Source organism: Sutterella sp. (assembly GCF_030539355.1).
GTDB lineage: Bacteria > Pseudomonadota > Gammaproteobacteria > Burkholderiales > Burkholderiaceae_F > Sutterella.
Map to the genome: position 1 here is coordinate 1 of NZ_JAUNSF010000004.1, position 55519 is coordinate 55519.

The following is a 55519-nucleotide window of genomic DNA, read 5'->3' on the forward strand; positions in this document are numbered from 1 at the left end:
GGGCCGCGCCGAGCCCTTCAACAACGTCTCGCTCGCCGTGATCAACACGATCCGCCAGAGCGAGGGCAAGGGCGAGCTCACGCTTGAAGAGACCGTCGCCTCGGGTGAGCTCGAGTACATCCCGTTCCCGGAGGCGCTGAAGGGCAAGTACCAGGCCTTCACGCGCGCCAACCTCACGAACCTGCGCAAGGGCGGCTGCGACGTCGAGTTCCGCACCGTCAAGGAGGGCACGTCCGAGTACATGCGCGCGCTGCTCGAGCAGTTCCCGACGGTTGAGTGATCGTGAGAGCCGCCTTCCTTGACCGCGACGGCGTGATCAACCTTGACCGCGCCTACGTGCACAAGCGCGAGGACTTCGAGTGGGTTCCGGGGGCCGTCGAGGCCCTCCGGATCCTCCACGAAGCAAGGTTCGCGCTCGTCATCGTCACGAACCAGTCGGGCATCGGCCGCGGGTACTACACCGAGGACGACTTCCACAAGCTCAACGACTGGATGACCGCGGAGCTCGCCCGCGCCGGCGCCCCTGTCGCCGACGTGCGCTTCTGCCCGCACCATCCGGTCAACGCCATTGACCGCTACCGGTGCGAATGCACCTGCCGCAAGCCGCTCCCGGGCATGATCCTCGACTCCGCGAAGGCGCTCGGGATCGACCTCTCGCGCTCCATCCTCTTCGGGGACAAGCAGCGCGACTGCGTTTCCGGCTTACGCGCGGGTCTGCCCGAGTGCGTGCTCCTCGGCACGGACGGAAAGGAAGTTCCCGCTCCCGTCCCCGAGGCGACGCGCGTCGAGCGCGACCTCCTCACCGCAGTGAAGTCGGACTGGTTCCGCGAGTTCGCCGCGGGCTGAGACCGCCGCTAAAACAATCCGAGAATCCCGGCATGCCGAACTGCGTGACCGGGATTTTCTTCGCCCTCTAAAATTCAGGAACACCGGGCCCGGGGAACACCTGCGGCCCGTCGCCCCAAGCATCCCCGGAGTCCTTTCGATGAGCACCCGCTGCCCGCCCCCCGCCTTTGAAAACAAGATCTGCTCGATGGAGGACCTCGCCCGCCGCGCGGCCGAGCTCCCGAAGCCCGTCGTCTTCACGAACGGCGTCTTTGACATCCTGCACCGCGGGCACGTCACCTACCTCGCCCAGGCCCGTGCGCTCGGCGCGAGCCTCGTCGTGGCCGTCAACAGCGACGCCTCCGTGAAGATGCTCGGCAAGGGCGACGACCGCCCCGTCAACACCGAGGCCGACCGCGCCGCGGTGCTCGCCGCGCTCGAGAGCGTGAGCCTCGTCGTCGTCTTCCCCGAGAAGGTGCCGCTCAAACCCCTCGCCCTCGCGCGTCCCGAGATCTACGTGAAGGGCGGCGACTACCGCATCGAGGACCTGCCCGAGGCGAAGCTCGCCGCCGAATGGGGCGGCAAATGCGTGACGATCACCTTCGAGCACCAGCGCTCGACGACGGCGCTCCTCAAAAAGGTCCGCGGCGCCTGATCCGGTGCCGCCGCCGGAATGGAACCCGCTCCCGTCCCGCACGGGCGCGGGTTTTCTTTTTGGCTCGCACTCTGCGAGGATTCAGCAGATATCTGACGCCTTTCCTGCCTTTTCCTGCCGGGCTCGAACATAAACTGACCCTCAACAGATGAACCGATTTCCTTCTGAAGGAGAGTCCCATGAGGAAGCTTGCCCTTTCCGCCGTCCTGATGTCCGCGATCACGCTTGCCTGCGGCGCCGCATCGGCCGAACCGATCAAAATCCGCCTCACCGCGGGCGAACATGTCATGACCGCCACGCTCGAGAACAACGCCACCTCGCGCGCCTTTGCGGCGAAGCTCCCGCTGACGCTGCCGATGATGGATCTCTACGGCCGCGAGATGTGCTACCGCTTCCGCGAGGCACTGCCCGCCGAGGAGGTGACGACGAGCGGCTACGACGTGGGCGACATCGTCTACTGGACCCCGCGCCACAGCTTCGTGATCATGTACGGCCAGAACGGCGAGGTGATCTCAAGCCTGCAGAAGCTCGGCCGCATCGACAAGGGCGTCGAGGTCTTCAACCGCACGGGCGACGTGGACGTGAAGTTCGAACTGATCAAGTGATGGAGACCACTGCCATGAAGCGACGCGCACTGCTCTGCGGCGCCTTCGCGGGCGCTCTCCTCTCCCCCGCACTCTCCTCCGCGGCCTACCGCCCGAGGGTTCTCGTCGTCTGGTACTCGAAGTCCGGCAACACCGCCGCGATCGGCGAGATGATCGCGGAACGCACGGGCGCGGACACCTTCGAGATCGTCCCCGAGCGCTTCTACGGCCGCGAGCGCCCGAAGATCTCCCAGGACGCTAAGCGCGAGCGCGAGGAGCGCGACTTCCCCGCAATCAAGGGGCAGCTGCCTGACCTCTCGAAGTACGACCTCGTCTTCGTCGGGAGCCCCGCCTGGTGGTACGGACTCGCCACGCCCGTGATGGCGTTCCTCGACCGCGTCGACTTCCATGGCGCCCGGGTCGCCGGCTTCAACACCTGCGCGGGCGACGGGCACCTCTTCGAGGAGGAGCTGCGCGCACAGGCGAGGAACGCGAAGTTCGCGGGCCCATCACCTTCAGGGGCACCTACGACACGGGGAGCGGCCCCGAGCCGCCCGACGGCCGCGCCTACCAGCGGGATCACGCCGCGGCGACGGGCAGGAGGCTCGACGAGTGGCTCGCCGGAATCCTGGCCGGATAAGGAGGGGAAAGTCAGATTTACCGGGCAGAATCGGGCAGTCAATTGCCCGGTTCCGCCCTTAACTCACGGGGGCCCGCGGAAATATGCTCAGTTTCAGGCAATTTTCCTCTATGGAGCCCCGATCATGAATTTCCGCATTCTTCCCCTCGTCCTTCTCTCCGCCGTCTCCTTTGCGGGCGGCGCGGGTTCGGCGCAGGCCGCCGAGCCCATACGCCTCAGGGTGACCGCCGCTGGTCACACGCTCACGGCGACGCTCCTCGACAACGCCACGGCGCGCGCCTTCGCGGCGCGTCTGCCGCTCACGCTTCACATGAAGGATCTCTTCGCGCGCGAGATGTGCCACAACCTGAGGAAGGGCCTGCCCGCCGAGGAGGCCGGCACGAGCGGCTACGAGGTGGGCGACATCACGTACTGGCTGCCGATGAAGAGCTTCGTGATCATGTACCGCCAGAACGGAGAGGTGATCAGCTCCATGCAGAAGGTCGGGCGCATCGACAAGGGCGTCGAGATCTTCGCGCGCACGGGCGACACGGACGTCACCTTCGAGCTGCTCGAACCCTGAGCCGTGTTCAGGACCCGCCTACACCATCCTCGTCCTGCTATGAGTTCTTCCCAGGGATGTAGCAGGTGCTTCTGCCGGCACCTGTCCGAAGGATCATCTTCGAGTCGACCAGTTCCTTCAGGGCCTTGTTGAGAGTGGAGCGTGGGACGTTCACTTTCCCCTGAAGTTCCTTGGGGCTGAGAGACCCGTACTCACGTATCAGCGCCGCAACTTTTTCGTTCAGAGTGGGCGATTTTTGCAGCTTCGGTAGCGTGATCTTGAAAATTCGCGTCGAGCACGCGCACGACGGCTTCAAGAAAGATTCTTCATAGCCCGCGAATATATCGGCGAAACCGCTCCCCGCTTTTTCCATCCAGCGCAGGCGCAGGAAAAGCTCGGAAAGAAAGCGGTTCCTGCAGAATGAGAAGCCGTCCTGGTACAGATCCTCGATCGTCAGACCCGCTGGAAGTGTCGCAACGGTCTGGAAAACCATCCGATCGGCAAAGATATTCACCGTGGTGGGAGACGGCAGATCAATGTTGAAATCGCGATGAACGATGCAATTCGTGAGCGCCTCACGAACGGCGACGGGCGGCCAAGGGTTGACATCTATACGCTCTTCCCCGTCTGTCGTTTTAGTGCTGCGCGGCAGGTTGTTCTGTTCCAGAATCTTCAGGGCATCCTCGCGCTGCTTCAGGATCGATCCCTTGAGTTCAGGTCCGCCAGAGTAACGGTCGTCCTCGCCAAGAAACTCGCTGATCTTGATGTGTTCCCGGTTCTGGTCAGAGAGGAGCAAGCCGAAATTCGTGAAGCGTCCATAGGTGTCCGCAATGCCATAGCCCACAAAGTTCGCTTCTGAAAATGGCACGGCCCGTGTCTGGCAGATGCGGCGAGCTTCTTCGAAAGTCAGATCCTGAAAGCGGGCTATGCGCTCTTCCCAGGGAATCAAATCCTTCGCCATGCCCATGATCTCGGAGCGCTCTGCCTGGAGAGACGATGAGCCGACCCGTATGAAAACGCCGCCGTTGGTCCAGTTCTTGTTTTTGAAAGCGTAGGGGCGGTCATCGCCAAGCAACACCTGAACGGCCGCGACTGTTTTGCCATCAGGCAGGGCAATCGGCTTCACGCGAATCAGGCTGCTCATGTCAGGCTCGACACCGTTTCGTGCGAACGTAAAGACGGTGCGTTCTATCCTGTCGAAGTCTTCCACGCCTACGCCTTTGCCGTCATTATCAACACCAAAGTAGATGGTGCCACCGTAGGTATTGGCAAAAGCGATCATCGTCTTCTGGGCTGTGTCCGACCAAGCCTGCTTGAACTCAACTCTTTCGGACTCATGTCGCCCCCAGGGCTGCGTCGTCTCAGTCATCGTGCTCTCCCGGTTTTCTTCTATCTTCTAAGCATAAGTAAAAGATTTGGAAGATTATAGAAGAATGTTCCTTGCACTCACCTTTCTCTTCCTGTACATGCGGTCGCCGACCACAAATACGACAAGGCCGCCCGTGGTCACCCATGGACGGCCCTTCCTTTACTTCAGGCTCTGAGGCGCGTATCAGCCGATGCGGAAGCCGCGCTTGCGCGCGAAGTGCACCGTGGCGTCAAGGAAGCCCTGCTTGCTGCCGCAGTCAAAGCGCGTGCCCTCGAAGCGGTGCGCGTAGGCCGGGGATTCGTTCAGCATCGTGGCGATGCCGTCGGTGAGCTGGATCTCGCCGCCCACGCCCGCGGTGAGCTTCTCGAGGTGGTCGAAGATCTCGGGTTCGAACACATAGCGGCCGATGACGGCGAGGCGCGACGGGGCGACGCTCGGATCGGGCTTCTCGACGATGCCGCGCAGACGCGAGGTGTTCTGGGTCGCGTCGTCAACGCTCACGATGCCGTACTTCTTCGTCTCCTCGGGAGCGACGTCCTGGACGGCGAGCACCGAGCCGCCGCCCTGGGCGGTGCGGGCGTCGATGAGCTGGCCGATCGTGGAGGTCTTGGCGTCCATCAGGTCATCGGCGAGGATGACGGCGAAGGGCGAGTCCTCGACGACGGGCTTGGCGCAGAGAACCGCGTGGCCGAGGCCGAGCGGCTGCGGCTGGCGGATGTAGATGCAGCGGACTCCGGGCGGGACGATCTCGCGGACGATCTCGAGGAGCTCGTTCTTGCCCTTCGTCTCGAGCTCGCGCTCAAGCTCGGCGTAGGTGTCGAAGTGGTCCTCGATGGCGCGCTTGTTGCGGCCCGTGACGAAGATCATCTCCGTGATGCCGGCGGCCGCGGCCTCCTCAAGGGCATACTGGATCAGCGGCTTGTCAACGACCGGGAGCATCTCCTTCGGCATGGCCTTGGTGGCGGGAAGGAAACGGGTGCCGAGACCGTTGACCGGGAAGACAACTTTGCGAACGGGCTTCATAGGATTTTTCAAAAACCGAGTTGTTTCGTGAAGGATGGTGAACCGAGGGAGCTAGAGCGGTCCGCCGGAATGTCGTTCTAGAATCTTCCGGTGCCGCGAAGTGAGTCGGGTGAGCTTACCGCGCATCCCCGGCCGCGGCAACTGCATGCAGTCAATTGAGGAGTACCAATGAGCGGCAATCTCTACGCGATCGGTGATGTCCAGGGCTGTCTTGAGAGCCTTGAGGGGCTTCTCGAGCAGCTTCCCGGCGATGCGGAACTGCTCTTCGTCGGCGACCTCGTCAACCGCGGACCGCAGTCGCTCGAGACGCTCCGGTTCATCATGGGGCTCGGCGACCGCGCGACGGCGCTCCTCGGCAACCACGACATGCATCTCCTTGCCTGCGCCGCCGGCGCGGGCAAGGTCCACCGCAAGGACACGATCGGCCCCATTCTCGAGGCCCCGGACGCCGGAGAACTTCTTGACTGGGTGCGCACGCGGCCGCTCATGGTCGAGCGCGACGGCGTGATCTTCGTCCACGCGGGCGTGCCGCCCCTCTGGGACCTGCCCACGGCCCGTGCGCTCGCGCACGAGGTCGAGGCGGAGCTCGCGGGCGACGACTGGAAGCGGTCGCTCGCGCACATGTACGGCAAGACCCAGTGGGCGCCGGACCTCACGGGCGACGACCGTCTGCGTGCGATTCTGAACGGCTTCACCCGCATGCGGTTTGTTGACCGCGAGACGGGTCTGCTTGACTTTGACCAGAAGGAGGGCGTCGGCCGCGCGCCGGCCAATCTCGTGCCCTGGTTCGAGTTCCGCGGGCGCAAGCCCCTGGGCGCGCCCGTCTGCTTCGGTCACTGGTCCATGCTCGGTCTCATCAACCGCCCGGACCTGATGGCGATCGACACGGGCTGCCTCTGGGGCGGGGAGCTCACGGCGGTGCGCATCCCCGACCGCCGTCTCTTCACCGAGAACTGCCCCTGCTGGTCCAACCCGCTCGCCTGATCAAAATCAGGCGGCCGGCGTCTGCTCCGCGGGCGTCTCCGCAGGCTTCTCCGCGGCAGGCGCCTCAGTCTTTTCCGCCGGCTTCTCCTCCGTCTTCGTCTCCCCGTCCGCGCTGCGGATGCCGGAGGCGCGCATGCGGTCGGAGCGGGCGCGCTCCTTCTCGGCGGTCGCATCGGCCCAGCCGAGGGCGCCGGCCATCACGCGGGAGGCCTCGGCGGCGAGTTCCCTGCGGTCGCGGCCGACGGAGGGAATCGGATCGAGGATCGTCACCTCGGCGCCGACGCCGGGGGTGAAGATCACGCGCTTCAGAACCGTGCCGAGCGTCTCGTGCGCGTAGGAGGCGAGCGTCGAGGTTTCCCCGTTCACCGTGTAGCGGATCGTCACGGGCAGGATCTCCGCGCCCGCGGGCTCGGCGCCCGCGAAGAGGTTCGCGTAGAAGGGCAGCAGTTTGTCGCCCGGGCCCGTCGTGCCCTCGGGGAAGAAGAGCACGTTCGTGCCTTCGCGGAGAGCGGCGGCCATCGCCTCGGCCACCTCAAGCACCGCGCGCTTCCTCGAGCGGTCGATGTAGATCGTGCCCACGTGGGTCGTGATCGGTCCGAACACCGGCCAGGAGCCGATCTCCTTCTTGGCGATGAAGCGCACGGGCAGGATCGAGTCCAGGATGAAGATGTCGAGGAACGAGATGTGGTTCGCGCTCACGAGGTAGCCGGGCCCCCTGTCACGGATGCCCGCCGCGGCGGAGGGGTCGGGGACGCTGCCCTTGACGGTCACCCTGACGCCGATCACCGCCGTGATCCACGGGGCGAGGTGCTTGACGTACCAGGCGCGGGTGCGGTGCTGAAGCACGGGGAAGAGCCCCACCGCCACGAGGAAGATGAGGATCGCGAGGAAGAAGAGAAGAATCAGCCGGAAAGTGCCGACAACGTAGCGCATGTTGTTGCTCTCGCTTCAGTGGGAGGCGGCGGCGCGGCGCGCCTCCGACTCCCGGAAGAACTGCTCAAGGATGACGCGGGCGGCCTCGTCGTCAATGTGGTCGCGCCCGTGCTCGACCTCCACCGAGGAGAAGCGTTCGTCCACGGTGAAGACCTTCAGGTGGTGGCGGCCGCCGAGCTGCCTCGCGAACCGCTCGCAGCGGGCCGTGAGGGTCGAGGGCGAGCCGTCCCCGAGACGCGGAACGCCCACGACGAGAAAAGCCGGGCTCCACTCCTCGATGAGAGCTGCCACGGCCTTCCAGCGCGAGTCGTTCGTGGGCGTGTCGAGAATCGCGAGCGCCCGGGCGGAGTTCGTCAGTGTGTTGCCGACGGCCGCGCCCGTGCGGGCGAGACCGAAGTCAAAGGCGAGCACAACGCCCTCGGGCTCCTGCTTCATTGCCACTCCTGAAGAAGAAAATTTGAAGTCTGCCGGACGGATTCACTTTCCGACGTGACGCCGAGGGAAACAACGGCCGGCGAATCGGCGTATTCTATACGCCCATTTTTTCCCAGAAGCCTTCTCCGGACCCCGGTTCACCCGCTCCGGGCCCGGCCCGGCTTCACCTTTCGATCCCCTGCCACCATGATCGACAATGTTCTCGAGCGCCTCACGACGCTCTTCACCGAAGGCGGCGCCCGCTTCCGCGTTCTTCACCACGAGGCCGGCGACCGCACGAGCCAGTCCGTCGCCGACATCCGCGGCACCGAGCTCGGCCAGGGCGCGAAGGCGCTGTGCTGCACCGTCAAGGGCAACGGCGTCAAGATGCACGTCCTCGGCGTGCTGCCCGCGGACATGCAGGCCGACCTCTCGAAGCTCGCAGCCGCCGTCGGCGGACGCCGCGCCTCGCTCGCCTCGCCCGACGAGGTGATGGAGCTCACGGGCTGCATCTTCGGCGCCGTTCCGCCGGTGAGCTTCCACCCGGACCTCACGCTCATCTGCGACCCGACGCTCTTCACGCGCTACGACGAACTGGCCTTCAACGCCGGCGCCCGCGACGTCTCGATCATCATCTCGACCGAGGACTTCAAGCGCATCGTCGCCCCGCGCATCGCGGACTTCCTCAGGGACGCCGCCCCCGCCGAGGCCCCCAAGGCCTGACACCCCGATTCCCTTCCCCTCAGGCCCCGCCATCCCGATTGATGGGGCTCCCGGGGGAAAATCCTTCGTCCGCACAAGCCGCAGGCGGACGTCTCCCCGAAGGAAAGTCTCCGGGCTTGCGCGCCCGGAGCCGAGCCGTCCCGGCGCCCGCCGGAGACGGCCGTGGCCGTCCCCGGCCGCAGAGCGGCAGATAACACTTTAGACCCGCTTCAACAATTACTACTAGGAGAAGGCGCGACCTCCCCGGCCCCTCGAACGAGGGCGGCGCGCCGCAGCTCAAATGGATTTCTTCGCAAGCATGCTTGCCAACTCGCTCACGCCGATCACGCTCATCTCGGGCGTCGGCCTGATGCTTCTGTGCATGGTCGCCCGCTACAACCACACGACCGACCGCATCCGCCAGCTCCTCAAGCGCCGCGAGGACGGTGACTACTCGCTCGAGCCCGACATCGACCGCGAGATTCACCTGCTCTTCCGCCGCGCCAAGTACCTGCGCCGCGCGATGCTCTGCCTCGTGCTCTCCGACGTCTGCTCGGGCCTCCTCGTCGCGACCAACGTGCTCGCGCACCTCACCGCGCTCAACTTCATCATCGTGAGCTCCTTCTGGCTCGGCCTCGGTCTCGCGCTGATCGTCGCCTCGACGGTCTACTTCAGCCTCGAGGTCCGCGTCTCGCTCCACGCCCTTCAGATGGCCATCGAGCACCTTCCGGGCAAGTCCCGCCTGCCCCTCGCCTGATTCCCGGGAGAAGAAAGAAAATGATCTCCATCACTGAATTCAATCAGTCGCTTGCCCTCGCCCTCGGCCCGATCACGCTCATCTCGGGCGTGGGCCTGCTGATGATGTGCATGACGAACCGCTACAACCACGCGACGAACCGCATCCGCCAGCTGATGGCGAAGCGCCACACCATCCCGGGCTCGCCCATGATCCCCATCATCGACCGCGAAATCGACCTGCTCTTCATCCGCGCGTCGCTGCTGCGCCGCGGCATGCTCTCGGTCGCGCTCTCGGCGCTCGTCGCCGCGATCCTCGTCGCCGTGAGCGTGAGCTCGAGCTTCCTCGGCGTCAATCTCTCGGTCCCCGAGAGCATCCTCCTCGTGATCTGCGTGCTGCTCATCGTGTTCTCCGCGCTCTTCTTCTCGCAGGAGATCAGCGTGTCGCTGCGCGCCCTCGAGCTCGCCGTGAAGAACATCCCGGACGGCTCGAAGAAGGAATAAGACGGCCCTTTCCGTCTCGCCTCAAGAAAAAGCGCTCCGAAGCCATCGCGGCCGGAGCGCTTTTTTCGTTGAATGCGGCTGCTGAGATCAGTCGCGGTAGCCCCAGAGCAGGTAGATGCCCGAGCCCTCGCCGAACGTGCGGCCGGCGGTGAGCTGGATCGCACCGATCGGGCTGTCGACGCCGATGAACCAGGAGGCGGATTTCCGCCACTGATTGTCGGTGTTGCCGAAGCCCGCCGACTCGCCGCCGCTGTTCCAGGCGCGGCCGATCTCGCCCTGCACGCCAGCCCAGACCGGCACCGGGAAGGGCAGCAGGTCCGAGAGATTGCGTGAGAAGGCGAAACGGCCGTACTGCAGGTGCGAGCCCGACCAGCGGCCGTAAGGAGCGCCCGCCATGCGGCCCGCGCCGCCGAGCCGGTAGTAGCCCGAGACGGTGGTGTGTCCGTACTCGCCCTCGAGCACCGCGGTCCAGGGCCCCCAGCTCCAGGGGACGAGCGCATTGACCTCGAGCAGGTGCACGTTGCCCTCGAGCACGCTCGCCTTGTCGGTGAACCTGCCGTTCGCCTCGAGCCGGAAGCCCTTCGTCGGGAAGCTCACGTTGTCGAGCGTGTCGAGGAAGAGCTCGAAGCCGATGTAGGACGCATCCACCTCGTCCCAGGGAGGCACGTCACGGCCCACCTCGAGCGAGGACTCGCGCGACATCCAGCCTGCGGAGACGCCGGCGTAGCCGAGGCGCGGGAACTCCATGCCGAGGAGCGCCCTCATGTCCGTCGTGGCGCTTCGCCACGTCGCGACCGCGTTCTTTCCCTCGTAGATGTCGTAGAGCCTGCGCTCCCAGGAGATCTCGGGCTCGATGAAGAGCGGCAGTCCGAAGAGATTGAAGGGCTGGTAGAACTGCGTGAGGAAGCGCTGGTCCTCGCCCACCTGCAGTTCGTTGCGCCATTCGCTCCCGAGCGGGTTGATGTGCCAGGCGTGCGCGAAGAGGAAGTTGAAGGTGCTCACGCTGTCGAAGTCCGTCTCGACGGACCCGCCGAAGCGCACGCTCGAGTAGTTCGTGTCGCGCTCGCGGGGCTCGAGCTCCACGACGTAGGTGCCGTTGTCGCCCGGGACCACGCGGTAGGTGATGCTCTCGAAGACGCCGTCGGCGTAGAGGCTTCTCGCCGCGGCGTCGAGCGTCCTGCGGCTGTACGTTTTGTTCGTGCGGATCTGCGCGCGCTCAAGGATGCGCTCGTGCGGGATCACCGCGCCGGGGCGCTCCGCGACGATCACGTCGGTGACGTAGAGCGGCCCCTCGTTCTCGGTGTGGTGGAAGTACCGCGTCCTCGCCTCGGACCACTGCGTCCACTCGGCCTTCGGGCGGATGAAGCGCGCGATCTCCTCGGCCACGGCGCGGGCGCTCTTCTCGCCCGCCGCGATGATCTCCTTGGAGCGCTTGAAGTCGGCCGACGTGAAGCCCTCGAGATCGGGCGTGATGAGAAGGTCTCCCTCCTCGAGCGCGGCGAGCGAGTTCCTCACGTTCTGCTCGGTGAGGAGGTTCACCATCTGCGCCATCACGCCCACGACGTTCGTGAGTTCCTCGCGCTTCGAGAGCGGCGTGCCGACGTTCACGGCGATCACCACGTCCGCGCCCATGTCGCGGGCAAGCTGAACGGGGAGGTTGTCGACGAGGCCGCCGTCAACGAGAAGTTTCCCGTGGAACTGAGCGGGCGCGAAGGCGCCCGGGATGGACATCGAGGCGCGCATCGCCTCGCGCACCGACGCGTCCTTCTGCATGATGACGCGCTCGCCCGTGACGAGGTCGGTGGCGGGCGCGGCGAAGGGAATCGGCAGCATCGAGAGGTCGCGCACCATGTCGACCGGGACGGTCTCGCGCGCGAGGAAGAGCGCGAGCTCCTCGGCGGGGACGAACGACTCGGGCAGCTTCGGCGTGCCGTCCTTCGTCACCTCGATGCCGCTCGCGGGCAGGCTCTTGTAGTCGTCGTCCTTCTTGCGCCAGGAGAGGAGCGCGCGGTTCGGGTGGGGCGCGAGCATCTGATCCCAGTCAACGCCCGTCACCGTGCGCTCGAGCTCGTCGACCGTGAAGCCCGCCGCATAGGCGCCGCCGATCATCGAGCCCATCGAGGTGCCGGTGAGCACGTCAACGCGCACCCCCATTTCCTCGAGCACCCTGAGGACGCCCACGTGCGCGAAACCGCGGGCGCGCCGCCCGAGAGGACGAGACCCACGCAGGGACGGTTCTCCGCCCGGCAGCGGGCACGCACTTCATCGGGCGTCGCCGCGGCCACTTCTGTGGCGGCGAGGCAGCAGACGGCAAGCGCCGCGAGGCGCACATGGCTCCGTATCGCATTGCTGAGCGTCATGAGGGAGTCCTTTGCAAAAGAGAAATCGCGGTGTCGTTTGCCGACAATGCGTTTCACGGGCGAAAATGCTCGGATCGATACTTTTCCGGGCCGCTCCGTTTACGGAGGTCCGAGCGGTAAGGCAGTCCGGGAAAACACCACTTCAAACCATAAAGGAAGATTGTATGCGCGTACTTCTCACGGGCGGCATGGGATTCATCGGCTCGCACACGGCCGTCGTGCTGCAGGAGGGCGGCCACGAGCCCGTGCTCTACGACAACCTCTCGAACGCGGACCGCGCCGTCACCGGGCGCATCGAGCAGATCACCGGCAAGGCCCCGAAGTTCATCGAGGGCGACATCCGTGACCAGGCCCGCATGGAGGAAGTCCTGCGCGACGAGAAGATCGACGCGGTCATCCACTTCGCCGGCCTCAAGGCCGTCGGCGAATCCGTCGTCAAGCCCCTCGAGTACTACGACAACAACATCATCGGCACGCTCCGCCTCCTCGAGGCGATGCGCGCCACGGGCGTGAAGCGCCTGATCTTCAGCTCCTCCTCGACGGTCTACGGCACCCCGCAGAGCCTGCCGCTGCGCGAGAGCGATCCGACGGGCGAGGCGACGAACCCCTACGGCCGCACGAAGCTGCAGATCGAGGAGATCCTCTCCGACCTCTGCCGCGCCGACCCGACCTGGAGCTGCATCTGCCTGCGCTACTTCAACCCGATCGGCGCGCATCCGTCCGGACTCATCGGCGAGGACCCGAACGGCATCCCGAACAACCTGATGCCCTACGTCGCCCGCGTGGCAAGCGGCCGCCTCCCGGTCCTCAACGTCTTCGGCAACGACTACGACACCCCGGACGGCACGGGCGTGCGTGACTTCATCCACGTGATGGACCTCGCGCGCGGCCACGCCGCGGCGCTCCCCTACTGCATGAGCCACGAGGGCTGGAAGGCCGTCAACCTCGGCTGCGGCCGCGGCTACAGCGTGCTCGAGATCGTCGCCGCCTTCGAGAAGGCCTCGGGCCGCAAGGTCCCGGTGAACTTCGCCCCGCGCCGCGCCGGCGACATCGCCGCCAACTGGGCCGATCCGTCGCTCGCCCGCGAGCTCTTCGGCTGGGAAGCCCAGTGCAACATCGAGGACATGTGCCGCGACGGCTGGAACTTCGAGCAGCACCGCGCCGCGGAACTCGCTCAGAAGCAATCCTGAAAAACCCGTATTGCAATCCGCGGCGGGTTTCAGTCGTCCACAGATTTATCCACAAACGTTTTTTAGATAAATCAAGTGGTTGCGCGCAAATTTCGGAGTTATTCACCGAAAGATGCGCGCATCGGTGAATTACCGTTTTCGCGTGGTTGTGCGCCCGGACAGAGTCTGATCTCTGCTCCGGGCTTTTCTTTTCAGAGCGCGCGGGCGAGCCAGGGGCCCGTGGGGCTCTCCGGATCCGCAGCGACCGCCTCGGGCGTGCCGGCGGCGACGATCCTGCCGCCAGATTCGCCCCCGCCCGGGCCCATGTCGATCACCCAGTCCGCGGCGGCGATGACGTCGAGGTCGTGCTCGACGATGAGAACGGTGCTGCCGGCGGCGGTGAGGCGTCTGATCGCTGCGAGAAGCTTCGCCGTGTCCTCGAAGTGCAGTCCCGTCGTGGGCTCGTCGAGGATGTAGAGCGTCCGCCCGTCCGAGCGCTTCGCGAGCTCGGTGGCGAGCCGCACACGCTGCGCCTCGCCTCCGGAGAGCGTCGCCGCGCTCTGCCCGAGCCGCAGGTAGCCGAGCCCCGTGTCGGCGAGCGCCGTGAGGCGCGGGCGCATCTGCGGGTGCGCGGAGAACTTTTCGAGCGCCTCGTCGACGGTGAGATCCAGGATGTCCGCGATCGAGAGCCCCTTCCAGCGGCACTCGAGCGTCTCGCGGTTGTAGCGCTTCCCGCCGCACACGTCGCAGGGCACGGTGAGGTCGGGGAGAAACTGCATCTCGATTCTCACCTCGCCCTCGCCCCCGCAGGCCTCGCACCGCCCTCCCTTCTGGTTGAAGGAGAAGCGCGCCGCGCCGTAGCCGCGCTCGCGCGCGGTGAGCGTCTGGGCCATGAGCTCGCGCACCGGGGCGAAGAGCCCCGTGGCGGTCGCTGTGTTCGAGCGGGCGTTGCGGCCGAGCGGACTCTGGTCGACGACAACCGCGCGGTCAAAGGCCTCGAGTCCCTCGATCGACTCGAAGGGCAGCGACCGATCCTCGGCGCGGTTGAGACGGGCCGCCGCGGCCGCGGCAAGCGTGTCCGAGATGAGCGTGGACTTCCCCGACCCCGAGGGGCCGGTCACGACCGTGAGCGCCCCGACGGGGATCTCGAGCGTCACGTTGCGGAGCGTCCGCCCCGACGCGCCCGTGAGCCTGAGCCACCGGCTGCTCTCCGCCGCAAAGGCGGGGCGCTCCGGCACCGCGGTGCGCCTTCCCGAAAGATAGGCGCCCGTGACCGAGTCCGGGTTGGCCATCACCTCCCCGGGGCTTCCTTCGGCGACGACGCGGCCGCCGAGCTCTCCCGCGCCCGGCCCCATGTCGATGATCCGGTCCGCGGCGCGCATCATCTCCGCATCGTGCTCGACGACGAGCACGGTGTTGCCGAGGTCCCTCAGGCCCTTCAAGGTCCGGATGAGCCGCTCGCCGTCCGCGGGGTGGAGCCCGATGCTCGGCTCGTCGAGCACATAGAGGACCCCGGAGAGCCCCGAGCCGATCTGACCGGCGAGGCGGATGCGCTGACGCTCGCCCCCCGAGAGGGTCGAGGCGCGGCGGCCGAGCGTCAGGTACCCGAGGCCGAGGTCCGCGAGGCACGCGAGACGCGTCCCCGCGCCCGCGATGATCCGCCGCGCGGCCTCGCCGCGTATGCCTGGCAATTCAAGCCCGGCGAGCCACCCGCGCAGGTCCTCGACGGGCATCTCCATCAGGTCGGCGATCGTGAGCCCGGCCACGCGGACATTCCTCGCGACCTCGGAGAGTCCCGAGCCGGAGCAGGCCGGACAGGGCTCCTCGTCGACGAGGCCCGTGCCGTGACAGGCCGGGCAGGCTCCCTTCGGACTCATGCGCGAGAAGTTCCTCGGCTCAAGCTCTCCCGCGGCGAAGTCGCAGAAGGGGCAGGCGTTGTTCACCGACCAGGCCGCGCTCCAGTCGCCGTCCATGTCGGCGGCCGCGGCGAGCCCGCCCGCGAGTCCCGCGGCGTTCTCAAGGCTCTCCGCGATGCGCTCGCGCTGGTCGGCCCGCACCCGCAGGCGGTCGACAACGACCGCGAGATCGTGCGGCTCACCGTCGGCGAGGAAGTCCTCCTGCGGCAGGTCGTCGAGCATCATCACCTCGTCGCCGACGCGCACGCGCTGGTAGCCCTCGGCGAGAAGCTTCGAGAAGAGCGCCCTCGCCTCGCCCGCCGCGACCTGGCGGCGGCGCCAGACGGGCGCGAGGATGAGGACGCGCTTCTCCTCCGCGGCGAGGATGAGTTCGTCCGTCATCGCCGCGACCGACTTCGCCTCGAGCGGCACGCCGTGCCTCGGGCAGTGGGGCGTGCCCGAGCGCGCGAAAAGAAGCCGCAGATAGTCCTCGGTCTCCGTGACGCTCCCGACCGTGGAGCGCGCGCCGCCCGCGGCGCTTCTCTGGTCGATCGCGATCGCCGGGGGAAGCCCCGTCACCTGGTCGACCTCCGCGCGCGGCAGGCGCTCGAGGAACTGTCTCGCATCCGCGGAGAGGCTCTCGACATACCGGCGCTCACCCTCGGCGTAGAGCGTGTCAAAGGCGAGCGAGCTCTTCCCCGAGCCCGAGAGCCCGGTGATGACGACGAGACGCCCGCGCGGGATGTCGAGCGAGATGTTCTTCAGATTGTGCGTGCGCGCGCCGCGCACCGAGATGCTGTCCATGGACATACCCCTTTCGGGAGTGGTGCGATTTAAGGAGACGGAAAAGAGAAAAAACTATAACCCGATGCATCCGGCCTATCCCGCCCGCGGGACGGGCAGGAACTTAACCCCGGTCACCCTCCTCACCCCGCCCGCTTCTCCCATGTCCAAATCGGCCGCCTGGCGCATGACCGCGCAGGAAAAAAAGTCGAGCCTCGCTCTGGCGAGCATCTTCGCCCTGCGCATGCTCGGCCTCTTCGTGATTCTCCCGGTCTTCGCCGTCTACGCGCGCGAGCTTCCGGGCGGCGAGAACGCCTTCCTGGTGGGACTCACGCTCGGCGTCTACGGCCTCTCGCAGGGGCTGCTGCAGATCCCGTTCGGCGCGGCCTCGGACCGCTTCGGCAGGAAACCCGTCATCATCGCGGGCCTCGCCCTCTTCGCGCTCGGCAGTTTCATCGCCGCCTGCGCGGGCTCGATCACCGGCGTCTTCATCGGCCGCGCGCTCCAGGGCGCGGGCGCGATCTCCGCGGCCGTGACGGCCTTCATCTCCGACAGCGTCCGCGAGCGCGTCATCACGAAGGCGATGGCCATGGTCGGGGCCTCGATCGGACTCACCTTCGCGCTCTCGCTCCTCATCTCGCCGCCCCTGGCCCGCGTCTGCGGCATCGAGGGGCTCTTCGCGCTCACGGGCGTCCTCGCCCTCATCGCGATCGCCGTCGTGCGCTTCGTCGTGCCGGACGCCCCGCAGATGATCCGCACGCCCGCCTCGGGGAAGCCCTGGCAGCAGATCGCGCTCGACCCGCAGCTCCTGCGGCTCAACATCGGCATCTTCGTGCTCCATGCGGTCCTCACCGCGATCTTCGTCGTGGTGCCCACGCGGCTGGCGAGCATGGACCTTCCCACGGGCGAGCACTGGCAGGTCTACCTGCCCGCGGTGATCGCGGGCTTCTGCGTGATGGCGCCGCTCATCATCGTGGGCGAAAGGAAGAACGCCCTCGTGCGCGTGATGCGCATCATGATCGGCTTTCTCACGGCGGCCTTCGTGCTCTTTGCCTACCTGATGCACTCGATCTGGGAGATCGCCTTCCTCCTCGGACTCTTCTTCATGGGCTTCAACGTGCTCGAGGCGACGCTCCCCTCCCTCATCTCCCGCATGGCGCCGAAGAGCGACAAGGGCCTCGCGATGGGCATCTACAACACCACCCAGAACCTCGGCCTCTTCGCGGGCGGCACCGCGGGCGGCTGGATTGCTCAAACGTGGAGCGCCGAAGCCGTTTTCTTCGCCTGCGCTTTTGCTATGCTTCTGTGGCTCGCCTCAGCCTTTGGCCTCAAGGAGCCTCCTTGCGCCAGCCGGGAACCTGGGGAAGCCCTTAATTGATTTGATTTTTAAGATTTTTTATACACCGGTTACTGAACATGGCTTCCGTCAACAAGGTAATTCTCATCGGCAATCTGGGCGCTGACCCTGACGTTCGCTACACCCCCGACAGCAACACCGCCATTGCGACGCTCCGTATCGCGACCTCGCGTCGCTACAAGGGCCGCGACGGCAACCCCGTCGAGGAGACGGAATGGCACCGCGTGGTCCTCTGGGGCCGCCTCGCCGAGCTCGCCAAGGACTACCTCCGCAAGGGCCGCTCGGTCTACATCGAGGGCCGTCTGCGCACCCGCAAGTGGACCGATCAGAACGGCCAGGACCGCTGGTCGACCGAGATCGTCGGCGAAGTGATGCAGTTCCTCGGCGGCCGCAATGACCGTCAGGATGACAGCGGCTACGCCCCGCACGACGAGTTCGAGAGCGCGGCCCGTCCCGCCCCGGCCCGCCAGGCCGCCCGTCCGGCGCCCCAGCCCGCTCCGTCGCCCGCCGCGGCCTCCGCTCCGATCGACTCGCTCGAAGAGGACGTTCCGTTCTGATTCATCTCCTCACGGCGCCGGCCCTGCAGTGACAGACACGCAGCCGGCGCAGAAGTGAAGGTCGAAAAAAATCCGCGCCCCCGAAAGGAAGCGCGGATTTTTTGTTGGGTCGGCTCCTTCGTACCTTACTCGTGGCGCACGGCCTCGATCGGGTCGAGCTTCGCCGCGCGGCGCGCAGGGAAGAAGCCGAAGACCACGCCCGTGACGGCCGAGACCGAGAAGGCGAGCAGGTTGATGAAGGGATCGAACGCGAAGGGCACGCTCATCGCGATGCAGGCCGCGTAGGAGGCGAAGAACGCCACCGCGACGCCGAGGAGTCCGCCGAGACAGCCGAGCACGAGCGCCTCGATCAGGAACTGCAGCAGCACCTCGCGGCCGAGCGCGCCGATGGCGAGTCGGATGCCGATCTCACGGGTTCGCTCGGTCACCGACACCAGCATGATGTTCATGATGCCGATGCCGCCCACGAGAAGGCTCACTCCCGCGACGGCGCCGAGCAGCGTCGTCATGATCCCGGTCGTGCTCGCGACCTTCTGCGCGATCTCCGCGGTGTCCATGATCTGGAAGTTGTCGTCGTCGCCCGCGGAGAGCGAGCGGCGCTCGCGCATGAGCTGCTTGATCGCCTCCTTGATGCGGTCGCGGTCGGAGTCCGCGTTGATGAGGACGAGAAGCGCCGAGACGCGGGTTTCGCCGAGGAGCCTCCTCTGAACGGTCTTCAAGGGCATCACCAGGAGGTCGTCCTTGTCGCCGCCCATCGCGGCCGAGCCCTTGCTCTTCAGCATGCCGATCACGCGGCACGAGAAGCTGCCCGTGCGGATCTGCTCGCCCACGACGCCCGTGGTGCGTCCGAAGAGTTCGTTCGCGATCGTCGTGCCGATCACGCAGACGGCGCTGCCGGCGAGTTCCTCGGCGTCCTCGAAGCTCCTGCCCTCCTCGATCGTGCGGTTGTCGATCGTGAAGTAGGCCGAGTCGGTGCCGATGACGCTCGACTGCCAGTTGCGGCCGTTCGCGACGAGCGTGACGGTCTTGCTCGTCTGCGGGGCGACCTCCACGACGCCGGCGATCTGGCTCTTGATCGCGTCGATGTCGGAGAGCTTGAAGTCAGGCGCGCCGATCGACTGCCCCGGCCCGAGACGCATGCCGGGGCGCAGCATGATCTGGTTGTTGCCGAAGCTCTCTATCTCGGACTTGATCGCAAGCGACGCGCCGTTGCCGATGGTCACCATGGTGATCACCGCCGCGACGCCGATCACGACGCCGAGCACCGTGAGCAGGCTGCGCATCGGATTGCGCCAGATCTGGCGCAGCGCAAGCATGAGTGCATTGCCGATCATGATTCGCCTCCCTGGCTCTCCTTCCCGACGCGGCCCGGGAGATCCCGGTCATCGCGCACGAGCCGGCCGTCGCGGAAGATGATGTGGCGCTTCGCGTAGGTCGCCATCTCGGGCTCGTGGGTGACGAGCGCGACGGTGATGCCCTCGGATTCGTTGAGGTCCGAGAGGAGCTTCATGATCTCGACGCTTCGCGCGCTGTCGAGGCTGCCCGTCGGTTCGTCGGCAAGCAGAAGCTTCGGCTTGATGACGATCGCGCGGGCGATCGCCACGCGCTGCTGCTGGCCGCCCGAGAGCTCGGCGGGCGTGTGGTGCGCCCACTCGACGAGCCCGACGCGGTCGAGCGCCGCGAGGGCGAGCTTCTGGCGCTCGCTGCGCTTGAGGCCTCGGTAGAGGAGCGGAAGCTCCACGTTCTCGAGCGCCGTGGTGCGCGGCAGCAGATTGAAGCCCTGGAAGACGAACCCGAGGTAGCGGCGCCTCAGGAGCGCGCGCTCGTCGTTCGTCAGGTTCTCGACATGCACGCCGTCAAAGAGGTACTCGCCCCAGGACGGGCGGTCGAGCGCGCCGATGATGTTCATCGCGGTCGACTTGCCCGAGCCCGACGGCCCCATGATCGCCACGAACTCGCCCTCGTTGATCGAGAGGTCGATGCCGTGGAGCGCCGTGAAGGCCGCCTCGCCCGTGCCGTAGCGCTTGCCGATGCCGCGGAATTCAATGAGAGGTCTCTGGTCCATGCCCTCTGAACCTCCTCGTCAGCTGCCCGAGCGCTGCTGGTCAACGATCACGCGGTCGGACTCAGTGATGTCGCCCGAGATGATCTCGGTCTTCGTGCCGTCGGTGAGACCCGTGCGGACGTGCACGGCGACGGGCTGGTTGTCGCGCAGCACGTAGATCGTGCGCTCGCGCTCGACCTGGCCCTGGCTGGTGTCATCCTTGACGGTCTTCTGGCGGTTGCCGCCGCGCCCCGGGGGGCCCGGCATGAAGGCGCTGCGCGCCATGCTCGCGCCGGTGCTCGACTCCTCCTGGGCCGCGCGCGGCACGAAGCGGAGCGCCGAGTTCGGCACGAGGAGCACGTTCTCCTTGTGCGCCGTGGCGATCGTCGCCGACGCGGTCATGCCGGGGCGCAGCTGCATGTCGGCGTTCTCGACGTCGAGGTAGGTCGTGTAGGTGACGACGTTCTCGTTGGTGGTCGAGCCGTAGGCGACCTTGCGGAGATTCGCCGGAAAGCGCTTGTCGGGATAGGCGCTCACGGTGAAGTAGGCCTTCTGGCCGGGCTTCACGGAGCCGATGTCGGCCTCGTCGACGTTCACCTGGAGCTCGAGCTTCCTCAGGTCCGTCGCGAGCGTGAGGAGCTCGACGGCCTGCAGGCTCGCCGCAACCGCGTAGCCCGGCTCGACGTCGCGCGCGAGCACGACGCCGTCAATGGGCGACTGGATCTTCGCCTTCGAGAGATCGGTCTCGGTCTGGTCGAGCGAGGCCTTCGCGTCGTCGATCGAGGCCTCGGCCACCGCGACCGCGGCCTTCGCGGTCGCGACGGTGGCCTCCTGCGCATCGAGGTCGGTGCGCGAGGGCATCTTGCCGCCCGAGAGCTTGTTGAGCTCCTTCAGGCGCTTGTCCTTCACCTCGGCCTCGCGCAGCGTGGCCTTCTTCTCGGCGAGCTCGGCGTTCGCGCTCGCGAGCGCGGCGCGGGCGCTCGCCACCTTCGCCTCGAGGTTGCGGGTGTCGAGCTCAATCAGGACGTCGCCCGTCTTGATGATGTCGTTCACGTCGACGTTCACCTTGTAGACGATGCCCGAGAGCTCGGAGCCCATCGTCACGGTGCGCGTGGGATTGAGCGTCCCGTCGGCCGAGACCGTCACGGCGATGTTGCCGCGGGAGACCGCCTGCGTCACCCAGGAGAGCTTGCCCGTGCCGCCCTGGCCCTGGTACCAGTACCAGCCGCCCGCCGCGCCTGCGGCGAGGAGGACCGCCACGGGAAGGGCCTTGACGTACCACGGGCGCTTCTTTTCGCCGAGGAAGGCCGCCACCGATTCCTTGTTCTCTTTCGTGCTTTCAGTCATTTTTGGTTCTTCTCAGTAAAAATTCTTTGTCCGGGTTCCCGTCACTGCGCCGCGGCCTGCTGCTGCTCGCGGGCCTCCTTCGCGGCCTCCACACCCCAGGCGCCGCCGAGGGCGCGGTAGAGCGAGATGTAGCCGATCGCGCGGTCGGCGCGGTTCGTGAGCTCGCTCTCCTCGGCGGAGAGCAGCGACTGCTGCGTCGAGAGCAGCATCGAGTAGTCGCCGATGCCGGCCGAGTACTCGTGCCTCGAGAGCTTCTCGGCCTCGCGGGCGTGGTCAACGGCGCGCGCAAGGTCCTCGACGCGACGCTCGGTGCTCTCGATCGTCGAGAGCGCGTTGTCCGTCTCCTCGAGCGCGGCGAGCAGCGTCGAGCGGTACGTGGCGACGGCGCTGTCGAGCTGCGCGGCGGCGGTTTCCTCGGCCGCGACGAGCGAGCCCCAGTTGAGGATCGGCACCGAGAGCGCGGCGGCAAGCCCCGCCACGCCCGTGCCGGCCGTGCCGAGGGCGCTCACCGCGGTCGCGGTCGTGCCGATGTTGCCCGTGAGCGAGAGCGTCGGGAAGAAGTCGGTCTTAGCGCTCCTCAGCGTCTCCACGGCGGACTCGACTGCGCGGCGCGCGCTGCGGATGTCCGGGCGGTTGGCGATCGTCTCCGCGGGGAAGGACATCGCCATGCCGACGGGCGGCTCGGGGATCACGCCGGTGGGCTCGAGCCCGAGCTTCTCGACGGGCAGGCCCGTGAGGCGCATGAGCGCGCTGCGGTACTGCAGGATGCTCGCCTCGAGCGACGGGATGCGCGCGCGGGCGGAGGCCACCTGCACGAGCGCGTCCTCGGCCTCGGAGGCGGCGCCGGTGCCGGCCTCGAACTGCCACTTCGAGGTGTCCGCCGTCTCCATGTAGTTCTTGAGCGAGGCCTTGACGATCTCAAGCTGCGCCTCAGCGGAGCGCAGGTTCACGTACGCCTCGGCCGTCTCGGCGGCGGTCGCGGCGCGCACGTCCTCGAGCGTGTAGGCCTTCGACTCGGCGTTGAGATACGCCGCGTCGGCCTTCCAGAATTCGCTGCCCGCGAGATTGAGCGTGAGCGACCCCGAGGCCTCGGCCGAGACCGAGTTCGACCACGAGCCGTTCGAGCGACGGCGCGAGCCGTCGGCGCCCGCCGTTGCCGATGGCCAGAGCGCGGAGTTCGCGCTGATGATCGTGGCGCGGGCGGCGCGCAGGTTCGCGGCGGCCGTCTCAATGTCCGGGTTGTTCGCGAGCGCCTTGCCGATCAGGTCGGTGAGCTTCGGATCATTCCAGCGGTTCCAGAAGTCCGACCAGGTCTCGACCGAGCCCGCGGGAAGCGACTGACGCTGCCAGCCCGAGGGGGAGGCCTCGGCAGTCATGCGCTCGAGATCAGGCTGCTGGACCGCGCAGCCCGTGAGCGCGAGGCAGAGCGCTGTGAGAAGGGCGGCAGGTCTCAGGTTGCAGTACATATGTTTTCCTTGGATTTTTCGTTTTCTCCGGGACTCATCCGAGACCCGGGGTTTCTTCCATTTGAGCGCATTGTCCGCCCGCAGTAATAGGAGATCCTTAGATCGACCCGCACTTTGTCTCAATTCATGAATGTTGAAATGCCTGTCACTGTTGCGGAACTGAGATTGATTTCCCGGCTTTGTTAAGATACGGCGACGACATTGTTTTACCTCAATCCCTGACATGTACAAAACGCCCCGTCGCATCCTGATCATCGACGACGATGTCGAGCTCGTCACGCTCCTCGTCGACTACTTCACGCTCGAAGGCTTCCAGACCACGCCCGCGCACAACGGCGCGGCCGGCCTGAGCCTCGCCGAGACCGAGCACTTCGACCTCGTCGTGCTCGACGTGATGATGCCCGGCATGAACGGCGTCGACGTCCTGAAGCGCCTGCGCGAGCACTCGCAGATCCCGGTGCTGATGCTCACGGCCCGCGGCGACCCCGTCGACCGCATCGTGGGGCTTGAGCTCGGCGCCGATGACTATGTGCAGAAGCCCTGCCCGCCGCGTGAGCTCGTTGCACGCATCAACGCGATCCTGCGCCGTGCCTCGAGCATGCGCACGGTGACCGCTCCGATCGAGGTGGGACCGCTCAAGGTGGACTCGTCGCTGCGCTCCGTCTCGGCCTTCGGGCGCGAAATCGAGCTCACGAGCACGGAGTTCTCGCTCCTCGAGCTTCTCGCCCGCCACGCGGGCTCGCCCGTCTCGAAGGAGGAGATCTATCCGAAGGTGCTCGGCCGCCAGATGGGTCCCTACGACCGCGCGATCGACGTCCATGTCTCCTCGATCCGCCACAAGATCGTCCCGGTCGTCGGTCAGCAGGTGCAGATCGAGAGCATCCGCGGCGTCGGCTACCAGCTGATCGTGCGCTCTCCGGACGCTCCGCCCGAGGAGGCTCCGCGCAGGCGAACAAGGCGAACATCGTGATCTCGCTTGCCTGATATCGATCGCTAATCGATATCAAGATTTACCCGAGGGGGTCTCGCCTTTTCCGATCGAAGGGCGCAAAATGATCTGATCCACTGCTTCTAACAACAAGGCAAAAAGGACCAATCATGAGCAATTACCCCACCGAGAACCTCCGCACGCTCGCCCTTGTCGGCCACGGCTCCTGCGGCAAGACCTCCCTCATCGAGGCCATGCTCTACCGTTCCGGCATGATCCCCGAGCTCGGCAGCGTCGAACGTGGCAACACGATGTGCGACAACGACGCGCTCGAGAAGGAGGTCGGCCACTCGATCCGTCTCGCCGTCGCGCACGTTGACACGGCCATGGCGGATCTCACTCCGGTCCGCATCCACATCCTTGACACCCCGGGCTACCCCGACTACCTCGGCCAGGATCTCTCGGCGCTCGACGCCGTGAAGTCCGTCTGCGCCGTCATCGACCCGACGCGCGGCCCCGAGCTGCTCACCCGCCGCATGATGGAGGTCGCCAAGGAGCGCGGTCTCTGCCGCCTGATCGTCATCAACAAGTTCGACATGCCCGAGGTTGACCTCGAGAAGTGCCTCGAGCAGCTCCGCGAGACCTGGGGCCCGGGCGTTCTCCCGATCAATCTCCCGACGCGCAACCGTACGCACGTCATCGACTGCTTCGACCGCGAGGACGGCGACAGCGACATCATGTCCGTCGAGGAGGTGCACCGCGCCTTCATCGAGCGCGTCATCGAGGAGGATGACGAGATGCTCGAGCGCTACCTCGAGGACGGCCGCGTCGATCCGCGTCTGCTCCACCCGCTCGTGACGCGTGCGCTCCGCTCCGGCCACGTGATCCCGGTCTGCTTCACCTCGGCGAAGAACCTGATCGGCATCCGTGACTTCATGAAGGTCATCATCCGCCACCTCCCGCACCCGGGCGAGGCGAACGAGGCCCTCTTCCAGAACGCCGACGGCACGCCCTTCCGCACCTACCCGGACAAGAACCTCCCGGTCATCGCCCAGGTCTTCAAGATCGTCAACGACCCGTACATCGGCAAGATCGGCATCTTCCGCGTCCACCAGGGCACGATCACGAAGGACTGCACGCTCTACGTCGACGGCAGCAAGAAGCCGATCAAGGCCCCGCGTCCGCTCATCCTGCAGGGCAAGAACACCCAGGAGACCGATCTCCTCTCGCCGGGCGACATCGGCGCGCTCGCGAAGATTGAGGAGCTCAACTACGGCTCGATCCTCCACGGCGACCCGATGGACGGCGGCGTGCACATGCGCCCGATCAAGTTCCCGCGCCCGATGTACGGCCTTGCGATCCGCCCGGCCCGCCGCGGCGACGAGAGCCGCATGAGCGAGGTGCTCGCCAAGATGCAGAGCGAGGATCCGACGATGGTGGTCGAGCACGACTCCGTGCTCAATGAAACCGTCATCCGCGGCCTCACCGACATGCACGTCCGCTCGGTGCTCAACCGCATGCGCACGAACTTCAAGCTCGAGGTCGAGACCTCCGCTCCGTCCGTGCCGTACCGCGAGACCATCTCGGCCCCGGCCGAGGGTCATGCCCGCCACAAGAAACAGACGGGCGGCGCCGGCCAGTTCGGCGAGGTTTATCTCCGCGTCGAGCCGCTCCCGCGCGGCCAGGGCTTCGAGTTCGTCGACCAGGTCAAGGGCGGCGTGATTCCGTACAACCTCATCCCTGCCGTCGAGAAGGGCGTCCGCGAGGTGCTCGCCCAGGGCTATGTCGCCGGCTATCCGATCGAGGATCTCCGCGTCACGGTCTACGACGGCAAGCATCACCCGGTTGACTCGAAGGAAGTCGCCTTCGTCGCCGCCGGCCGCAAGGCCTTCCTTGACGCGCTCGCCAACGCCGCTCCGCAGGTGCTCGAGCCGATCGTCGAGGTCGAGGTCACGGCTCCCGAGAGCTACATGGGCGACATCGCCGGCGACCTCTCGAGCCGCCGCGGTCAGGTGACGAACACGGTGTCGCTGCCCGGCGGCGAGATCGAGGTGACGGCCCTCGTGCCGCTCGCCGAGCTTGAGAACTACGCCACGCGTCTGCACGCCCTCACGCAGGGCACCGGTGCGTGGAGCATGGAGCTCTCGAGCTACCAGCCCGTGCCCGCCGCCAAGCAGGCCGAGCTCGCCGCTCATTATCAGCGCGCCGAAGAGGACTGACCTCTGAACGCCTGAAGGGGAGGCGGAAGCCTCCCCTCGACGGGATGCCTCCCCGGGAAGGAGGCAAAAAGAAGGAGTCGCAAAAAGCAAGGTCCGTTGCTTTTTCGACTCCTTTTAAATTTGGGAAGAGGTGCGGGCGCCGGCTTCTTTTCCCTTTTCCCCCGGCGCCCGCCCCTCCATCTGGAGAAGACTCTGTGCTGAGCCTGAGGTTACTTGAGGCTCTTGGCGTAGGCGGCGGCGCCTTCACCGGCGAGACGCCCCGAGGTGTAGGCGAAGCCGAGCGTGCCGCCCTCGAAGTCGACGTAGGCCTTGCCATACATGCCGCCCGCGTCAGCACCCGCGGCCCAGAGGCCCGGGATCACCGTGCCGTCGGTGCGGCAGGCCTCGATGCGCTCGTTGATGCGGATGCCGCCCAGGGTGCCCAGGTTGCGCGCGATGAAGCGGACCGCATAGAACGGGCCCTTCTTCACGGGGATGAAGCGCTTGCCGTCGGCGAAGAAGAGCTCGTCCTTGCCCGTGGCCGCGGCCTGGTTGTACTGCTCGACGCTCGCCAGGAAATTCCCGACCGGAACGCCGATCGCCTTGGCGAGACCCTCGATCGTGTCAGCCTTGTAGACCGTGGCGGTCTTGCCGACGAACTGGTCGAGGTACTTGCCGAGCTCGAACGGGGTGTTCTCGGCCTTCGAGAGCTCCTCGGTGTCGTTGGGCTCGTTGAACTCCATGAAGAACTCGCGCTTTCCCTTGAACGCCTTGTACTGCTCCTCGATCGCCGCGAAGCCGCCCTTGGCGACGCGCTCGACCATGCCCTGGTCGAGGATCACGAACTCGGTCTGCTTGCTCTGCATGCCGAGCTCGGCGCCGTGCACCGAGTAGAGCGTGACGTTGCTCTCGTCGCCGAAGCGGTCGCCCTCGAGGTTGACGCGCAGGTTCGGGTAGCGCGTGAGGTCGGTGAGGGACCACCAGTTGTCGGTGATCTTCGTGAACTCGCCGATCTCGGACTGCGGGAAGGTCATCCAGAAGTACTGCGTGACGTCCGTGCCGCGGCGGCCGGCGCCGGCCTTCCAGGCCATGCGGATGCCGTCGCCGGTGTTCTGCGTCACCTCGCCCGGGGTGTAGGGCTCGCCGAGGAACTCCTTCATCATCTCGGCGTTGCCGCCGAAGCCGCCCGTGGCGATGACCACGGCCTTGGCGTCGATCTCAAGCGTCTTGCCGCCGCGGCCCTTGGCCTTGACGCCCGTCACACGGCCGTCCTTGTCGGTGATGAGCTCTGTGGCGGGGGTGGAGAAGTACGCCGTGCCGCCCGCGGCCTTGAAGGACTTGAGCAGCCCCTGGAGGGCCTTGGCGCCGCCGTGCTGGTAGCCGTGGAGCGTGGCGGGCTTGCCGACGTGGGCATAGCCGCCGCCCGTGCCGGCGCTGACGAGCTTGAGCTCGGCGCCGTTCTCGCAGAGGAAGTCGACCGTGCGGCCGGCCTCGTCAATGATGCGGCGCACGAGGCGGTTGTTCTGGAAGCCGCCCGAGAGGGTGTGGTACTCGTTGAAGAGCCACTCCTTCGAGACGACCTTGCCCGCGGCCTTCTGCTGCGAGCTGTCCGCGGCGAACATGCCGCCGGCGAACGAGCCGGCGCCCATCTGGAAGCCGGTCTTCTCGAGAAGCACCGTCTTCGCGCCGGCCTTCTGGGCGGCGACGGCGGCGGCGGAACCCGCGGCACCGGCGCCGATGACGACCACGTCGGCCATGATGTCGGCGGCGAGAGCGGGGGCGGAGAAGGCAAGCGCGAGAGCGGAACCGAGCGCAACCTTCCTGAGATTCTTGATGTTCATGGGTTTCTCCATCCTTCTTTGGTGATCCTTTCGCTGAACGGTGGAGAGAGGGTTCGGGGCCGCCGTTCATCGATGAAGCGGACTTTAGGAAAGAATTTCGGAAAAGAAAAACACACAACATTTGCGCCCCAGAGCCCCTCCCCTATCTGCCCGGATGTCCTCTCCCGCAGGGCTTGCAGTGGAACATCAAAATCTTGTGTAATTGCAGAACCCCCTGCGGGTTCTCTACCCTTCCGACATCTTTCCCTTTTCCGACGCTGTGCCGCCGCTTCCCCGACGCCGGTGCCGCGCCCCAAGTCACGATGTCTGCACGTCTTCGCACTCTCGACCTCTACCCGGATTCCTTCGGGGACGATATCTTCGGGCTCGCGCCGCTCTCCCTCAACGCACGCGACAGCTATCTCGAGCATGTGATCGGGAACAAGCTGATCACCGCCGAGTCCATCCATGCGAGCGAGAAAAAGCTCGCAGGCATGATCGTGAGCTCTATCGTCGAGTGCGAGCTCCTCATGTACCTGAAGCAGGTCAAGCAGGCGGGCATCACCGACTATCGCAACGGCTACGTCGAGCGGCGCCTCAGTCTCGGCGGCGACGACATCACCGTGCAGATCTCCCGCGACCGCCGCGGCTCCTTCGAGCCCTCCTTCGTGCACCGCTACTCGCGCGATCTCCGGGTCGACATCGCCGACCTTCTCGCGCTCGCCTGTGCGGAGGGCTACAGCGAGGAGGAGCTCAATCACCTGCGCGACGTCGTCTACCGCGACGCCGACTCGGAGCTCCCGCAGAACCCGGACCAGTTCTTCTCGATCCTGCGCCGGCACTACCGGAACTGGACGAACACCCGCACGCCGCAGTTCGTGCGCCTCGTCTCCGGCTGGTCACTCATGTGCCGCCATCGCTGCGGCATGGTGAAGCTCATCGTCGGCGTGAGCGCGCTCATGCCGAACGGCCGCCTCGCCGGCATCCGCGCCGAGGCGGGATCGCCCGCTGACGCGGAGATGCTCGTTGACCGGCTGATCTCCCGCACGGGAACCGTGAACGGCATCCAGACGCCCATGATCTTCGTCGCCCCGAAGGGCGACATGCTCTTCCGTGACGCCGTCCGCCGCCACTGGCCCGGGACGCTCGTCGTCAACGAAGCGCCCGTCATGGCCGCGCTCAACTGATTCACCCTGAACGCTTAAAACGAGGGCCTGTCCAGTCTCTGCACTGAACAGGCCCTCTTCTCTCAAGGCATTATGGAGAAAACGTGCCGGGAGGTCCCGGGCTTCCGGCGGGGAGACGCGCCGGAGTCCAGGATCCACCGGCACGCTCCTCGTTCCCAGGATCCCTCCGCGGAAATCAGAAGATCAGAAGAAATGGGGCACGCCGATCTGGAAGGTCGTGGCGCTCGAATCCGGATCGATGTCCTCGTCAAGCGCGCCGCTGCCCTTCGCCCAGCTCGCGATCGTGTATAGCATCGTGCGCTGCGAGAAGTACTTGTAGAGGCCGGCGGCGACGACGTGGCGCTTGAAGTCCTCGTCCGTGTCGGTGTTGTGGCCGTCAAGGTACTGGTACTGGAAGTTGAGCTGAACCCTCTCGGCCACGGGGAACTGAGCGCCGACGTAGGCCGCGTCACCGCGGATGCCGCCCGAGAGATTGCCCGAGGCCTGGTAGATCGCGTTGGCGGCCCAGCTCGCGAAGGCGTATTCATCCTGATGCTCGGAGTGCGAGAAGCCGCCCATGAGCTTCATGAAGTCGAGATCCCAGCGCGCGGCGCCCTTGACGATCCAGCCGTCCTTCAGCGTGCTGCCGTTGGCGCGCTCGACGCCTTCCGCGGAGAGGAAGAAGCTCAGCTTCTCATCGGCGCGGCCCCAGTTGAGCGCGACGTTCCAGTAGCGCTCGTTGTCCTGGAAATGAGTCTTTTCCTTGTCCTCGCTGGCGCCCGTGAGCGAGTAGAAGACGCCGGCGCGCAGACCGGCGAACGAGGGCGTCGTGTAGTAGACCGAGTTGGAGAAGCGGCTCCAGGTGCTGTGCTGCGTGCTCTGGAGAGCGGCGTCGACGTAGCCCGCCTCGAAGGCGTCGTACTTCACGTACCACGACTGGGTGCCCAGTCCCGTGGCGAAGGACGAGATGCGGCCGGCGCCCAGCTGACCCCAGTCACCCTTGAGGTAGACCTGGCTCTCGTGGTTCCAGAGACGGTCGCCCGTGTTGTCCATCGTGCCGTCGTCCGTGTTGTAGCCGAGCGTGAGGTTGAAGCCCACGGTCGCGGCGCCGAGGTTCTCCTCGCCCATGAGGGTGATCTCGCTGCCGACGTACTGGCCCGGATCCATGCGCAGCGTGTCGCCCGCCTTGGTGTGGCTGTAGGTGAGACCCACGTCGAAGGCGCCGCGCATGCTGAAATCGGCGGCCTCGGCGGCGGAGACGGTGAAGAGGCCGGCGACGAGCGCGGCCACGAGAGTGGTCCTGTGAGAGAGATGCATGTTTGGGTTCTCCTTGGTGTTTTTGGGCTGGAGGCCAATCTACGCACCTGTCAAGAGGAATCCAATTACACAAGATTCGGGGAAGCCGTCCGCCCGGGGTCCGTCCGGGGAGAACTCCGCGCAGGCGTCAGCCTGCGTCCAATTACGCCTGAATCCCGGCATCCGGCCGCTTGCCGGACCGGGCGGGGCCGATATTCAGCTCCGGGTTTTTCATATAATTGCCGTTCCGCGAACAAACACCTTTCACGCCCTCTCACGAGGGCTTTCATCATGCCGATTTACGCCTACAAGTGCACCTCCTGCGGTTTCGAAAAGGACTTCCTGCAGAAGATGAGTGACAAGCCCCTGACCAAGTGCCCGAGCTGCGGCAAGGACACGCTGAAGAAGGAGCTCTCCGCCCCCGGTTTCGAGCTCAAGGGCTCCGGCTGGGCCGCGACCGACTTCAACGGCGGCCCCAAGGCCGTCCCGGCGGCGCACCGTCACTCGGACAAGTGACCAGCAAGCGACTGAGGCAAACTTTCCCGGCAGGACGGTGATTCCTGTCCCGACCACAAACATAGAAGAAAGACCCCGATCCTCAGCCCGGAAACCGCGCCGCGAGTGAAGTCGCCGCGCGGTTTTTCTTTTTCTGCATCCCCTCGGACTTCCGCCATGTTCAAGAAGTACTTCTCCGCAGGACTCCTCCTGTGGTGCCCGCTCGTCATCACGCTCTGGGTGCTCGAGACCATCATCCGCTGGTCGGACTCGGTCGTGCAGCTGCTGCCGCCGAACCTCCGTCCCGAGGTTCTGATCGGCTACGAGATCCCCGGCATCGGCCTCGTGATCGCCGCCGCCGTGATCTTCGTCACCGGCATCCTCGTCGCGAACTTCATCGGTCAGTGGATCGTCTCCCGCTGGGAGCGTTTCCTCGAGAAGATCCCGCTCGTGCGCCCGATCTACTCGGGCGTCAAGCAGATCCTCGAGACGGTGCTCTCCGACCGCACGCAGAGCTTCCACGACGTGGTCCTCGTCGAGTTCCCGAGGAAGGACTGCTGGACCTACGGCTTCGTCGTGGCCACGCCCGGCGCCGGGACACAGAAGGAGATGGGCGGCGAGGACATGATCACCGTCTTCGTGCCGACGGCGCCGAACCCGACCTCGGGCTACGTCGTCATGGTCGAGCGCGCCGCCGTGCGGAAGACCTCCACCTCGGTCGAGGACGCCTTCAAGTTCCATGTGTCGCTCGGCGTGATGACGCCCGCGGCGCAGAATGCGGAAAAATCGCCCGAGGCCGCGCCTGAAAACGCCTCCGGCACGGCGACTCAGGCCTGATCGCGCTAAACTTTCTAGATACGCCCTGCACTGCCCCGCCGCGTTCATTCAGAGCGCCCTCCGCCAGAGGAGTGCTCCGGCGGGATTCCGTCAGGCAGGCCAAACCGAATTTCTGGACGTTTTCGATCCCGGAAGGGGATCGGGCGCGCCCTGCTTTTTTCTACTACCCTGCCGTCCCCGATGTCGGAGGCGGCAATTCTGGGAGCTTTTATGCGAACCGTGTACTCTGGCTTGGTTGATGAATCCCTCATCGGCCAGACTGTGACCCTCTACGGTTGGGCCCATCGTCGTCGTGACCACGGCGGCGTGATCTTCATTGATCTTCGCGACCGTGAAGGCCTCGTGCAGGTCGTCTGCGATCCGGACCGTCCGGAAGTCTTCAGCACCGCTGACCACTGCCGCAACGAGTACTGCCTCAAGGTCGTCGGCGTCGTGCGCGCCCGTCCCGAGGGCACCAAGAACGAAAACCTCATCTCCGGCGGCGTCGAAGTGCTCTGCAACGAGCTTGAGATCCTCAACCCGTCCGCAGTGCCTCCCTTCCATCTCGACGACGACAACCTCTCCGAGACGACGCGCCTGACGTACCGCATCCTCGACCTCCGCCGTCCGATGATGCAGCGCAACATCCGCACGCGTTACCGCGCCGCGATGGCCTTCCGCAAGTTCCTCGACGCCAATGGCTTCATCGACATCGAGACGCCGGCCCTGACGCGCTCCACGCCTGAGGGCGCCCGCGACTACCTCGTGCCGTCGCGCGTCCAGGAAGGCTGCTTCTACGCCCTGCCGCAGTCCCCGCAGCTCTTCAAGCAGATGCTGATGATCGCGGGCTTCGACCGCTACTACCAGATCGTCAAGTGCTTCCGCGACGAGGACCTCCGCGCTGACCGCCAGCCCGAGTTCACCCAGGTCGATATCGAGACCTCCTTCATGAACATGGACGAGATCCGTGCCCTGATGGAGAAGCTCGTCCGCTACGTCTTCAAGGAAGCGATCGACGTGGACCTCGAGGATCCGTTCCCCGTCATGTACTACGATGACGCGATGGATCAGTACGGCTCCGACAAGCCGGACCTCCGCGTGCACCTTCGTCTGCACGAGGTCACCGACCTCGTCGCCAACTCGGCCTTCAAGGTGTTCTCGGGCGTCAAGTCGCTCCACAACGGCAAGGTCGTCGCCATGCGCGTTCCGGGCGCCGCCAGCATGCCGCGCTCCGAGATCGACTCCTACACCGAGTACGTCAAGATCTACGGCGCCAAGGGCCTCGCCTACATCAAGGTCAACGAGCTCGCCCGCGGCCGCGAAGGTCTGCAGTCCCCGATCGTGAAGAACCTCTCCGACGAGGAGCTCAAGGGCATCCTCGACCGCGTCGGCGCCGCTGACGGCGACGTGATCTTCTTCGGCGCCGACAAGGCCAAGATCGTCTGGGACAGCCTCGGTGCGCTGCGCCTGAAGATCGGTCACTCCGAGTTCGGCAAGAAGAACGGCCTCTTCACCCCGGGCTGGAAGCCCCTCTGGGTCATCAACTTCCCGATGTTCGAGTACTCCGAGGAAGAGGGCCGCTGGATGGCCTGCCACCACCCGTTCACCTGCCCGCTCGACGGCGACGAGGACAAGCTCCTCACGGATCCGGAGCACTGCTACGCCAAGGCCTATGACTGCGTGTTGAACGGCTGGGAAATCGGCGGCGGCTCGATCCGTATCCACCGCGAGGAAGTTCAGGAGAAGGTGTTCGCCGCCCTGAAGATCGGTCCGGAAGAGGCCCGTCAGAAGTTCGGCTTCCTGCTCGACGCCCTCAAGTTCGGTGCGCCTCCGCACGGCGGCCTCGCCTTCGGTCTCGACCGCATCATCGCGATGATGGTCAACGCCGACTCGATCCGCGACGTGATCGCCTTCCCGAAGACCCAGCGCGCCCAGTGCCTGCTCACGCAGGCCCCGTCGACGGTCGACGAGAAGCAGCTCCGCGAGCTTCACATCAAGCTCCGCCGCGAGCCGAAGAAGGAAGACTGAGATCGACTGATCTCATCGGCATCCTGGGCGGCCGCGAGGCCGCCTGAGCGGTGCTGAATTCCTTCTTTTCCGAGAGGCCCCGCGATCAAACGCGGGGCCTTTTTCGACCTTCCTTCCCCTCAACTTTTCCCCGGTTCCGGATCCCTCGCCATGCAAAGCCTCTGGATGCTCGCCGCGTCCCTCTTCTTCGCCCTGATGGCCGTCTGCACGAAGCTCTCCGCAGCGAACTTCGGCACGTTCGAGCTCGTCTTCTACCGCAACGTATTCGGCGTGGTCTTCCTCGGGGCCTGGATCCTCCTCACGCACCGGCAGATCGGCACGAGGTACTTCTTCAGCCACATCAAGCGCAGCTTCTTCGGGACCTTCGCGCTCACGATCTGGTTCTGGACGCTGGGACTGCTGCCGCTCGGCACCTCGATGACGCTCAACTACACGAGCCCGCTCTACATGGCGCTCATCGTCTCTGCCATCATGATGAGGCGCGGCGAAAAGCCGCACCTCGGTCTCATCGCCGCGGTCATCGTCGGCTTCCTCGGCGTCGTGCTCGCGCTCCGGCCCGAGATCCACGCCGGCCAGGAGCTGCCCGCGATGATCGGTCTCACCTCGGGCATCCTCTCCGCGCTCGCCTACATGCAGATCAAGAGCATGACGAAGCTCGGCGAGCCCGACTGGCGCATCGTCTTCTATTTCTCCTGCTTCGGCACCTGCTGGGGCCTCGCCGGCAACTTCATCACCGTGGGCTCAATGACCCCCGTGGGCCTCGCCGACGTGCCGGCGCTCCTCGGCATCGGCGCGAGCGCCGTGCTCGCCCAGATCTGCATGACGCACGCCTGGGGCGCAGGGAACATGCTGCTCACGAGCGCGCTGCAGTTCTCCGCGATCGTCTTCGCGGCGGTGCTCGGCCTGCTGATCTTCAGCGAGCCCATCCCGCTCGAGACCGCGGCCGGCATCGCCCTGATCATCGTCTCGGGCGTCACCGCCACCGCGATGACGAAGCGCGCGAGCTCAAAGTCCGCCGCGGCGAAGAAGTAACTTCAGAAGCTGAGCTTTCCCCCGGCGAGGAGCACGTCGTTCCAGTCCGTGCCCTGCCCGGGCGGGATGTGCACCGTCACCTCGAGGCCGGGGTGCTCGCGCCTCAGGCGCGCGGCGAGCTCGTACGCCCCGGCCGCGCCCGCGAACGAGCGGTCGTTGTCGCCGCAGATGCGGATGCGCTCCACGCCCGCCGGCACCGCCTCAAACCGTCGGAAGCCCGTGAGCGAGATCGCGCTCCAGACGGGAAGCCCCGTGAGCTCATGCACGGAGAGCGCGGTCTCGATGCCCTCGGAGAGGCAGAGGATCGAGGTCGGGGGAAAGAGCCGCACCAGGCCGTCCTCGACCGAGCCCGGCGCGAGTTTCTTCACGTTGGGCACCGGCGCCTTGCCGCCTTCCTCCGTGAGGAAGGTGCGGTGCAGCGTGACGAGCTTCCCCGCCGGGTCGGTGACGCAGGCGATCATCGCGGGGAACTTCCCGAGAAGCTTCGGCGCGCCCGCCTCGTCGGTGCCCCAGCAGGGCACGTCATGCCCCTCGCGGAGCATCGCGCTCAGGTCGCACCGCCCGAGACCGCGGCTCGCGAGATAGCGGCGCACGGGGGCGTCCGCCGGGAGCTCCTTCAGGGGCACCGCGGCATTCCACTCGGCCTCGAGCCTCGCGAGGCGGTCCGTCTCGCGGCGCTCCTCCCCCTCTCGGAGCCGGCGCCACTCGTTGATCTCCTCGCGCGAGCGCTGACGCGGCGGGATGCCGAGATAGCTCTCAAGCCACCGCAGCGTCTCGGGGAAGCTCCTCCTCGAGAACTTCATGAGGAGTTCGATGCCGTCGCCCGCGCCGCAGCCGCGGCAGAACCAGCGGCCCTCGGTCTCCTTCCTGAAGAAACTGAAGCGGTCCCGCCCGCCGCAGAGCGGGCAGGGGCGGTTGTCGCGCTCGAAATGCGCGGGATCCATGCCGCCGGCGGCGAAGATCTCGGGCCAGCGGCCCTCGGCGCGTGATTTGATGAGTTCGATCTGCGGGTCCATAGTGTTTTCCGTCCTTTGCCATCAACTTTACGGACGGGTGGCCCGTTTGCTGTCGCAGCCGAACAGGTTGAAATCCGGGCGACGTTTTTCGGCGCCCGGGTCAGGGAATTCAAATGCTCATCAGGAAGCTGTCGCGGTCCTTCCACGGGTCGAGCGTGTAGCCCACCTCGGTGACGACGCCGTTCACGTCGAACTGCACCCAGCAAGCCATGTCGAACATGCCCTCGTCCTTGAAGCGGTACATCCAGGCGTGCTGGTTGCTCAGGTGGAACTCATACTCCTGGGCGCACTTGCCGAAGAGGTTCCAGACATCGGCCTCCGTCGAGACGCCCGGCTTGATGAGCGCGAAGTGCTCGCGGTCGAGCACGTTCTCAAGCTTCTCGAGGCGCCCCTCGGCGTCGAGCGTCATCCACCAGACCTCCTGCGCCGCGCCCTGGCCGGAATAGACAAGGCGCGTGCGGCCGTCGGGGAGCGCGACGCGCGCGTGCGGGGCGCCGAGGTACTCGACGATCTGGGGCTCGGGCGCGCCCATGTCGACGAGCTGCGGATGCGCGCAGCCCGCGAGAATGCACGGCACGGCGGCCGCGACGAAGAGCGCCTGCAGAATGCGTGAATTCTTCATTTTCTACTTCTCCTTGGGAAGCGACTCGACAGGGGCCGTCTTCTCTTCCCAGCCACACTCAAGCTGATCAATGAGCGACTTGAGCGCCTGCTTGAACTCGGCCTTGCCGACGCCGAGGAGCACCGCGTCCTCGTAGAACTCGGAGAGCGACTCGGCGGCCTCCTCCCAGTTCTCCGTGAGCACGCGCACGCTCTCCGTGCAGGACACGGTCGTGCCGTCAACGCGCTTCCAGACCTTCGGGGCGGGCGGAATCGTCTTCATCAGCGCTTCTCCCCGGGCTGAAGCCCGTAGGTGCGGAATTTTTCGATCACGCGGCGCATCTCGTCGGCGGGGATGAGGCGCACGTCCCCGAGCTGCCTCACGACGCAGTACTGGTGCGCGAGGTTCTCGACCTCCGCGGCCATGGCAAGCGCCTTTTCCAGGTTCTTCCCGAGCGCGAGCGAGCCGTGGTGCTCAAGGAGGCACGCGTTCTTCTCGCGCAGCCCCTCGGCGGCCGCGAGCGCAAGCTCATGCGTGCCGAAGGTGCGGTAAGGCACCACGTCGATCGAGTCGCCGCCCGCCGCGGCCACCATGTAGTGGAAGGCCGGGATGGGGAGGTTCTGGCAGGCGAGCGCCGTCGCGAAGCACGAGTGGCAGTGGACGATCGCCTGCGCGTCCGCCCGCAGCCGGTAGACCTCGGCGTGCATCTCCCACTCGGAGCTCGGGAGCCGCTCGCCCTCCATGGCGTTGTCGGCGAGCCTGACGAAGATCAGGTCCGCGGGCACGAGATGCTCGTACGGGATCCCGGTCGGCGTGATGATGAACCCGTCGCGGAGGCGCGCCGAGACGTTGCCGGACTTGTTGACGTTGATGCCGCGGCGGTTCATCTCGAGCGCCGTCGCGATGACGGCGCTCCTCAGTTCCGTTTCCTCAGAGCGCATGCGCGATCACGTCCTGGAAACCGGCGGCGAGCTCCGTGGGCGCGAAGACGCCGCGCTCGGTAATGATGCCGGTGACAAAGCGGTTGTGCGTCACGTCAAAGGCGGGATTCGCCGCGGACTCGTCGGGCGAGGCGATCTGCACCGAGATGTCGTGGCCGGTGTGGTCAAGGCCGCGCACGGAGAGCACCTCGGCGGCCGAGCGGTTCTCGATCTCGATCTCGCGCTTGCCGTCGGTGAGCTTCCAGTCGATCGTCGACGAGGGGGCCGCGACGTAGAAGGGCACGTCATTGTCCTTCGCGGCGAGCGCCTTGAGGTAGGTGCCGATCTTGTTGGCGACGTCGCCGCGGCGGGTGATGCGGTCGGCGCCGACGATCACGGCGTCGACGTCGCCGTGCTGCATCAGGTGCCCGCCCGCGTTGTCCGCGATGATCGTGTGCGGCACGCCCTGCTGACCGAGCTCCCAGGCCGTGAGCAGACCCTGGTTGCGCGGACGGGTCTCGTCAACCCACACATGGAGCGGGATGCCGCGCTCGAAGGCGAAGTACACGGGCGCGAGCGCCGTGCCGTAGTCCACGGTCGCAAGCCACCCGGCGTTGCAGTGCGTGAGGATGTTGAGCGGACGGCGCAGTTCCTGGTAGAGCTTGGTGATGACGGCCGCGCCCGCCTCGCCGATCGCGCGCGAGCACATCACGTCCTCCTGCGTCATCGTCTCGGCGAGCTTCACCGCGGCCTCGAAGCGAAGCGCGGGCTCGCGGGGCAGCAGCGCCGTGAGCATGCGCTGGACGGCCCAGGAGAGATTCACCGCCGTCGGGCGGACGCCCTGGATGCGCTCCGCGGCGCGGATGAGCGCGGCGTTCGACGGATCCTCGCGCGTGGCGAGCACCACCGCCCAGGCACCGGTGATGCCGATGAGCGGAGCACCGCGCACGCGCATCGAGTCAATCGCCTCGACGCAGTCGCGCCAGTCCGAAAGCACTCGCTTCTCGTAACGGTAGGGCAGCAGCGTCTGGTCGATGATCTCGATCGCTTCTCCGCCCCTGACAGAGCGAATCGTGCGGGTGGGAATGCCGTCAACCTTCATAAAACAACCTCAGAAAAAACGCGGCGCCGGGCTCTCTCCCGGGGCGGAGAAAGCATTTCAAAGCCGCATCTTTTGAGTTTAGCAAGGCGGGCCCGTGGGCTACACTTGAATCCACGAAAACCACCACCTCCCCGACAGTACATATGCCCCAGAACACACTTACCGCCGCGCTCAGGCCGCGCTCGATCGTCGTCATCGGCGCGAGCAGCCATCCGGCGAGCCGCGGCTATCACGTGTGGCGCTCGGTGAGCCTCTCCCCGGGGCTCGAGCGCGTCTGGGCGGTGAACCCCAAGTACCGCTTCGTCGGCGACCACCCGTGCTTTCCGAACGCCGATGCGGTGCCCGACCGCGACATTGACCTCGCGATCCTCTGTGTCTCGCGGAAGCATCTCGCCGAGGCGCTCCGCAAGCTGCGCCGCAACCCGCCGAAGGCCGTGCTCTTCGCGCCCCAGGAGGAGGGTCCGCTCTCGGACGCCCTGGAGATCTCGGAGCTGAGGAAGGCCGCGCGCGAAATGGGTTCGCGGCTTCTCGGCCCCAACTCGATCGGCGTCATCGCACCGAAGGCGGGCATCAACGCGAGCTTCTGGCCCCGCATGCCCGCCGCGGGCGGCATCGCCCTCGTCGCGCAGTCCGCGATGGTCGCCACGGGCCTCATGGACCACGCCGACGAGTCGAGCCTCGGCTTCACGGCGGTCGTCAACACCGGCCTTGAGGAGGACATCTCCCTCGCTGAGGTGATCGAGCACTTCGCCCACGACCGCACGGCGCGCGTGATCGCCGTCGAGGTCGAGGCAATCAAGGAGCCGCGCGCCTTCGCGAGCGCGCTGCGCGCCGCGGCTGATCAGAAGCCCGTGATCGTGCTGCGCGCCGGCCCGGGCTCGGGCTACGCCGCCGACCGGCTCGCCGCCACCCGCTACGGCACCGACGCGGGCGAGGACCGGGCGTTCGACGCGCTGCTCGCCGCCGCCGGAGCGCTCCGCGTGCGGACCTTCGGCGACTTCTGCTCGGCGGCCGCGGCCTTCTCCGCCGGGACGCTCCCCGCGGACGCCCGCGCTGCCATCATCTCGAACGGCAGCGGCTTCGCCGCGCTCGCCGCAGACGTCGCCGAATCCTCCGGCGTGCAGATCGAGGGGCTCGGCAACCGGACCATTCAGAGGCTCTCGAAGGCCCATCCGGGCGAGCGCATTCCGGTGAACCCCGTCGTCATCGGCGCGAGCGCCACGGGCGAGCGGTTCGCCGAGACGCTCGGCATCGTGCTCGACGACCCCGCCATCCAGGGCGCGAGCGTGATCGTGGGCCCGAGCCCGATGTCCACGCTCGACCCCGCCTTCACCGCCATCGCCGCCGCCGCGAAGAAGAGCTTCAAGCCCGTCATCGTCTCCTGGGTCTCGAGCCACGGCACGCCCGCCGTGCGCCGGCAGCTCGACGCCCTTCCCGACTCCCGCGTGATCGCCATCCGCTCGCCCGAGCGCGCGATGAAGGCGTTCGGCCTGCTCGCCGAGCGAAGCCGCATCCTGAGGGAGCGCCGCGCGCTCCCGCGCGCCGGGCGCGGCATGCTCTCCGAGGACGCGCTCGCGCAGATCCGCGTGCTCTTCTCACGGGTTCTCGAGGACGGCCGTCACTTCCTGCTCCCCTGGGAGGTGCGCGCGCTCCTCAATGCGCTCGGCCTCCCCACGGTGCCGGCGCGCCTCGTCTCGACGCTTGAGGACGCGCAGAAGGCCGCCCTTGAGCTCGGCTGGCCGCTCGCGATCAAGGCCTCGAGCGAGGGACTCGGCAGCCGCAGCGCCTCCGGACTCGTCTTCCTTTCGCTCAGGAGCCCCGAAGAGCTCGCCCAGGCCTGGGAGAAGCTCACCGGGAACCTCTCCGAGCGCACGCCGCTCGCACGCCCCGAGGGCATTCTCGTCGAGCGGATGAGCGCGCACTCGATCGAGCGCGAGCTCATGCTCCGCATCCGGCTCGACGCCGTGCTCGGCCCCGTCATTGAATTCGGCGGCGCCGGCCTCGCAGGCGCCTCCCACGGCGACGTCGCCGTGGGCCTCCCCCCGCTCTCGCTCGCCGAGGCCGAGCGGCTCGCGCACGAACCGCGCGCCTCCGTTGCGCTCGGCGCCTACCGGGGGCTTCCCGAGATCGACTGGACGGCGCTCGTCACCGCGCTCTGCCGGCTCTCCGACCTCGCGGCCGCGGTGCCCGCGCTCCGTGAGCTGCGGCTCGAGCCTGTGGTGGCCGGCCCCGGAGGTCTGCTCGTGCTCAACGCTGAGGCCGCGCTCTACGACGCGCCGCTCGAGCCCGACCGCGGCTACGGTCACCTGACGCTGCGGCCCGCCGCCCTCGAGTCCGCGGAGATCTACACCGACCCGAAGGGAGAGCGCTTCACGCTGCGCGCCCTCACCGAGGACGACTGCGTGCGGTTCCGCACCTTCATCAGCTCGCTCTCCGAGCAGAGCTTCTACTACCGCTTCCACACCGCGGCGGCGCTCTCCGACGAGCGCATCGCGCAGATGCTCTCGCCCGACTGGTCCCGCTCGGGAGCCTGGGTGCTCACGGCGGGCGAGGGAGAGAACGAGGTGATCGCCGCCTCGGGCCGCTGGTCGCTCCTCGAGGGGCGGGATGCCGAGTTCGGCGTCGCCACCCGGGACGACTACCAGCGCCGCGGACTCGCCCGCGTGCTGATGGCGAAGCTTGAGCGCGAGGCGGCGCTCGAAGGCTTCAATACAATGACGGGTTTCGTGCTCCCGGGCAATGAACCGATGGAGCGCTTCATGCAGACGGTCGGCTACACCGTCGGCGAAGAGGTCACGGGCGCAGAGCCCCGGCGCTGGTCGCGCCGGCTCACGCCGCCCGTTCCGGATTCTGAAAAAACTGAAAAACCATGATCGAGACAAAGCTTCTGTACGGCATCCTTCACGTCACGCTCTCCCGCGCCGAGCGCCGCAACGCGATCTCCCGCGAGATGTTCGACACGCTCGCCGACACGCTGCTCGCCGCGGCCGAGGACCCCAAGACCCGCGTCGTGCTTCTGAAGGCCGCGGGCTCCGTCTTCTCCGCGGGCGCCGACCTGCAGGAGGTTCTCTCCGACGAGGCCGGCATGGCCGCCGCCGAGGACCGCTTCTTCCGGGCGCTGCGCGAGTTCCCGAAGCCCGTCATCGCCGAGGTGAACGGCGCCTGCGTGGGGGCGGCCTTCATCACGCTCCTCTACTGCGACCTCGTCTACGCGGGCACGCACGCCCTCTTCTCGCTGCCGGCCGTCGCACTCGCGCGCACGCCGAAGTTCGGCGCCGCCGCCGTGATCGAGGCCGCGGCCGGCTACCCGAAGGCCGCCGAGAAGCTTCTGCTCTCCGAGCCCATCTCCGCCGACGAGGCCGAGGCGATGCGCCTCATCACCCGCGTGGTCGAGGACGAGCACTTGGAGAGCGTCGTCGCCGCGAAGACCGCCCGCCTCGCCGTGCTTCCCCCCGGTGCTGTCTCCGGCATGAAGCGGCTTCTCGGTGCGGCGCGCGCGGACGCCGCCGAGCGCTTCGCGGGCCTCGAGACCGAGCTCCACGCCCGTCAGGCCGTGAGCCCCGAGGCCGCCGAGGCGCTCCGGGCCTTCCTTGAGGGCCGCAAGCCGGTCTTCCAGCCCGAGGAATAATCCTTTTGGTGCATAGCGCACCATTTCGGTGCTGACGGCGCCCCGCATCATCTTGGTGCGGGGCGTTTTGCACTCTTTCTTACCTAGGGGTAAACCCTGAAAAGATATCCGCAGGACATTGGCACGGTTTGGCACGGTGCTTGCTCATTAACCGATGGCCCCTCCTTCCTCCCCGTGAAAGGAGCCGAGTTAGAAGCCTTACAAGAGATCAAGGAGCATCCTATGTTCAAGCCTTCCAAGCTGACCGCCGTCGTCCTCTCCACATGCCTCCTCGCGGCCTCCGCCGTGAGCGCCGCCGAACTCACCGGCACCCTCAAGAAAGTCCAGGAGACCGGCACCATCACCCTTGGCTACCGTGAAAGCTCCGTCCCGTTCTCTTACCTGGATGCTGACGGCAAGCCCGTCGGCTACGCTTTCACCGTCTGCCGCAAGGTCGCGGACGCCGTTCAGGCCGAGCTCGGTCTGAAGGACCTCAAGATTCAGTACCAGGCCGTCACCAGTGCCAACCGCATCCCGCTCATCCAGAACGGCACGGTCGACATCGAGTGCGGCTCCACCACGAACTCGCTCAAGCGCCAGAAGGAAGCCGCCTTCTCGGTCGCCTACTTCGGCATCCAGGTCTCCGCCGCGGTCTGGAAGTCGAGCGGCATCAAGTCGCTCATGGACCTCAAGGGCAAGACCGTCACGATGACCTCGGGCACGACCTCCGACGCGCTGCTGAGGAAGTTTGACCGCGAGAACAAGCTCGGCATCCGCTACCTCATGACGAAGGACTTCGCCGAGTCGATGCAGCTCGTCGCCAACAAGCGCGCCGACGCCTTCGTGCTCGATGACGTGCTCCTCGCCGGCCAGCTCTCGAACCTCGACAACGCGAGCGAGTTCACCATCCTTGACGCCTCGCTCGGCGTCGAGCCCTACGGCGCGATGTTCCGCAAGGATGATCCGCAGTTCAAGGCCGTCGTCGACAAGACCGTCATCGGCATGATCAAGTCGGGCGAGCTCGCCAAGCTCTACTCGACCTGGTTCGAGAATCCGATCCCGCCGAAGAACGTGAATCTCAACTTCAAGATGAACTCCTACACGAAGGAGCTCTTCGCGAACCCGAGCGACAAGGGCATCTAAGAATCCGCCCTGTCACCCCCTGATCCACGGCTTCATCAACCCGGGTGCGGTTTGCCAGCAGATTTGCTGCACCCGGGTTTTGTTCTTTTTCAACGTCAAAGACCCCCGATTCAGACGGAAAACTCTCCGGCGCGCTCCCTTGAGGCGCTCCGTCCGACTGATTCCCCAATTACAAGAGGCTTCGCGTCATGGCGCTCAATCTAAGTCTGGACTCGCTATTTGAGCAGTCCCTGTTCACCGAGGACCCCTGGTGGGTCTACATCCTGTACGGCGCCAACTGGACCATCGGCCTCGCCATCGCCGCCTTTGCCCTCGCCATGGTGATCGGCATCATCATCGGCACCCTGCGCACGACCGAGAACCGGTTCGTGAGCGGTCTGTGCGAGGCATGGATCGAACTCTTCCGCAACATCCCGCTCATCGTCCAGATCTTCCTCTGGTACTTCGTCGTTCCCGAGCTCATCCCGCCCTACAAGGACTGGCTCATCGAGACCGACCCGGCCGTCGCCCAGTTCGTGACCGCCTTCATCTGCATGGGCCTCTTCACCTCGTCGCGTATCGCCGAGCAGGTCCGCGCCGGCATCGCCAGCATCCCGAAGGGTCTGCCCCGCGCCGCCTGCGCCCTCGGTCTCACGACCGTCCAGACCTATTCCAAGGTGATCCTCCCGATGGCGATGCGCCTCATCGTTCCGCCGCTCACGAGCGAGGCGATGAACCTCGTGAAGAACACCGCCGTCGCGCTCACGATCGGTCTGCCGGAGCTCACCATGCGCGCCAACGAGATGGGCGAGAACACCTTCACCTTCTTCGCCGCCTACCTCTGGGCCACGATCCTCTACATCGTCATCGCGCTCGTCGTGAACCGTCTGATGGGCTGGGTCGAGAAGAAGAGCGCCATCCCCGGCTTCATCGCCGCCAAGTAAGAAGGAGTCCGGAAAATGTCGCTCGATCTGTCCTCCATCACCAACTCGGTTGACTTCCTGCTCGCCGGCTTCGGCTACACCCTGCAGCTCACCGCCATCACGGCCGTGCTCGGTCTGTTCTTCGGCACGCTCCTCGCCCTCGCCCGACTCTCGCGCAACGGCTGGATCTCCGGCGCCGCGCAGCTCTACATCAACCTGATGCGCGCCGTGCCGCTCGTGCTCGTGCTCTTCTGGTTCTTCCTGCTGATGCCGGAGATCCTGCGCATCATCCTCGGCCTCGACACGCCGGTCATGATCGGCGCGAACCTCACCGCCATCATCACCTTCGTGCTCTTCGAGGCGGCCTACTTCGCCGAGATCATGCGCGCCGGCATCCAGTCGATCAGCCGCGGGCAGTTCTTCGCCGCCACCGGCCTCGGCCTCACCTACGGCCAGACGATGTTCTACGTCATCCTGCCGCAGGCCATCCGCAACATGCTTCCCGTGCTCCTCACGCAGACGATCATTCTTTTCCAGGACACCTCCCTCGTCTACGTCATCAGCGGCACGGACTTCATGGGCTCGGTTGTCAAGATCGCCCAGCGCGACGGAGAACTCGTTTTGATGTACTCTTTTGCAGCTGTCTGCTACCTTGCAGTCTCGCTCTCACTTTCGATGCTCATCCGCCGCCTTCAGGCCAAGATAGCCATCGCCTCCCGTTGACACGCGGCCCCGCACACACCTAATACAAGGGCAACCCCTCGAAGGATTCTTCCCATGGCAATGATTGAAATCAAGAACATCAGCAAGTGGTACGGCAACTTTCAGGTGCTGAAGAACTGCTCCGTCACTGTTGAAAAGGGTCAGGTGGTCGTGGTCTGCGGCCCCTCGGGCTCCGGCAAGTCGACGCTCATCAAGACGGTCAACGCCCTCGAGCCCTTCCAGAAGGGCGACATCATCGTCGACGGCGTGCACGTGGGCGACCCGAAGACGAACCTCCCGAAGCTGCGCAGCCGCGTCGGCATGGTGTTCCAGCACTTCGAGCTCTTCCCGCACCTCTCGATCCGCGAGAACCTGATCCTCGCCCAGATGAAGGTGCTCGGCCGCTCCCGCGAGGAGTCGCTCACGCGCGGCCTGAAGCTCCTCGAGCGCGTCGGCCTGCTCGCCCACGCCGACAAGTATCCGGGCCAGCTCTCCGGCGGCCAGCAGCAGCGCGTCGCGATCGCCCGCGCCCTCGCGATGGATCCGATCTGCATGCTCTTCGACGAGCCGACCTCCGCGCTTGACCCCGAGATGATCAACGAGGTGCTCGACGTCATGGTGAGCCTCGCCAAGGAAGGCATGACCATGATGTGCGTCACGCACGAGATGGGCTTCGCCAAGAAGGTCGCCGACTACGTGATCTTCATGGACGCCGGCGAGATCATCGAGAACCTTCCGGCCGACGAGTTCTTCAGCAAGCCGCACAGCGAGCGCGCCCAGAAGTTCCTCTCGAAGATTCTCAACCACTGATCCCGCAGACGGAATTCCCGGGGAGCCCCGCCTCGGACGGCGCCCCGGATTCCCGGAACGCTCCGCGAGATATTTCCGCACCGCGCCCCGCCGCGCGGTGAGGAAGTATTGCGGAGCGTTTTTGCGTCCTGAGATTTCTTTAAAATGTAGGGTTGCCCATACATGCCGGAGAAAAATTGATGACCGACCCGCATTTTGACGCCGCCGCCGCGGTTGCCCTCGGACGTGACGTGCTCAGGCACGAAGCTGAATGCATCCTCGCCGCGGAGGAGCGCATCGGCGCGAGTCCCGACTTCGCCCGCGCCGTGGAGACGATCCTCGGCTGCCGCGGCCGCCTCGTCGTCTCCGGCGTCGGCAAGTCCGGCCACATCGGCCGCAAGCTCGCGGCGACCTTCGCGAGCACCGGCACCCCGGCCTTCTTCGTCCATGCGGGCGAGGCCGCGCACGGCGACCTCGGCATGGTCACCGCCGACGACATCGTCCTCGGCATCTCCTACTCGGGCGAGACGCAGGAGCTCCTGATGATCGTCCCGACCCTGAAGCGCGAGGGCGCCACGCTCATCGCCATGACCGGCAACCCCGCGAGCTCGCTCGCGCGCCACGCCGACATCCACATCAACTGCCACGTCGAGCGCGAGGCCTGCCCGCTCAACCTCGCCCCGACCTCGTCGACGACGCTCACGCTCGCGCTCGGCGACGCGCTCGCCGTCGCCTGCCTCTCGGCGAAGGGCTTCCGCAAGGAGGACTTCGCCCGCAGCCATCCGGGCGGCGCGCTCGGCCGCAGGCTCCTCATTCACGTGCGCGACATCATGCGCCAGGGCGACGCGGTGCCCCGCGTCACCGAGGACATCGCGCTCCTTGACGCGATCCGCGAGATCACCCACAAGCACATCGGCATGACCGCCGTCGTTGACGGCGCGGACCACGTGATCGGCATCTTCACCGAGGGCGACCTGCGCCGCCTCATCGCCCGCGTGGGCGACGTGCGCGAGATCCGCATCGGCGACGTGATGACCCGCAGTCCCCATACGATCGGCCCCGACGAGCTCGCCGCGGCCGCAGTGAAGGAGCTCGAGGCGCACCAGTGCAACCAGCTCCTCGTGACCGACCCCGACGGAACGCTCGTCGGCGCGCTTCACATGCATGACCTCATGGACGCCAAGGTGATCTGATGACCACACAGCTCGAACGTCTCCGCCGCATCCGCATCGTCGTCCTTGACGTGGACGGCGTCCTCACCGACGGCTCGCTCGTCTTCACGGGAGAGGGCGAGCTCGCCAAGACCTTCCACGTCCGCGACGGCCTCGGCATCAAGCTCCTGCAGGCCGCGGGAATCGAGGTCTGCATCCTCACGGGCCGCACCTCGTCGATCGTCGCCTACCGCGCCGACGAGCTCGGCATGACCCGCATCGAGCAGGGCAAGCTCAAAAAGCTCCCGACGCTGCGCAACATGCTCGAGAGCGCCGGCCTCACGCCCGAGGAATGCGCCTACATGGGCGACGACCTCCCGGACCTTCCCTGCCTGCGCACGGTCGGCTTCGCGGCCACGCCCGCCGACGGCAGCGCCGAGCTCGACCCGTACATTCACTGGCGTGCGCCGCACCCGGGCGGCCGCGGCGCCGTGCGGGACCTCGCCGAGCGCATCCTCCAGGCCCAGGGCCGCTGGGAGGAGCTCCTCGAGAAGCAGTTCCTCTCCCAGGAATAAGGCGCCATGGCTCACCGCAGACTGATCATCCGCGAGCGCATCACCGCCATCATCGGCTCGGTGATCCTCTTCGGCCTCGTGCTCCTCTCCTACTGGTACTCGATCCAGCAGGATCTCGCGGGGCTGCGCTACGTCCCGAGCGAGAACAGCCCGGACTTCATCGCCAATGACGTGACCCTCACCGACTTCGACCGGGAGGGCAAGCCCACCCGCCGGGCGCACGCCGCCAACCTCAAGCACTTCTCCGACGAGCGCATGCACGCCGACCAGGCGCGCTTCGTCTCGCTCGACCCGGACCAGGCGCCCGCCGTCGCGGTCGCCGACGAGGTCTGGAGCAACGACGGCATGGAGACCGTCGAGCTCTCCGGCAACGTTGACGTCACGCGCGCCGCCTTCGAGGGCGAGCCGGACCTCAACTTCCGTTCTGAATATGTAAAGGGCTGGATCGATCTCGGCCGCTTCGAGACGGACCGCCCGGTTTTCCTGCGCCGCGGCACGGACACCACCGAGGCCGAGGGGGGCATGATGTACGATAATGTGGCCCGCACCGTCGAACTGCGCTCGCAGGTGCACAGCGTGCTGCATGCGGAGAACTTCCAGACCCCCGGGCAGCCGTCGACAGGCACCACCTCCGAGGGAGAACAAGAACAATGAAGAAACTTCTCATCGCCGCGATCGCCGGCGCCCTTGCCCTTGACGCCTGGGCGCTCAGCACCGACCGCGAACAGCCCATTGAGGTTCATGCCGACCAGTTCAACGGCGACGAAGTGAACCAGACGGCCGTCTACAGCGGCTCGGTCGTCGTCGACCAGGGCTCGATGCGCCTGAACGGCGCCCGCCTTGAACTGCGCATCACGCCGAAGGGCTACCGCAGCATCACGCTCACCGGTGCGCCGGCGCGTTTCCGCCAGCAGCGCGATCCCGCCGAGAAGAACCCCGTCGACGAGTGGATGCACGCCCAGGCGGCCACGATCGTCTACGACGAGGAGCATGACACCATCACGCTCACCGGCGCGGCGAGGCTGTCGCGCACCGAGAACGGCAAGGAAATGGACACGACCGAGGGCGAGCGCATCGTCTACGACATGCGCTATGCGCGCTCCGTCGTCGAGGGCGGCGTCTCGCAGCAGGGCCAGAAGCAGCGCGTGACCACGATCATCGCGCCGCGCCCGCAGTCGGGTGAAAACTCCGGTCAGCGCTCCGGCACGACCCTCTCGCCCGCCGGCCGTCTCTCGAACCACTGAAGAATTTAGTTTCAAGCATGGATCAAGCTCAAATCGTCCGCCGTGATGACTCACTTGAGCACACGCTCACCGCACGCGGCCTCAAGAAGAACTACGGCTCCCGACAGGTCGTCAAGGGCGTGGATCTCTCCGTGAAGTCCGGCGAGGTCGTGGGTCTGCTCGGGCCGAACGGCGCGGGCAAGACGACGACCTTCTACATGGTCGTGGGCCTCGTCGTCGCCGACGGCGGCTCGATCGAGCTTGACGGCAAGTCGATCATCCACCAGCCGATCTACAAGCGCGCCCGCATGGGTCTCTCCTACCTCCCGCAGGAGGCGAGCGTCTTCCGCAAGCTCACGGTCGAGGAGAACATCCGCGCGATCCTGCAGATGCAGGTCAACGAGAACGGCAAGCGCCTCTCGACTGCGGAGGAGAACTCCCGCCTCGAGACGCTCCTCGACGAGCTTCAGATCAAGCACCTGAGGACGAACGCCGCCCTCTCGCTCTCGGGCGGCGAGCGCCGCCGCACGGAGATCGCCCGCGCGCTCGCGGCCAATCCGCGCTTCATCCTGCTCGACGAGCCCTTCGCCGGCGTCGACCCGATCGCCGTCATCGAAATCCAGCGCATCGTGCGCTTCCTGCGTGACCGCAACATCGGCGTGCTCATCACGGACCACAACGTCCGCGAGACGCTCGCGATCTGCGACCACGCTTACATCATCAACGAGGGACGGGTTCTCGCCTCCGGCAACCCGCAGGACATCATCACGAACCCCGACGTGCGCGCCTTCTACCTCGGCGACAACTTCAGCATGTAGGAGTTTCCCCCCGATGCCATCGCTCTCCGTCGGCTCCGCACAGGTCCTTCAGCAGCAGCAGACAATCGCCCCGCAGCAGCAGTACGCACTGAGAATCCTGCGCATGAGCGCGCAGGAGCTGCTCGACGAGGCCGAGCTCACCGCCGAGGAAAATCCGCTCCTCGAGACCGAGCCCGCGCCCGAGCAGGACGCCCCGGGCGCCGAGCCCGCGCTTCATGAGGAGGCCGAGACCGTCCGCGCCGAGGACCAGGACCACCTCCCCGAGGACCACGGCCCGCTCGAGAACGTCTACACGAGCTGGACCGGATCGGGCAGCGCCGACGGCGACGAGACCCCCGCGGTCGAGCGCGTCGCCGCAGCCCCGACGCTGCGCGAGTCGCTTCTCGCCGAGCTCGGCTCCCTCGAGACCCGCCCCGTCATCCGCGAGCTCGTCACCTGCCTCATCGAGGAGCTCGATGACTCGGGCTATCTCCCGGGCTCGATCGCCGAGGTGGCCGAGAGTCTCTCCTCGATCGTCACCGCGTCCGACGCCGACTGGGCTGAGGCGCTCGCGCTCCTGCAGACCTTCGATCCGCCGGGCGTCGGCGCCACCTCGCCCGCCGAGGGACTGGCGCTCCAGGCGCGCCGGCGCGTCGCCGACGGCACGGCCGACGCCGCGACCGCGGAGCTCCTCGTCGAACTCCTCACGAATCACCTCAAGCAGATCGCCTCGGGCGACCGCAAGTCGCTGCTCGCCGCCGCGCGCGGAGACGAGAAGCGCCTTGACGCCGCCCTCGCGATGCTCAGGACCCTCAACCCGCACCCGGCCTCGAACTATTCCTCCGAGGTGACGCAGTACATCGTCGCCGACATCATCGTGCGCGAGCGCGAGGGCGTCTGGACGGCGGAGCTCAATCCCTCGGCCCAGCCGGGCCTGAGGCTCTCCTCGGTCGCGCAGGGCATGGCTGTCGACGAGTCCACGCCCTTCGGGCGCTACCTCGCCGAGGCGAAGCGCCTCATCTCCGGCATCGAGGCGCGCCGCACGACGCTGCTGCGCACGGCGGAGTTCGCCGTCGCCCGCCAGCAGGAATTCTTCACGAAGGGCCGCGCCGCGCTCATCCCCCTCACGATCGGCGAGGCCGCCGGCAACCTCGGGCTCTCCGACTCGACGGTGAGCCGCGCCGTCTCAGGGAAATACTTCCAGTGCCCGTCGGGCACCTTTGAGCTCCGCAGCCTCTTCCTGCTGCCCAGCGTGCAGGCCACCGACGCCGAGGGCATGAGCGCGCTCGTCACCCCGGCCCGCATCCGCGCCCGCATCGCCGAACTGATCGCCGCCGAGTCCCCCGACCACAGGCTCTCCGACCAGGCGATCACCGACCGTCTGCGCGACGAGGGCTTTGACATCATGCGCCGCACCGTGGCGAAGTACCGCGACCTCGAGGGCATCCCCTCGGCAAGACTGCGCGGCGGCCGCTGAGACCACCTCATGAATCTTCTCTCACCCTTCCTCAATCTGCATTCCGTGCGGATTGACCTCGACATCGCGAGCCAGAAGCGCCTCTTCGAGGAGGCGGCGCTCGCCTTCGAGCGCACCGCCGGCATCCCGCACGACGAGGCCTTCGCGGCGCTCTCCGAGCGCGAGCGCATCGGCAGCACCGCGCTCGGCCACGGCACGGCCGTGCCGCACGGTCGGCTCGCGTCGCTCGAGGCTCCCGAGGTGGTGTTCCTGCGCACCGTGAAGCCTCTCAAGGTTCCCTCCCCGGACCGCTCGGGCGCGCAGCTCTTCATCGCGATCCTCGTGCCGGAGTCGAACCCCGAGGCGCACCTCGGACTCCTGAGGGAGGTGGCCGCGCTCTTCTCCGACGATGCCGTGAGAGCGAAGCTTCTCGCCGCGAAGGATCCGGTCGAGCTCTGCGACATCATTGCGGCGTGGGTGCCTCCCGCCGGCCTGCACCCGGCCGCGGACTGACACTCCGTCACCGTTTTTCGGCCGGTGGCTTAAGCCACCCCGGGCATGATTCCTGCTAAAACTGAGTCCTGTTGAATCTCCCTCTCAGACTCCCCGAAGCAGGAGCACACCATGCAGCTCATCATCGTCACAGGACTCTCCGGCGGCGGCAAGTCCATCGCCATCCGCCAGCTTGAGGACAGCGGTTACTACTGCATCGACAACCTTCCCGCGGAATTCCTCGTCCCCGTTGCCGAAAGCCTGGAGAAGACCGGCGTGAATACGGCCGCCGTCGCCATTGACGCGCGCTCCCTCGTGCTCTTCAAGTCCTCCGTGACCGAGACGCTCGACGCGCTCCGCGCGCGAGGCGTCGACGCGCGCGTGCTCTTCCTCACGGCCTCGAACACGGAGCTCGTGAAGCGCTTCTCCGAGACGCGCCGCCGCCACCCGCTCTCTGCCCTGGCCGAGAAGGACGATCAGGAGCTCACCATCGACGACGCCATCGCCCATGAGCGCTCGATTCTCGAGCCGCTCGCGCAGGTCTCGCACGTGATGGACACGACGAGGCTGCTGCCGAGCCAGCTGCGCCGCTGGGTGCAGCAGTTCGCGGGCGAGCCCGAGGCGAAGCTCACGCTCACCTTCGAGTCCTTCGGCTTCAAGCGGGGCCTGCCCTTCGCGAGCGACCTCGTCTTTGACGTGCGCTGTCTGCCGAACCCCTACTACTACCCCGAGATGCGCCACCTGACGGGCCTCGACCAGCCCGTGGCGGACTACCTCGCCGGGCAGCCGCTCGTGACCGAGATGGTCAACGACATCATCGCCTTCGTCGAGAAATGGCTCCCCCGCTACACCGCGCAGAACCGCCACTACCTCACGGTCTGCATCGGCTGCACGGGCGGCCAGCACCGCTCGGTGTACGTGGCCGAGCAGCTCGCGAAGCACTTCGCCTCCCGCTCGGGAACGATCGTGCGTCACCGCGCGCTCGAGTCGGTGACGCCCGCCGAAGGGAAGATCCAGACGGTCTGACGCGCTTCAGTCCTCCCCGTCGAGCGCCTTCATCACGAGGCGCCTGACGGGCGTGGGCATTCCCGGCCAGGCGGCCGGGTCCCGCGGGAAGGCCGTGAATCCCTTTAGGGAGAGGTCCCCTGAATCGCACTCGAGCACCGCGGCCTCGATGAAGAGCCGCTGGTGCGTGAGCTCGCGCTTCATCGTGCCGAGGCTTCTCGCGCGCCAGCTGCCGTCGAGCCCGAAGTCCGCGGCCGAGAGGCCGAAGTTCACCTCCGAGAGCGGCGTCTCCCTCACCACCGGGACCCAGAGTCCCTGCCAGATCGTGTCCGTGCCGCGCGTGAGCCAGACGCCCGCGCGGCTCACCGGCACCCCGACCAGAAGCCGCCGCTCGGTCTTCACGAGCGGGCGCTTGGGCTGCGGGAAGGCCTCCGGCGTGCCGAGCACCCGTGCGCGGCAGAAGTCGCGGACCGGGCATTCCCCGCAGGCGGGGGATTTCTTGCGGCAGACGAGGCTCCCGAGGTCCATCAGGCCCTGCGTGTAGGCGGCGATGTCTGCGGAGCCGGGAAGCGCGGCGCGCGCCGCGGCTCCGACCGCCGCCTCGAAGTCCTTTTCGCCGACGCGCCCCCGGATTGCATGAATGCGCGCGAGCACGCGCTTCACGTTGCCGTCGACCATGGGCGAGACGGCCTCGCCCGTCGTGAAGGCCGCGACCGCGGCGGCCGTCGACGGACCGACGCCGGGAAGAGTCTCGAGGCCCTCCGCCGTGCCCGGGAACCTGCCCCCGTGGAGGTGCACCACGTCCTGAGCCGCGCGCTGCAGGTTCCGCGCACGGGCGTAGTAGCCGAGGCCCGCCCAGTGCCGCATCAGATCGTCCTCGGGGGCGTCGGCGAGCGCCTCCACCGTCGGAAAACGCTCGAGGAACCTGAGGTAGTACGGGATCACCGTCTCGACCTGGGTCTGCTGAAGCATCACCTCGGAGACAAGCCGCTCGTACGGGGTCGAATAGGCCTGCCAGGGCAGGTCCCTGCGACCGTTCTCACGCTGCCAGGCGGCGAGCGTCCTCGCGAAGTCTGAATTGCTCATGGTCCGTAAATGAGAAGTATTCGTGCAATACTTTGGGGTCCGCCGGTTTTCCTCCCGGCCGCTTGAGGGAAGCATAGCCTCTCCGGACGGCCGCCCCGCATCCATGTTGCTCCAGCACCCCCGCCACAACAGCATCTTCTGGCGCCTCTTCGCAGGCTTTCTCATCGTCGTCGCCGTCACCGCCGCGATCTCGATCTTCACGGCGTACCTGCGCCAGATCGAGGAGTCCCGCCCCGGGCAGATCGACGGCCGCATCGGCGGACGCAAGTCGGTCTTCGCGGCGCTCACGGTCTACAAGTACGCCGGCCGCGAAAAGCTCGTCGAGTGGCTGCTCGCGCCCGACAACTCCCGCCCGACGGTCTTCATCATCAACGAGAAGGGCGAGGACATCTCGGGCCGCGAGGTTCCGCTGCTCGCGCTCGACAATCTCGCCACGGCCGACCTCGATGAGATCAACAGCACGGCGTTCCTCGCCTATTACCCGCTCAGTTCCATTGAGAAGGTGACGATCGACGGCGAGGAGTGGACCGCCTTCGCCTCCATGCTCTCCGTGCCGGAGGACCTGACGGTCAATCCCCTTGAGGACAAGCGCCGGACGATCATCACCGTCGTCGCCGCGATCCTCATCTCACTGCTCGGCTCGGCCGTTCTCGCCTTCTTCTACACGCGCCCCCTGAGGCAGCTCGACGCGGGCATGCGGGAGTTCGCGCGCGGACGCTTTGACATCCGGCTTGCGAATCAGATCTCGCACTCGGGCGCCGAGATCCGGCTCCTCGCGGAGGTCTTCGACCGCATGGCCGAGCAGATCGAGAAACTCGTCACGCGCCAGCAGAGGCTCTTTCACGACGTGAGCCATGAGCTCAGAAGCCCGCTCGCGCGCATCGAGCTCGCCGCCGACCTCGCGCGGCGCGATCCCGCCCGCGCGGAGCACTTCCTCGGACGCATCGAGAAGGAGGTGAAGGCGATGGACTCGCTCGTCGGGAACCTCCTCAAGCTCGCCCGCTTCGAGCGGGGCATCTGGCTCGCGCGCGCACCGCATGCACTGCGCCGGCTCGCCGCGGAGGCCGTCGAGAACGCGCAGTTCGAGGCGCACCGCAAGCAGATCTCCGTGACGCTCGAGGACCAAACCGACGGCGACGGCCCCGTGCTCTCCCTCAACGCGGAGTCGATCGGCGCAGCGATGCAGAACCTGCTGCGCAACAGCATCCGCGTGAGCGACGAGGGCACTCACGTGAAGCTCATCGTCGAGCGTACCGACTTCTCCTGGCGCCTCAGAGTGCGCGACGAGGGACCGGGCATCCCGCCCGGAGAGATAGACCGTCTCTTCGACCCCTTCTTCCGCGGCGAGGGCGAGATGACGGGAACGGGCTTCGGGCTCGGCCTCACGATCGCGAAGAACGCCGTCACGACGCACTCGGGGAGCATCCGCGCGAGGAACCTCGAACCCCACGGCGTCGAGGTGATCATCGATCTGCCCCTTGAACTTGAGATACATCCTGAAAAAGGCGACTCGGACAAGTGACGGCGGCGCGCCGATAAAATGACGGGACCTATGCTTCCGGAAGGGACCCCTCCCGCCGGAGGAGCCTGAAGTCATTGAGGACCCGCATCATGCCGAAAGGCAAGCTCATACTCGCCACACTTCCGCTGCTGCTCACCGCGGCCCTGGCCTCCGCGCATCCGGCCATGTCCCACGTCGACCGCACGCTCTTCGAGCTCATCGCGGCCGGCATCGCCGAGCACCGCGGCGACACGGAGTTCGCCTACGCCGCCAGAATGGACGCGGCCGAGAAGACCAGCAACGCCGACATCGCGCGCGAGGCCTGGGAAGCGGGCGTCAAGTCACACGACCCCGAGCGTGCGCTCGATGCGGCGAAGCTCTGGCTCAGACTTGACCCGAAGGCGGAGAGCGCGCACCACACGCTTCTCGCCGACGCCGTCGAGCGCGGCGACGCGAAGGCGATCCGCGAGGCGATCTCCCGCATGGAGAAGGCGCTCGCCCCGGGCGAGAAGAACCCCGGCGACTGGTTGGACGGCCTGCTCGGCATGATCGTCAAGTCGCAGAAGCCGGGCGACGGCCTCAGGGGCTTCATGGAGACGGTCTCGCCCTACGTTGACAAGTACGCCGCCCGCTCCGACATCCAGATCGGCTACGCGCAGCTCCTCGGCCGCACGGGCTCGGGCCCCGAGGCCTGCAGGCGCGCCGTGGACGCGCAGAAGCGCGCGGCCGACGACCGCGATCTCCTCGGGCGCGCCGCCGACGTCTGCTGGCCCGTGAACCAGGCC

The 55519-nt window shown here is 66.6% G+C and carries 53 protein-coding genes and 1 pseudogene (1 of these 54 cut by a window edge); 35 read left to right on the forward strand and 19 right to left on the reverse strand.

Going from position 1 to position 55519, the window contains the following annotated elements:
* The 5 genes and pseudogenes from Q4F91_RS01490 to Q4F91_RS01510 form a co-directional block, all read left to right on the forward strand.
* Positions 1–280: pseudogene (locus tag Q4F91_RS01490) on the forward strand (ADP-L-glycero-D-mannoheptose-6-epimerase); the annotation flags it as partial.
* 2 nt (positions 281–282) lie between these two features.
* On the forward strand, positions 283–846 hold the full coding sequence (locus Q4F91_RS01495) for an HAD family hydrolase (protein WP_303333996.1): 564 nt from the start codon (positions 283–285) through the stop codon (positions 844–846).
* 139 nt (positions 847–985) lie between these two features.
* Entirely contained in the window at positions 986–1480 is a 495-nt protein-coding gene (gene rfaE2, locus Q4F91_RS01500) for a D-glycero-beta-D-manno-heptose 1-phosphate adenylyltransferase (protein ID WP_303333997.1), read from the forward strand.
* Positions 1481–1659: 179 nt separating this feature from the next.
* On the forward strand, positions 1660–2085 hold the full coding sequence (locus Q4F91_RS01505; protein WP_303333998.1) for a cyclophilin-like fold protein: 426 nt from the start codon (positions 1660–1662) through the stop codon (positions 2083–2085).
* Positions 2086–2099: 14 nt separating this feature from the next.
* Entirely contained in the window at positions 2100–3266 is a 1167-nt protein-coding gene (locus tag Q4F91_RS01510; RefSeq protein WP_303333999.1) for a cyclophilin-like fold protein, read from the forward strand.
* Positions 3267–3303: 37 nt separating this feature from the next.
* Here the strand turns inward: Q4F91_RS01510 and Q4F91_RS01515 are convergent, their stop codons facing one another.
* Both Q4F91_RS01515 and galU read right to left on the reverse strand, forming a co-directional pair.
* Positions 3304–4614 carry an RNA-binding domain-containing protein gene (locus Q4F91_RS01515; RefSeq protein ID WP_303334000.1) on the reverse strand — a complete coding sequence of 437 codons (1311 nt, stop codon included), beginning with the start codon at positions 4612–4614 and terminating at the stop codon, positions 3304–3306.
* 183 nt (positions 4615–4797) lie between these two features.
* Positions 4798–5637 (reverse strand): UTP--glucose-1-phosphate uridylyltransferase GalU, encoded by an 840-nt coding sequence (gene galU / locus Q4F91_RS01520; RefSeq protein WP_303334001.1) that lies wholly within the window; start codon positions 5635–5637, stop codon positions 4798–4800.
* Positions 5638–5805: 168 nt separating this feature from the next.
* Here galU and Q4F91_RS01525 point away from each other — a divergent pair, with 168 nt between their 5' ends.
* Positions 5806–6621: a symmetrical bis(5'-nucleosyl)-tetraphosphatase gene (locus Q4F91_RS01525; RefSeq protein ID WP_303334002.1), complete on the forward strand. Its 816-nt coding sequence runs from the start codon at positions 5806–5808 to the stop codon at positions 6619–6621.
* 6 nt (positions 6622–6627) lie between these two features.
* Here the strand turns inward: Q4F91_RS01525 and Q4F91_RS01530 are convergent, their stop codons facing one another.
* The gene (locus Q4F91_RS01530; protein ID WP_303334003.1) at positions 6628–7554 is read right to left on the reverse strand and encodes a 1-acyl-sn-glycerol-3-phosphate acyltransferase; all 927 of its coding nucleotides are present in this window, start codon (positions 7552–7554) and stop codon (positions 6628–6630) included.
* A gap of 15 nt (positions 7555–7569) precedes the next feature.
* Positions 7570–7989 (reverse strand): Holliday junction resolvase RuvX, encoded by a 420-nt coding sequence (gene ruvX / locus Q4F91_RS01535; RefSeq protein ID WP_303334004.1) that lies wholly within the window; start codon positions 7987–7989, stop codon positions 7570–7572.
* A gap of 186 nt (positions 7990–8175) precedes the next feature.
* Between ruvX and Q4F91_RS01540 the strand changes: the two genes are divergently transcribed.
* The 3 genes from Q4F91_RS01540 (at position 8176) to Q4F91_RS01550 (ending at position 9909) form a co-directional block, all read left to right on the forward strand.
* Complete coding sequence (locus Q4F91_RS01540) at positions 8176–8691, forward strand: YbaK/EbsC family protein (protein ID WP_303334005.1); 516 nt, start codon at positions 8176–8178, stop codon at positions 8689–8691.
* A 280-nt stretch (positions 8692–8971) separates the two neighbouring features.
* Positions 8972–9427, forward strand: a complete 456-nt coding sequence (locus Q4F91_RS01545; protein WP_303334006.1) for a DUF2721 domain-containing protein — start codon at positions 8972–8974, stop codon at positions 9425–9427.
* A 20-nt stretch (positions 9428–9447) separates the two neighbouring features.
* Positions 9448–9909, forward strand: a complete 462-nt coding sequence (locus Q4F91_RS01550; RefSeq protein WP_303334007.1) for a DUF2721 domain-containing protein — start codon at positions 9448–9450, stop codon at positions 9907–9909.
* Positions 9910–9996: 87 nt separating this feature from the next.
* Here the strand turns inward: Q4F91_RS01550 and Q4F91_RS01555 are convergent, their stop codons facing one another.
* Both Q4F91_RS01555 and Q4F91_RS01560 read right to left on the reverse strand, forming a co-directional pair.
* Entirely contained in the window at positions 9997–12063 is a 2067-nt protein-coding gene (locus Q4F91_RS01555; RefSeq protein ID WP_303334008.1) for a patatin-like phospholipase family protein, read from the reverse strand.
* Positions 12015–12269 (reverse strand): hypothetical protein, encoded by a 255-nt coding sequence (locus Q4F91_RS01560; RefSeq protein ID WP_303334009.1) that lies wholly within the window; start codon positions 12267–12269, stop codon positions 12015–12017. The genes Q4F91_RS01555 and Q4F91_RS01560 overlap by 49 nt, the downstream gene beginning before the upstream one ends.
* Before the next feature lie 164 nt (positions 12270–12433).
* Between Q4F91_RS01560 and galE the strand changes: the two genes are divergently transcribed.
* Positions 12434–13459 (forward strand): UDP-glucose 4-epimerase GalE, encoded by a 1026-nt coding sequence (galE, locus tag Q4F91_RS01565; RefSeq protein ID WP_303334010.1) that lies wholly within the window; start codon positions 12434–12436, stop codon positions 13457–13459.
* 191 nt (positions 13460–13650) lie between these two features.
* Here the strand turns inward: galE and uvrA are convergent, their stop codons facing one another.
* The gene (uvrA, locus tag Q4F91_RS01570; protein ID WP_303334011.1) at positions 13651–16137 is read right to left on the reverse strand and encodes an excinuclease ABC subunit UvrA; all 2487 of its coding nucleotides are present in this window, start codon (positions 16135–16137) and stop codon (positions 13651–13653) included.
* Positions 16138–16279: 142 nt separating this feature from the next.
* On the opposite strand from uvrA, the gene Q4F91_RS01575 reads away from it, so the two are divergent.
* Together Q4F91_RS01575 and Q4F91_RS01580 are read left to right on the forward strand one after the other, a co-directional pair.
* A complete protein-coding gene (locus Q4F91_RS01575; protein ID WP_303334012.1) occupies positions 16280–17494 on the forward strand; it encodes an MFS transporter in 1215 nt (404 codons plus the stop codon).
* Positions 17495–17532: 38 nt separating this feature from the next.
* A complete protein-coding gene (locus tag Q4F91_RS01580; protein ID WP_303334013.1) occupies positions 17533–18030 on the forward strand; it encodes a single-stranded DNA-binding protein in 498 nt (165 codons plus the stop codon).
* 125 nt (positions 18031–18155) lie between these two features.
* Here the strand turns inward: Q4F91_RS01580 and Q4F91_RS01585 are convergent, their stop codons facing one another.
* Genes Q4F91_RS01585 through Q4F91_RS01600 form a run of 4 tightly spaced genes read right to left on the reverse strand, consistent with a single transcriptional unit; the run spans position 18156 to position 22887 of the window.
* On the reverse strand, positions 18156–19364 hold the full coding sequence (locus tag Q4F91_RS01585; RefSeq protein ID WP_303334014.1) for an ABC transporter permease: 1209 nt from the start codon (positions 19362–19364) through the stop codon (positions 18156–18158).
* A complete protein-coding gene (locus tag Q4F91_RS01590) occupies positions 19361–20095 on the reverse strand; it encodes an ABC transporter ATP-binding protein (RefSeq protein ID WP_303334015.1) in 735 nt (244 codons plus the stop codon). The genes Q4F91_RS01585 and Q4F91_RS01590 overlap by 4 nt, the downstream gene beginning before the upstream one ends.
* A gap of 18 nt (positions 20096–20113) precedes the next feature.
* On the reverse strand, positions 20114–21421 hold the full coding sequence (locus Q4F91_RS01595) for an efflux RND transporter periplasmic adaptor subunit (protein WP_303334016.1): 1308 nt from the start codon (positions 21419–21421) through the stop codon (positions 20114–20116).
* Between the two features lie 41 nt (positions 21422–21462).
* Entirely contained in the window at positions 21463–22887 is a 1425-nt protein-coding gene (locus Q4F91_RS01600; RefSeq protein WP_303334017.1) for an efflux transporter outer membrane subunit, read from the reverse strand.
* A gap of 223 nt (positions 22888–23110) precedes the next feature.
* Here Q4F91_RS01600 and Q4F91_RS01605 point away from each other — a divergent pair, with 223 nt between their 5' ends.
* Together Q4F91_RS01605 and fusA are read left to right on the forward strand one after the other, a co-directional pair.
* Positions 23111–23857, forward strand: coding sequence for a response regulator transcription factor (locus Q4F91_RS01605; protein ID WP_303334018.1), 747 nt, complete (start codon positions 23111–23113; stop codon positions 23855–23857).
* A gap of 128 nt (positions 23858–23985) precedes the next feature.
* A complete protein-coding gene (gene fusA / locus Q4F91_RS01610; RefSeq protein WP_303334019.1) occupies positions 23986–26034 on the forward strand; it encodes an elongation factor G in 2049 nt (682 codons plus the stop codon).
* Positions 26035–26243: 209 nt separating this feature from the next.
* Here fusA and Q4F91_RS01615 read toward each other — a convergent pair whose 3' ends face one another.
* On the reverse strand, positions 26244–27854 hold the full coding sequence (locus tag Q4F91_RS01615) for an FAD-dependent oxidoreductase (RefSeq protein WP_303334020.1): 1611 nt from the start codon (positions 27852–27854) through the stop codon (positions 26244–26246).
* A 302-nt stretch (positions 27855–28156) separates the two neighbouring features.
* Between Q4F91_RS01615 and Q4F91_RS01620 the strand changes: the two genes are divergently transcribed.
* Entirely contained in the window at positions 28157–29020 is an 864-nt protein-coding gene (locus tag Q4F91_RS01620; protein WP_303334021.1) for a transposase, read from the forward strand.
* Between the two features lie 183 nt (positions 29021–29203).
* On the opposite strand, the gene Q4F91_RS01625 is transcribed toward Q4F91_RS01620, so the two are convergent.
* Positions 29204–30316, reverse strand: a complete 1113-nt coding sequence (locus Q4F91_RS01625) for a porin (RefSeq protein ID WP_303334022.1) — start codon at positions 30314–30316, stop codon at positions 29204–29206.
* A 270-nt stretch (positions 30317–30586) separates the two neighbouring features.
* Here Q4F91_RS01625 and Q4F91_RS01630 point away from each other — a divergent pair, with 270 nt between their 5' ends.
* The 4 genes from Q4F91_RS01630 (at position 30587) to Q4F91_RS01645 (ending at position 34666) form a co-directional block, all read left to right on the forward strand.
* Positions 30587–30811: a zinc ribbon domain-containing protein gene (locus tag Q4F91_RS01630; RefSeq protein WP_303334023.1), complete on the forward strand. Its 225-nt coding sequence runs from the start codon at positions 30587–30589 to the stop codon at positions 30809–30811.
* 156 nt (positions 30812–30967) lie between these two features.
* Positions 30968–31627, forward strand: a complete 660-nt coding sequence (locus Q4F91_RS01635) for a DUF502 domain-containing protein (RefSeq protein ID WP_303334024.1) — start codon at positions 30968–30970, stop codon at positions 31625–31627.
* Positions 31628–31837: 210 nt separating this feature from the next.
* Entirely contained in the window at positions 31838–33634 is a 1797-nt protein-coding gene (aspS, locus tag Q4F91_RS01640) for an aspartate--tRNA ligase (protein ID WP_303334025.1), read from the forward strand.
* A gap of 150 nt (positions 33635–33784) precedes the next feature.
* Positions 33785–34666 carry a DMT family transporter gene (locus Q4F91_RS01645; RefSeq protein ID WP_303334026.1) on the forward strand — a complete coding sequence of 294 codons (882 nt, stop codon included), beginning with the start codon at positions 33785–33787 and terminating at the stop codon, positions 34664–34666.
* Positions 34667–34668: 2 nt separating this feature from the next.
* Here the strand turns inward: Q4F91_RS01645 and Q4F91_RS01650 are convergent, their stop codons facing one another.
* The 5 genes from Q4F91_RS01650 to mtnA all read right to left on the reverse strand — a co-directional run bounded on the left by Q4F91_RS01650 (position 34669) and on the right by mtnA (position 38305).
* Complete coding sequence (locus tag Q4F91_RS01650; RefSeq protein ID WP_303334027.1) at positions 34669–35682, reverse strand: toprim domain-containing protein; 1014 nt, start codon at positions 35680–35682, stop codon at positions 34669–34671.
* Positions 35683–35791: 109 nt separating this feature from the next.
* On the reverse strand, positions 35792–36304 hold the full coding sequence (locus Q4F91_RS01655) for a hypothetical protein (protein ID WP_303334028.1): 513 nt from the start codon (positions 36302–36304) through the stop codon (positions 35792–35794).
* Between the two features lie 3 nt (positions 36305–36307).
* Positions 36308–36565 (reverse strand): hypothetical protein, encoded by a 258-nt coding sequence (locus tag Q4F91_RS01660; protein WP_303334029.1) that lies wholly within the window; start codon positions 36563–36565, stop codon positions 36308–36310.
* The gene (locus tag Q4F91_RS01665) at positions 36565–37224 is read right to left on the reverse strand and encodes a class II aldolase/adducin family protein (RefSeq protein WP_303334030.1); all 660 of its coding nucleotides are present in this window, start codon (positions 37222–37224) and stop codon (positions 36565–36567) included. Before Q4F91_RS01665 ends, Q4F91_RS01660 begins: the two co-directional genes overlap by 1 nt.
* Complete coding sequence (mtnA, locus tag Q4F91_RS01670) at positions 37214–38305, reverse strand: S-methyl-5-thioribose-1-phosphate isomerase (RefSeq protein WP_303334031.1); 1092 nt, start codon at positions 38303–38305, stop codon at positions 37214–37216. Before mtnA ends, Q4F91_RS01665 begins: the two co-directional genes overlap by 11 nt.
* Positions 38306–38448: 143 nt before the next feature.
* Here mtnA and Q4F91_RS01675 point away from each other — a divergent pair, with 143 nt between their 5' ends.
* The 14 genes from Q4F91_RS01675 to rapZ all read left to right on the forward strand — a co-directional run bounded on the left by Q4F91_RS01675 (position 38449) and on the right by rapZ (position 52168).
* Positions 38449–41178, forward strand: coding sequence for a GNAT family N-acetyltransferase (locus tag Q4F91_RS01675; protein WP_303334032.1), 2730 nt, complete (start codon positions 38449–38451; stop codon positions 41176–41178).
* Entirely contained in the window at positions 41175–41933 is a 759-nt protein-coding gene (locus Q4F91_RS01680) for an enoyl-CoA hydratase-related protein (RefSeq protein ID WP_303334033.1), read from the forward strand. Before Q4F91_RS01675 ends, Q4F91_RS01680 begins: the two co-directional genes overlap by 4 nt.
* 222 nt (positions 41934–42155) lie before the next feature.
* A complete protein-coding gene (locus Q4F91_RS01685; protein ID WP_303334034.1) occupies positions 42156–43055 on the forward strand; it encodes a transporter substrate-binding domain-containing protein in 900 nt (299 codons plus the stop codon).
* A 188-nt stretch (positions 43056–43243) separates the two neighbouring features.
* Complete coding sequence (locus tag Q4F91_RS01690) at positions 43244–43978, forward strand: amino acid ABC transporter permease (RefSeq protein WP_303334035.1); 735 nt, start codon at positions 43244–43246, stop codon at positions 43976–43978.
* 15 nt (positions 43979–43993) lie between these two features.
* Positions 43994–44680: an amino acid ABC transporter permease gene (locus Q4F91_RS01695; RefSeq protein ID WP_303334036.1), complete on the forward strand. Its 687-nt coding sequence runs from the start codon at positions 43994–43996 to the stop codon at positions 44678–44680.
* A 60-nt stretch (positions 44681–44740) separates the two neighbouring features.
* Positions 44741–45469, forward strand: coding sequence for an amino acid ABC transporter ATP-binding protein (locus tag Q4F91_RS01700; RefSeq protein ID WP_303334075.1), 729 nt, complete (start codon positions 44741–44743; stop codon positions 45467–45469).
* Positions 45470–45648: 179 nt separating this feature from the next.
* On the forward strand, positions 45649–46641 hold the full coding sequence (locus tag Q4F91_RS01705; RefSeq protein WP_303334037.1) for an SIS domain-containing protein: 993 nt from the start codon (positions 45649–45651) through the stop codon (positions 46639–46641).
* On the forward strand, positions 46641–47174 hold the full coding sequence (locus tag Q4F91_RS01710) for an HAD family hydrolase (protein ID WP_303334038.1): 534 nt from the start codon (positions 46641–46643) through the stop codon (positions 47172–47174). Before Q4F91_RS01705 ends, Q4F91_RS01710 begins: the two co-directional genes overlap by 1 nt.
* Before the next feature lie 6 nt (positions 47175–47180).
* Positions 47181–47828, forward strand: coding sequence for an LPS export ABC transporter periplasmic protein LptC (lptC, locus tag Q4F91_RS01715; protein ID WP_303334039.1), 648 nt, complete (start codon positions 47181–47183; stop codon positions 47826–47828).
* The gene (lptA, locus tag Q4F91_RS01720) at positions 47825–48418 is read left to right on the forward strand and encodes a lipopolysaccharide transport periplasmic protein LptA (protein ID WP_303334040.1); all 594 of its coding nucleotides are present in this window, start codon (positions 47825–47827) and stop codon (positions 48416–48418) included. The genes lptC and lptA overlap by 4 nt, the downstream gene beginning before the upstream one ends.
* Positions 48419–48435: 17 nt before the next feature.
* A complete protein-coding gene (lptB, locus tag Q4F91_RS01725; protein ID WP_303334041.1) occupies positions 48436–49215 on the forward strand; it encodes an LPS export ABC transporter ATP-binding protein in 780 nt (259 codons plus the stop codon).
* A 13-nt stretch (positions 49216–49228) separates the two neighbouring features.
* The gene (gene rpoN, locus Q4F91_RS01730) at positions 49229–50671 is read left to right on the forward strand and encodes an RNA polymerase factor sigma-54 (protein WP_303334042.1); all 1443 of its coding nucleotides are present in this window, start codon (positions 49229–49231) and stop codon (positions 50669–50671) included.
* A gap of 9 nt (positions 50672–50680) precedes the next feature.
* Positions 50681–51163 carry a PTS sugar transporter subunit IIA gene (locus Q4F91_RS01735; RefSeq protein WP_303334043.1) on the forward strand — a complete coding sequence of 161 codons (483 nt, stop codon included), beginning with the start codon at positions 50681–50683 and terminating at the stop codon, positions 51161–51163.
* A 111-nt stretch (positions 51164–51274) separates the two neighbouring features.
* Positions 51275–52168, forward strand: a complete 894-nt coding sequence (gene rapZ / locus Q4F91_RS01740) for an RNase adapter RapZ (RefSeq protein WP_303334044.1) — start codon at positions 51275–51277, stop codon at positions 52166–52168.
* Positions 52169–52174: 6 nt separating this feature from the next.
* On the opposite strand, the gene mutY is transcribed toward rapZ, so the two are convergent.
* Complete coding sequence (gene mutY, locus Q4F91_RS01745) at positions 52175–53233, reverse strand: A/G-specific adenine glycosylase (protein WP_303334045.1); 1059 nt, start codon at positions 53231–53233, stop codon at positions 52175–52177.
* A 103-nt stretch (positions 53234–53336) separates the two neighbouring features.
* Here mutY and Q4F91_RS01750 point away from each other — a divergent pair, with 103 nt between their 5' ends.
* Positions 53337–54755 (forward strand): HAMP domain-containing sensor histidine kinase, encoded by a 1419-nt coding sequence (locus Q4F91_RS01750; protein ID WP_303334046.1) that lies wholly within the window; start codon positions 53337–53339, stop codon positions 54753–54755.
* A gap of 89 nt (positions 54756–54844) precedes the next feature.
* On the forward strand, positions 54845–55519 hold the start of the coding sequence (locus tag Q4F91_RS01755) for a tetratricopeptide repeat protein (protein ID WP_303334047.1). It continues 1080 nt past the right edge of the window; the window shows 675 of its 1755 coding nt (coding positions 1–675); its start codon is at positions 54845–54847; its stop codon lies off the right edge, out of view.

Excerpts from the sequence above, each read along its gene's own strand:
- rfaE2 (WP_303333997.1), top strand. The coding sequence starts at position 986 with ATGAGCACCCGCTGCCCGCCCCCCGCCTTTGAAAACAAGATCTGCTCG.
- Q4F91_RS01505 (WP_303333998.1), top strand. The coding sequence starts at position 1,660 with ATGAGGAAGCTTGCCCTTTCCGCCGTCCTGATGTCCGCGATCACGCTT.
- Q4F91_RS01510 (WP_303333999.1), top strand. The coding sequence starts at position 2,100 with ATGAAGCGACGCGCACTGCTCTGCGGCGCCTTCGCGGGCGCTCTCCTC.
- Q4F91_RS01515 (WP_303334000.1), bottom strand. The coding sequence starts at position 4,614 with ATGACTGAGACGACGCAGCCCTGGGGGCGACATGAGTCCGAAAGAGTT.
- galU (WP_303334001.1), bottom strand. The coding sequence starts at position 5,637 with ATGAAGCCCGTTCGCAAAGTTGTCTTCCCGGTCAACGGTCTCGGCACC.
- Q4F91_RS01525 (WP_303334002.1), top strand. The coding sequence starts at position 5,806 with ATGAGCGGCAATCTCTACGCGATCGGTGATGTCCAGGGCTGTCTTGAG.
- Q4F91_RS01530 (WP_303334003.1), bottom strand. The coding sequence starts at position 7,554 with ATGCGCTACGTTGTCGGCACTTTCCGGCTGATTCTTCTCTTCTTCCTC.
- ruvX (WP_303334004.1), bottom strand. The coding sequence starts at position 7,989 with ATGAAGCAGGAGCCCGAGGGCGTTGTGCTCGCCTTTGACTTCGGTCTC.
- Q4F91_RS01540 (WP_303334005.1), top strand. The coding sequence starts at position 8,176 with ATGATCGACAATGTTCTCGAGCGCCTCACGACGCTCTTCACCGAAGGC.
- Q4F91_RS01545 (WP_303334006.1), top strand. The coding sequence starts at position 8,972 with ATGGATTTCTTCGCAAGCATGCTTGCCAACTCGCTCACGCCGATCACG.
- Q4F91_RS01550 (WP_303334007.1), top strand. The coding sequence starts at position 9,448 with ATGATCTCCATCACTGAATTCAATCAGTCGCTTGCCCTCGCCCTCGGC.
- Q4F91_RS01555 (WP_303334008.1), bottom strand. The coding sequence starts at position 12,063 with ATGGGGGTGCGCGTTGACGTGCTCACCGGCACCTCGATGGGCTCGATG.
- Q4F91_RS01560 (WP_303334009.1), bottom strand. The coding sequence starts at position 12,269 with ATGACGCTCAGCAATGCGATACGGAGCCATGTGCGCCTCGCGGCGCTT.
- galE (WP_303334010.1), top strand. The coding sequence starts at position 12,434 with ATGCGCGTACTTCTCACGGGCGGCATGGGATTCATCGGCTCGCACACG.
- uvrA (WP_303334011.1), bottom strand. The coding sequence starts at position 16,137 with ATGGACAGCATCTCGGTGCGCGGCGCGCGCACGCACAATCTGAAGAAC.
- Q4F91_RS01575 (WP_303334012.1), top strand. The coding sequence starts at position 16,280 with ATGTCCAAATCGGCCGCCTGGCGCATGACCGCGCAGGAAAAAAAGTCG.
- Q4F91_RS01580 (WP_303334013.1), top strand. The coding sequence starts at position 17,533 with ATGGCTTCCGTCAACAAGGTAATTCTCATCGGCAATCTGGGCGCTGAC.
- Q4F91_RS01585 (WP_303334014.1), bottom strand. The coding sequence starts at position 19,364 with ATGATCGGCAATGCACTCATGCTTGCGCTGCGCCAGATCTGGCGCAAT.
- Q4F91_RS01590 (WP_303334015.1), bottom strand. The coding sequence starts at position 20,095 with ATGGACCAGAGACCTCTCATTGAATTCCGCGGCATCGGCAAGCGCTAC.
- Q4F91_RS01595 (WP_303334016.1), bottom strand. The coding sequence starts at position 21,421 with ATGACTGAAAGCACGAAAGAGAACAAGGAATCGGTGGCGGCCTTCCTC.
- Q4F91_RS01600 (WP_303334017.1), bottom strand. The coding sequence starts at position 22,887 with ATGTACTGCAACCTGAGACCTGCCGCCCTTCTCACAGCGCTCTGCCTC.
- Q4F91_RS01605 (WP_303334018.1), top strand. The coding sequence starts at position 23,111 with ATGTACAAAACGCCCCGTCGCATCCTGATCATCGACGACGATGTCGAG.
- fusA (WP_303334019.1), top strand. The coding sequence starts at position 23,986 with ATGAGCAATTACCCCACCGAGAACCTCCGCACGCTCGCCCTTGTCGGC.
- Q4F91_RS01615 (WP_303334020.1), bottom strand. The coding sequence starts at position 27,854 with ATGAACATCAAGAATCTCAGGAAGGTTGCGCTCGGTTCCGCTCTCGCG.
- Q4F91_RS01620 (WP_303334021.1), top strand. The coding sequence starts at position 28,157 with ATGTCTGCACGTCTTCGCACTCTCGACCTCTACCCGGATTCCTTCGGG.
- Q4F91_RS01625 (WP_303334022.1), bottom strand. The coding sequence starts at position 30,316 with ATGCATCTCTCTCACAGGACCACTCTCGTGGCCGCGCTCGTCGCCGGC.
- Q4F91_RS01630 (WP_303334023.1), top strand. The coding sequence starts at position 30,587 with ATGCCGATTTACGCCTACAAGTGCACCTCCTGCGGTTTCGAAAAGGAC.
- Q4F91_RS01635 (WP_303334024.1), top strand. The coding sequence starts at position 30,968 with ATGTTCAAGAAGTACTTCTCCGCAGGACTCCTCCTGTGGTGCCCGCTC.
- aspS (WP_303334025.1), top strand. The coding sequence starts at position 31,838 with ATGCGAACCGTGTACTCTGGCTTGGTTGATGAATCCCTCATCGGCCAG.
- Q4F91_RS01645 (WP_303334026.1), top strand. The coding sequence starts at position 33,785 with ATGCAAAGCCTCTGGATGCTCGCCGCGTCCCTCTTCTTCGCCCTGATG.
- Q4F91_RS01650 (WP_303334027.1), bottom strand. The coding sequence starts at position 35,682 with ATGGACCCGCAGATCGAACTCATCAAATCACGCGCCGAGGGCCGCTGG.
- Q4F91_RS01655 (WP_303334028.1), bottom strand. The coding sequence starts at position 36,304 with ATGAAGAATTCACGCATTCTGCAGGCGCTCTTCGTCGCGGCCGCCGTG.
- Q4F91_RS01660 (WP_303334029.1), bottom strand. The coding sequence starts at position 36,565 with ATGAAGACGATTCCGCCCGCCCCGAAGGTCTGGAAGCGCGTTGACGGC.
- Q4F91_RS01665 (WP_303334030.1), bottom strand. The coding sequence starts at position 37,224 with ATGCGCTCTGAGGAAACGGAACTGAGGAGCGCCGTCATCGCGACGGCG.
- mtnA (WP_303334031.1), bottom strand. The coding sequence starts at position 38,305 with ATGAAGGTTGACGGCATTCCCACCCGCACGATTCGCTCTGTCAGGGGC.
- Q4F91_RS01675 (WP_303334032.1), top strand. The coding sequence starts at position 38,449 with ATGCCCCAGAACACACTTACCGCCGCGCTCAGGCCGCGCTCGATCGTC.
- Q4F91_RS01680 (WP_303334033.1), top strand. The coding sequence starts at position 41,175 with ATGATCGAGACAAAGCTTCTGTACGGCATCCTTCACGTCACGCTCTCC.
- Q4F91_RS01685 (WP_303334034.1), top strand. The coding sequence starts at position 42,156 with ATGTTCAAGCCTTCCAAGCTGACCGCCGTCGTCCTCTCCACATGCCTC.
- Q4F91_RS01690 (WP_303334035.1), top strand. The coding sequence starts at position 43,244 with ATGGCGCTCAATCTAAGTCTGGACTCGCTATTTGAGCAGTCCCTGTTC.
- Q4F91_RS01695 (WP_303334036.1), top strand. The coding sequence starts at position 43,994 with ATGTCGCTCGATCTGTCCTCCATCACCAACTCGGTTGACTTCCTGCTC.
- Q4F91_RS01700 (WP_303334075.1), top strand. The coding sequence starts at position 44,741 with ATGATTGAAATCAAGAACATCAGCAAGTGGTACGGCAACTTTCAGGTG.
- Q4F91_RS01705 (WP_303334037.1), top strand. The coding sequence starts at position 45,649 with ATGACCGACCCGCATTTTGACGCCGCCGCCGCGGTTGCCCTCGGACGT.
- Q4F91_RS01710 (WP_303334038.1), top strand. The coding sequence starts at position 46,641 with ATGACCACACAGCTCGAACGTCTCCGCCGCATCCGCATCGTCGTCCTT.
- lptC (WP_303334039.1), top strand. The coding sequence starts at position 47,181 with ATGGCTCACCGCAGACTGATCATCCGCGAGCGCATCACCGCCATCATC.
- lptA (WP_303334040.1), top strand. The coding sequence starts at position 47,825 with ATGAAGAAACTTCTCATCGCCGCGATCGCCGGCGCCCTTGCCCTTGAC.
- lptB (WP_303334041.1), top strand. The coding sequence starts at position 48,436 with ATGGATCAAGCTCAAATCGTCCGCCGTGATGACTCACTTGAGCACACG.
- rpoN (WP_303334042.1), top strand. The coding sequence starts at position 49,229 with ATGCCATCGCTCTCCGTCGGCTCCGCACAGGTCCTTCAGCAGCAGCAG.
- Q4F91_RS01735 (WP_303334043.1), top strand. The coding sequence starts at position 50,681 with ATGAATCTTCTCTCACCCTTCCTCAATCTGCATTCCGTGCGGATTGAC.
- rapZ (WP_303334044.1), top strand. The coding sequence starts at position 51,275 with ATGCAGCTCATCATCGTCACAGGACTCTCCGGCGGCGGCAAGTCCATC.
- mutY (WP_303334045.1), bottom strand. The coding sequence starts at position 53,233 with ATGAGCAATTCAGACTTCGCGAGGACGCTCGCCGCCTGGCAGCGTGAG.
- Q4F91_RS01750 (WP_303334046.1), top strand. The coding sequence starts at position 53,337 with ATGTTGCTCCAGCACCCCCGCCACAACAGCATCTTCTGGCGCCTCTTC.